Below are 56,046 nucleotides of genomic sequence, written 5' to 3'. Positions count from 1 at the left end.
GAGGAAGCAATACGGGCCGGATTCGATGCGCATCTCGGCAAGCCCGTGTCGTTGCACGCGTTACTCGGTGCGATCGGGTGCGCCCGCCTGGCGAAACCCTGATCATGGGACGCGTGCGCAAGCATGGAAATCGCCTGCCGCCGACATCAGTCGTCGCGCCAAAGTGCCCGACTTGTGAAAGGCGAGATGAGCCATGTTCGAACCGGTGATGGTGGATCGGACGTCGCCGTACACCGATCCTCTGTGCGGAACGGCCGCGTTCCCCGGTGGCTGTCCCAAGTCGGAGCGGGAATCCTCCTCGCAATAGAATCCTGCTCGCACGCGCCGGCCTCCGCAGCTGGAACCTGGTTGTAGCGCCTAAAGGTTTTGACCGCTGGATAGAAACGCCATTGTGTCGCCATCTCGCGCAAGGCCGTCGCGACTCGGCAGCCGCATCTCATAAATCGAATGATCCTGAACGTAAATCATCCGCAAATTCGCTGATCCAGGACGTTCCGAGACCAGCTTTATAACTGCCAGTCGTTTCATTTGCAAGACGCGTGACGGTGACTTGCCTGCCGACCGGGCCAACATTCCTGTCAGCCGGATAGACGTCCCCGTCGGCGATCCGGAATTCAGCGACTTCGAAGCCGAAATCAGCCAGCAACGCGATCACATCCGCTTGTTCGTCTTCCGGAAATTCGATGAACAGATGTGAGGTCATGGCAGTCCCCTGACAGACTAGAGCCGGGCGGCAAGCGCTGATCGTCGATACCCGCCCCCGGGAATTCGGTGAACTCGTCGTCGGCGTCGCCGCCGTCGGCAAGCCGACATACTAACGCCAAGGCGCGATTCCGGAAGACACCGCTCATCGATGTACGTTATCTGCGGAATCGGCTTGCGTGCCGGTTTTCCGGTACTACACTTGATACCCCAGTTGATCGCACGCACACCCATGCGGACAGTGCGCTGTTCGCAGGCGGAGTATCAGGGCGCGCGTCGTCCCCGATGGCCGCGCTGACCGGTGCGGGGGCAACTTGCGCGTTGCCCGGCGGAGTATGGCGCCGTGGTTTGGCGAGCTTGTCACCGGGAACGGCGAGCTTTCTCCTCCTTCGTCGTCATTGCAAACGAACCGCGGACGGCGGGTAGCGTCCGCCGCGATAGCCGCGCAGAATCTGCGGAACTGGCACGCCGCCGGCTTTGGGACCCGACTCCCAAAGGGAATCGGCCTGCACCGGGCGCCCACACGCCTTGCGGGGAGGGTAATCGTCCTCATGTATGTCCGCAGCAAACGCCGTTCCTTGCACGAGCGGGGATACGTGACATGCGACGACGGGAACACCGCATGCCGCACTGATGCGTGTTCCAATCTCGAAGAGGACAACACCATGAAACGACAACCGATGAGCACACAAAAGGCAGCGCAAAATCATCCGGCGAATCCACATCAGCCGACTCGTGATGGCGGACAGCAGCCGCAGAACCAGAAACCGCCGCAGCATCAGGGTGGTCAGCGCCAACCTTGATCCGACATAGATCTTCCAGCGCGCGATCCCGGAACTCATCCGATGGCGACGGAAACGGCGAAGACCACCGATCCGCCGCGCTCGAATCCGCATCCGGGAAGTGGAGATCGTCCGGAGCCGCCGGGCACCGGCGGCATCCTTGTGGACTCGAAGCGCGCGACGTTACCCCTGTGACGCCTCGCGCCGTGCATCGTGGACCGCCTGCGACGCACGGCGCGATTCATCTCGATCGACGGACTCCGGCGGCCTCGTCGACGCCATTGACCAGCCAGCCGTTCACGCTGTCCTGCACGATTTCGGGCAAGGCGCCGCGCCGAAAGGCAATGCTGGGCGTTTTGCCCATCGAATGGGAAGCGCCGTTCGGCCTCGTCGCGATCGAAGCGATGGCGTACGGCACACCCGAGCACGCGCCTCTGCGAGAAGCCGCGTGCGCCAAGCAGGGCCTGCTTCGCCAGATAGTCACGCATTGCGGATTCGCTCGGACAAGTCGCGGAAATAGTCGCGTTCACCCGGATGGACGACGCCGGCCATCTTGCGTGGGATCCCGGCACGTCGCGCAATCTCGATGGCGAGATCAGGGCGTTCGCCCGGCATGAACCGGCCCGGGAAAAGAAGATAGTCACGGGATCTTCGAAAGGCAGCGGTCGATGGGCAGCCGTGATGAATCGATAAGGATATGAACGCGGCTTTCCCGGCGGTCGGATGGAAGCTGGCGCGGCGCTTGCTGCGTATTCCTGTCGCATCCTGACCTCAGCTCACTTCCAACGCGCTGCATCAATACGCCATGCCAGATAACGCAAGGACCATCGCGGAGGTATCCGGAGAACCGTCTTTCCAGCGACTGGTAGCAGGCGTGACGGACTATGCGATCTTCATGCTCGATTCGGAAGGTTTCATCAAGACCTGGAACGCCGGCGCGCAGCGCTGCAAGGGCTATGCTGCCAGCGAAATTCTCGGCCAGCACTTTTCCGTTTTTTACACGGAACACGACCGTCTTGCCGGTCGACCCGCTTTCGCGCTGCAAACCGCTCTCGACGAAGGAAGATTCGAGGACGAAGGCTGGCGCGTGCGCAAGGATTGCAGCCAATTCTGGGCAGATGTGGTCATCGATCCGATCCGCGACGATACCGGCAACCTCGTTGGCTTTGCCAAGATCACGCGCGACATTACGGATCGCAAGGCCGCCCGGGAAGCATTGCGTCGAAGCGAGGAGCAGTTTCGCCTGCTGGTCCAAGGGGTCACCGACTACGCCATCTTCATGCTTTCACCGACCGGCGAGGTCACGAGCTGGAACGTTGGCGGGGAGCGGATCAAGGGTTACACCCGCGAGGAAATACTGGGCCGGCATTTTTCCTGTTTCTATACCGATGAGGATCGCGCCAATGGGGCGCCTGCCCAGACGCTGTCGATCGCGGCAACCGTTGGCCGGTTTGAACGGGAAGGCTGGCGGGTGCGCAAGGACGGCTCGCGCTTCTGGGCTCACGTAGTCGTTGATGCGATCCGCGATGATGCTGGCGAGCTCGTGGGTTTCGCGAAAGTGATACGCGACATGACCGAATGCAAACAGGCTGCGGGGGCACTCGAGCGCGCCAGCGCTGCCCTGATCCAGTCAGAGAAGATGGAATCGCTGGGCCAGCTGACCGGTGGGATCGCTCATGATTTCAACAACCTTCTCGCGGTGATGTCGAATGGGCTGGATGTGCTTTCTCTGCAGGACCACCCCGATCTGAAAATGCTGGAAACGATGCAGCGCGCGGTCGCGCGCGGCGCAACCTTGGCGCAGCAGCTACTTTCATTCGCGCGGCAGCAGCCTCTCGAGGCCGAAAAATGTAACCTCAATGCGGTGATTCGTGGCTTCGAGGCGGTTCTTCGCCGGGCCCTAGACGGCACAATCGGGCTTGAAGTAAGACAGGAGTCCCACCCCCGGCCAGTCATGCTGGACGCCGCCCGGTTCGAGTCAGCGCTGTTTAACCTGGTCGTCAATGCGCGCGACGCAATGCCCGGCGGCGGGAAAATCGCCATCACAGTGGAGAACGTCGAACTTGACGACGGGGTAGTGGGCCCGCTGTCCGCGGGCCCGTACGTCAGGGTGTCCGTCGCCGACACCGGCTCGGGGATGTCGCGGGAAGTTGCAGCGCGTGCATTTGAACCGTTTTTCACCACCAAGGACGTCGGCAAGGGCACTGGCCTCGGCCTGAGCCAGGTGTACGGCTTTATTGCGCAGTCCGGCGGCGACGTACTTATCCACAGCGAGCCAGGCGCGGGCACTGTCGTCAGCATGTATCTGCCGGTCGTGAAAGACGCATCGGGCGATATGGACGGTGCGACGGGTCCGTCACTGGGTACGGTGCTCGTTGTGGAGGACGAACCCGATCTGCTTGACGCGACGGCAGCGCTGTTGGGCAGTCTCGGATATGAGGTGCTCACAGCCACCAACGCAACCGAGGCCATGGATGCGCTAAGTCGCCGCCATGATATCCGCGTGCTGTTCACTGACGTTGTGATGCCCAATGGAGTCGACGGCATCCAGCTCGCGCGTTCGGCACGCGAACTGCGTCCGGATGTCAGGATCGTGCTTGCATCGGGATATGCTCTTCCCGCACTGAAGGCACAGCATGGTGCTCTGGACGAGTTTCCATTCATCCACAAGCCGTACCGGCTCGCGGAACTGGTCCGTACGCTGACCCGGGCGACTTAGGTTGTCTGCGTAGGCCGGCTCTTCGTGACTGTTTCCTGCCCCGGCTATTGCCGATCCATGCTTACGTCGGGTCGAGACGATCGATCCGCAGCAACGGTTGTGCCGCAAGCACCTGGAGGCCTGACACATAGGACGAGGCAGGAGAAGAACATCGCGCAGCCGAGCGGTTGACAAATCGGGCTCAATCCGTGCTTACACAGGTCGTGGGGAGTCGCGACAGCGGCGTCCGCATGTTGCCGTTCTTGTATCGGAGACAATGATGGCAATGACAAGCGCGAGGGGTTTGAGGCAAAGATTGGTGCGGTACTTCGAGATCATGGTGTAGGAACGACAGCAGACCTCTGCGACGAACTGGTTGCGTATTGGACGGGTCGGCGCGTCGCCTATGTCCTGATTAATGCCTCTCCTTCTGGATCAAGCTACGAAGAGTTCGTCATGGACGACGAGCAGTGGAAAATCTGGCGATCCTGGCTGGAAGCATGGATTCTCCGACGTTCAGCGTCCGGCCAGAAGTGCACGACTGGCTAGCGGAGGAACCTCCTGCGGACGCAGGTGAATGAAATGGCCTGCGAGGGAATGGGCGGGCCGACGCGCCACTGACTGCAAATGATTGACTGACAGCATCGCTCGAGTTGGGCATCACATGATAGTCAGCCGACCCAGGAAGGACGAGAAAACCGGTGACCCGCCGGTGGCTCATTCGTGGGCGGCAGATCTGGGACCAGGGCTGGCGTCGACGGGAAACGACAACGATCCGAGCGGCATTGCGACCTATTCGCTCGCTGGTGCGCAGTTCGGGCTGGATATGGCCTGGTTGTGCGTGCTGTCCTATCCGTCAATGGTCGCGTTTCAGCTGGTCGCATCTCGCATTGCCGTGCTAACGGGCCAAGGTCTGACCAGCAACATGCGTGAGCACTACCCGCGTGCGTTCTTTTATCTTGCGGTTGCGCGGTTTTTGATTGCCAACGTGCTCAATGTTGCCGCAGACACGGTTGCGATGGGCGTGGCAGCACATTTCCTGTGGCATGGTTCCGTAGCCGTGTTCGCGGGCGTGGCGGCGTTGTTGTCGGTCGCGCTTCAGTTTACTTTGCCCTATCCTCGATATGCCAATGCGTTGAAATGGCTGACGTTGTCGCTCTTTGCATACGCCGGCGTCGTGATCGTGATGCGCATCCCCTGGCCTGTGTTGTTATCGGCAGCGCTTGTGCCGCATCTACACTGGCAAGAACATCACTTCTCAATGCTACTGGCGGTGCTGGGCACGACGATCAGCCCATACCTGCTTTTCTCGCAGGCGACGCAGCAACTGGAAGAGTTGCGGCTCGACCCCAAACACAAACCGTCTGCGAAACATAACCGCCTGCTCGAGCAGCAATTTCGCAAGACGCGAAAGGACACGCTGATTCGAACCGCACTATCCAACGCTGTTGGGTTCTTCATCATGGCCGGGGCGGCAGCAACACTCTATGCTTACGGCCGGGGTCTGACGCATATAGACGGCGCAGCAAAGGTACTGGAACCTGTCGCGTATCGATACGCTCCGCAGATGCTGGCGGCCGCATTCATCGGAACGGCGTTGCTCGCTTTACCACCTCTGGCAGGTTCGGCGGCACACGCAGTCGCAGGTATCGTCGTGAGCAAGGACAAGGCGCTCACGGACCGGCGAATTTCGCTCTCATTGCTCATCGTGATGCTGTTCGGCGGCGCCCTCGGCATAGTCCTAACTTATGCGCATGTGGAACCGCTGCGGCTGATGTACTGGAGCGCGGTGTTGAATGGCTCGACAGCAACCCCCGTCATGTTCATGCTGGTGCTATTGAGCACGAAGCATTCGGCCGTGGGCGATCTGAGTGCTCACTGGGTGCTGCGAGGCCTGTGCTGGCTTGCCACCGTGTGTGCGGCAGCCGCACTCGTGTCGCTGTTCGTGCTCGAGTGGTCCGAGTGGAAAAGCGGTGCCGCGTGATGCCTCTCTGTCTCTAACGACAGATGCACCGTCATGGCTTTTCGAGAACCCGGGCAGCATTGATCAGCGCAACGTGCGACAGCGTCTGAGAAAAGTTTCCGCAGAGGCGTTGCAGCTGCGTGTCATATTCCTCCCTCGAAGGCCGACGTCCTTTCGCAACGCCAGAACGCGCTCGAAAAGTTCGTGCGCTTCGTCGCGGCGTCCCTGAAGGTGACGCACCTGCGCGAGCCACAGGCTCATGCTAGAAACGCGCCTTCCTGCGGCTGGTGGTCACGTTCGCGTAAATTGCGGCGCGCACATCGCCGCGATAGCGCAGCACGAGGCCGTCCGGCATCAGCTTGCGTTCGATCGCATCGACGGTGGCCACGATGCGCGGGTCGTCCGCTGTCAGAAAGTCGAACAGGGGCAATAGCAACAGGCTCGCGTCCAGTTCGTCGCTTGTATACGTCTGGGTAAATGCGTTGACACGCGAATTGAAGCCCTTCGCGAGCACGTCGTGCCGTATTTCCTCTGCAAGCTGCTTCCATTTTTCGGCAGGCGCATGATGAACAAACTCTTCAGCGCTGCGGATCGCACGATCGACGGCGACCCACGCCATGACCTTCGAAAGGGTGAAATGCCTCCGTCTGTAATTCACACAGGCCATTATCCGGTTCACGCCATGTCGCCGCGACGTGATCGATGAGTCCGCGTTCAAGCACCCAGGCATCGGCGTCGGATGGCATGCCGTGACGCCGCGCGACGTAGAGCGCATTCATGACCTCACCATGGATGTCGTGCTGCGATTGCAGTACAGCAGCGTTACCAAACCGTACCGGGCGCGAGGCCTCATACCCGCTCAACGTCGGGCATTCCCATTCGAGAATCTGGCGCGCGCCGTCGCTGGTGTACATGATCTGCGTCTGCGCCGTATGGCCGGCGATCGCGCGCACCAGCCAGTCGCGCCACGCTGCCGCTTCTCCCTCGAAACCGGTGCCCGCGAGTGCGAGCATTGTGAAGCTGGCGTCGCGTAACCAGCAATAGCGGTAGTCCCAGTTGCGGGTTCCGCCGATATATTCCGGCAGCGAAGTGGTCGGCGCCGCAACGATGCCGCCCGTCAGACGATTCGACAGCCCCTTGAGCACAACGAGCGAAGCGCGAATCGCATCGGCATAGCGGCCTTGCGTAGGAAAGTGCGCAGACCAGCGTTGCCAGAATGTGAGCGTCTCATGCAGCGAGTGCGCGGCGTCGATCTGTGAGGGCGGTGGCTCGTGCGACCAGCAGCACGTCAGAACGAATGTATATTCGTCACCGGCACTCAACTCGACTGTATTTCGCACGCACGCGTCGTCTACAGTTGGCGTGTTGCGCGTCGAGCCAGAGCGCCCACGGGCCGCCGATGGCGGCAAGCTGCTCGCCCAGACGCCGGTGCCGTGGAAGCGCGCGTCCGTAGTTGAATCGCGCGGCCATTTCGCTCACGATGCCCAAGCGGCCCGAAACACAGCGCACCTGCCGGATGAGCCGCGCTGGCGTTGCCGCCCATTCCATCCAGTTGATGAGTTCGAGAGTGCCATGCGCGGTCTGCATCGTCGTCTCGAGTACGAGAGACGCTCCCAGATAACGTCGGCGTGTCGCAATGACGGGCTCATCCGGCGCGATCCGCCAGTAGCCATTCTCCGGGCCACCGATGAGCGCAGCGAAGCAGGAACTCGAATCGAACATCGGCCAGCACAGCCGGTCAATCGAACCGTCTTTGCCGACAAGGGCTGCGCTTTGCCCGTCCGCGAGCATCGCATAGTCCTCGATACGCAGGGACATGATCAGGTCCGCCGCCGGATGACACCGACGAAAAGCGTCGTGAGTGCAGCGACGCCGAGCGCCGCGAGGCCGCGATGGGTGTCGAGCCAGAACGCTGGATTCGACGACGAGGCTTGCGCGTCGAAGCGCCCATGCACGCGATGCAGTTCGCTCACAGGTTTCCACAAGTTCGAGGGCTGCGTGGCGCTGGCCATCTGCGCGTCCTGCTGCGCGTCGACACCCTTGCGGCCAAGGTAGCGATCGAGCAAGCCCGGCACCCACTGGTTCGCCACGATCGCCTTGATCGACGATACGCCGACCCATACTTCGCGGCGTCGGTGCGTGGCCGCCCAGAATATTGCGCGCGCAGCGACTTCGGGCTGAAAGATCGGCGCGACGGGACGTGCGGCGTGTTGCATGCGGTTTTCGGCCCAATCGAATTGGGGCGTGTTGAGCGCGGGCATCTGCACCATCGTCACATGCACGTGGCTTTTGCGATGATGGAGCTCGCACCGCAACGCATCGGTGAAGCCCCGGATCGCGTGCTTCGCGCCGCAATAGGCCGCTTGTAGCGGGATCGAACGGTACGCGAGCGCAGAGCCAACCTGGACGATCACGCCATGATCGCGCCGCGTCATTCGTTTCAATGCGGCCATCGTTCCCCACACGAAGCCGTGATAGGTCACATCGGTGATGCGCGCGAAATCCTCGTGCGGCAATTTACCGATGGGCGCGAAGGCGGTCACCATTGCGTTGTTGACCCAAACGTCGATGGGGCCGAGCCGCGATTCGATCGAGCCGGCCGCTGCTTCCACCGCGTCCGCGTCGCTCACATCCACCGGGATGGAGAGCACGCGCACGCCCGCTGCGCGGACTTCCTGAGCGGTGTCTTGAAGCGCGTCCGCATCGCGTGCGAGCAGCGCGACGTCGGCGCCGTGGCGCGCGAACTCCAGCGCGGCGGCGCGGCCCACGCCGGCTGTTGCGCCCGTGATAACGACCGTCTTCGGCTTACGGATACTGGTCACGATGCACACCTCCCTGATCTCTGACGTGGCGTGCGTCCGTTTATAGTTCACCGCGCGACGCAAGCGTTTCGATACGGTCCGCCGTGCGGCACGCGATGGCCTGGATCGTCAGCGACGGATTCACACCGCCCACGGTTGGAAAGACCGAGCCGTCGCAGATCCAGAGATTCGGAATATCCCAGCTACGGCAATCGGCGTTGACGACACTCGTAACCGGGTCATCGCCCATACGCGCGGTGCCGTTCAGGTGGCACGTGTCGTCGTGCTGTGCCCAGATCCGCCGCCCGCCGGCGGCTTCGAGCGCCTGGGTCATGAAGCCGAGCGCATGCGAGATCAGTTTCCGGTCGTTATCGCAATAGCTCCATGTGACACGCGCAATGGGCAGACCGTATTGATCTTTCTCATCGGCGAGCGTCACGCGGTTGCGCTCCTGCGGCAGGGTCTCGCCGACGATCTTCAGTCCTGCCTGATGGTTGTACCACTGCATTTCGTCGAGCAGCGGTTGTCCCCACAGACCGCGGCCGATCTGCGTCTGCGCCCACATGACGGGAAGTGGTCCCTGGCTCATGTACGCGTAGCCGCCAAAGAAGTCCTTACCCGTGTCGGTGTAGTTCCAGTGTTCGCTGATCGCGAGCGACGGTGGCCCCTTGTACCAGCGTATCTCGTCGTCGAGCACACCCCAGACGGCCTGGTTCGACTGAACCATCAGATTTTTGCCGACCAGCCCCGAGGTGTTCGCGAGGCCTTCGGGGAAACGGCTGTTCGCCGACATCAGCAGCAGGCGCGGCGTTTCGATTGCATATCCGGCCACTACGACATGGCGCGCACGCTGAAAATGCCATTGGCCTTCGCGCAGATATTCGACGCCCGTTGCACGCCCCTCCGGATTGACGTCGATGCGTCCGACCATTGCCAGATCGCGAATCTCGGCGCCGGCGTGGACGGCGCGCGGAATCCACGTGACCAGCGCACTCTGTTTCGCGTTGGTCGCGCAGCCGGACACGCAGAACCCGCGATAGACGCAAGGATGCGCTTTGCCGCGTGGCGCGGAGACAGTCGCAAGCGGCGTCGGGCTCCAGCCGATACCGAGCGCTTCCGCACCGCGTGCGAGCACCAATGCGGCGGCGTTCATCTCATGCGCGCGATACGGATAGCGGGGCCGCTTCGGACCCCACGGATAGCGCACGGGGCCGGAGATCTTGAGCGCATCTTCGACGTAGGTGTAATAGCGCCACATCTCGCGCCAGTCGAGCGGCCAGTCTGCGCCGTAGCCGAGCAGCGAGCGCGCTTTGAACCATTCAGGCCTGAACCGCAGCGAGACCATCGCGAAGTGCACGGTACTGCCGCCGACCGCCTTGCCGCTATTGTTCGCGCCGAGCACGAGCGGATTCTCGCCGTCGACGATGCGTTCGTCAGTCCAGTACAGCTTGGACTGATGGGTTTCGTCGGAGGCGAACTCTTCGAGTGGCCGCCACCACGCGCCCGCGTCCAGCGCGACGACCCTGAAGCCTTTTTCCGCGAGACGACACGCGAGCGTTCCGCCGCCCGCGCCCGTGCCGACGATCACGAAATCGACCTCGTCGTGCAGCGATATTCGCGCATGGGCAGCCATCCGCCGCGCGTGAACACGTCGGGCGCGCGTCCGTCCTTGCCACGGGGATGATGAAGGGCATCATCGAGCACGCTGCTTGTCCTCCGTTGTCTTATCGCGCGATACGTCGACGGCTTCCCACGGATCGCGTCTGTTGAACACCATGCGCACATAGCCACGCGGATTGGCCGGCCCCCCAAAGCCGATCTCGCTCCATGCGCACGGATGCGAATACAGGGTGGTGCAGATGTCGTGGAGCACGCGTTGGGTGAAGAACAGCTTCGACGGCATGTGCTGCCAAGCATCGCGCATCAGCGTTCCATGCTCAAGCGCCTGAATGAGGCCAGCACGCGCATGCTCATCAAGATCGGCAAAGATCGTGTGATATCGGTGCTAGCTTTCGTCATCGAGTGCGGCGAGGCCGATCCGCCATGCCTCCTGCAAGCGCGGCAGTTGAGCATGGCGATAGCCGTCGCTCTTGCCCGCTGCAATCTTGCGATCGACAAGCGCTGCGAGCGGCACGACTGGCCGATGCACCGGCTGCGGGACGATGACTTCGCATAGCGCGCGCAACGCGCGCCACTGCGCGGGATTACACCACGCCGGCTCGTCGGCGGTTGCGATGCGCGTGTCGATGACAGCGCGCGTGGCATCGTCCCATGACGGCGTATCGCGCTTGTCCAGCACATCATAGCCCGGGTACTTTGGAAGTGAGCGTGCGTCACTCATGCTCTGTCTCCCTCATCCGCAACGCGGCGAGCCCTGCCAGCGCAAGTGCGGTGAAACCCGGCGGCGCGGGCAACGGCGGGCCGCCCAGAATGTTCTGGGACCAGTTGCGCCAGCCGCCCTGGCTGCGCGCAATGCCTCGCGCATGAAGCAGCATGCCGAGCATGCCTAGCGCGGCCGTTGCACGCAGCCATGCTCGGGTAATCCAGCGCTTGCGCGGCGCGCAGAGCGCGGCCTGCATGAGCAGCACGGCGGCAAGCGGTGGCACCGTGACAGGCGCGTACATGGCGCGATGCTGGAAGGCGCCGCGAAAATGCAGCAGGCCGACTTCTGCGACCGTACCGGCGAGGCCGACGCTGGCGGCGAGCGCGAGCGCCTTGCCGGCAGGCATGCCGAATAACCGTGGATCCACAGCCGGTTCATTACGCAGCTGCTCACCGACCGCACCGAGCGCCCCGGAGAGCAGCAACGACATTGGTGCGCCGAGCGGCGCCCCATAGAACAGGTTATGCCAGCTCCAGCCGCCCGGCCGTTTCGTCACGTTGTAGAGGTGGAAGGCCGTGCCCGCGATACCCGCCGCGGCTGCTGCGACATAGACTGCATGCCGCGCGGAATGCGACGCCGCCGTCCGGTCGCGGCCGCCATGCAGACCGGCAAGCAACGAACATGTCGCAGATAGAAGCGGTGCATACATCGCGCGGTTCTCGACGGAGCCGCGATAGTGCTCGACGGCGCTGTCCGCCAGCGCGGAGAAGGCAAGCACGGCAGAACCATGGTTGAAGCCGCGCGCGGCTTCGATGTGCGCCTGCTCAGGCTGATGGGTCGATGGGGTACGCGCTAGCTGCTGTGGGGCGCGCGGGCGTGGTGCGCCGCCTCTTTTCGCCGCCAAAGCGGCGGTACCTGAAGCTGCGCATAGTGCGCCGAGCATGTAGAAGATCGTTCTTGTCATCGTGAAGAAGGCATCGTTATGGCTTTTATCGGACGTCGACCGCGAAGCGGCTTGCATCCGCGCGTTTGAATTCGAGACCGCAGCCAGCGCGCGACAGATCCGGAGCAATGGTCCCTTGCGTCACGCGCGGCGCGCCGTCGATGAGCGGAGAGCGGGATATGTAAGGCAGATGCAAGATGCGCTGCCTCGACGAACCCTGTCACGCCGCCGCAACGGCTGGCATCCGCCTGCAACACGTCTACCGCGCCGGCTTCGAGCATCCGCACGAAATAGTCGATCGTGTAGCCGTATTCGCCAGCGGCGATGTCCATCTGTATGGGCGCCTCCGCGCGCATTCGTCTGAGGCCGGCCAGGTCGTCGGATGTGACCGGTTCTTCGAACCATTGCACGTCTTCATCCGCAACGCGATGAGCTAAACGCAATGCAGAGATGACATCGAACGCGCCGTTGGCATCAATGAACAAACCGGTGTCCGGTCCGATCGCCTCGCGGGCACAGAGAAGCCGCGAAGGATCCCGTTCAGGGTGGGTGCCTATCTTGATCTTGACCCAGCGGCAGCCATCGTCGTGAACCCATGCTTGCAGCTGGTCACGCATCTGCGTGTCGGTATAGGTGGTGAAGCCGCCGCTGCCGTACACGGGCACGCTGTCGCGCGCCTGGCCTAGCACGGTGACGAGAGGCACAGCAAGGCGCTTCGCATGCAGGTCCCAGAGTGCACAGTCCAGCGCCGATATCGCCGTAGCGGCCACGCCGTCGCGCCCAAGATTGCGTGCGCGCCGTTGCATTCTCAACCAGAGGCTTCGAATATGCGAAGCCTCTTCACCGACCAGCACATCGGCGAACGTCCGCCGGACGAGCTTCGCCACGCACGCGTCGCTGTACGTGTAGCCCAGGCCCGTTACACCGCCTGCTTCGATTTCCACGACGACGAGTGTGGTCGAGTTCCATTCAAAGGTGCCATCCGCTTCGGGCGCATCGGTTGGAATCGTATAGGCGTTCGCTTTGACTTTTGTGATGTGGGCCGCGCTGAAGCGGTCGGGAGTGCGAAGCGCTGTGGCGTGACTGGACATGACGATGGTCGACCCGGAAGAAGCAGTTGATTGCCTGCGCGAGAAGAGCGAGCAAAGGATGTGCCTTACAGCAAGATTTCGTCAGCGAGGGGGCGCGCTGATTGCTGATGAATGACATGGCAATCCACTTCTTTTACGGGAGACTTTCATGTCAACCACAGTCGGTGACTTCATTGTCGAGAGGCTGCATCACTGGGGCGTCAGGCGTATGTACGGCTATCCGGGCGACGGCATCAATGGCGTGTTCGGAGCGTTGAATCGTGCGGATGGGAAGATCGACTTCGTGCAGGCACGGCACGAAGAAATGGCGGCGTTCATGGCGAGCGCCCACGCAAAGTTTACGGGCGAACTCGGTGTCTGCATCGCGACTTCGGGGCCGGGTGCTTCGCACCTGATTACCGGTCTCTACGATGCGCGCATGGATCATATGCCCGTGCTCGCTATCGTCGGTCAGCAGGCGCGCGCAGCACTTGGATCACACTATCAGCAGGAACTCGATCTTGCGGCGATGTTCAAGGACGTGGCGGGCGCCTATGTGCAACAGGCGAGCGTGCCCGCACAGGTGCGTCACCTCGTCGATCGCGCGATCCGCATCGCGCTGTCGGAACGGCGTGTGACGGCGCTGATTCTGCCCAATGATTTGCAGGACCTCGAATACGAACCGCCCGCGCGCAAGCACGGCACGGCGCATTCCGGTGTCGGCTATTCGCAGCCGACCGTGATTCCCACACAAGACGATCTGCAGCGCGCAGCCGACGTGCTCAACGCCGGGCATAAAGTTGCAATCCTCGTTGGCGCCGGAGCTTTGAACGCCACCGACGAAGTCATCGCGGTCGCAAACCGGCTCGGCGCGGGCGTGGCGAAAGCGCTGCTCGGCAAGGCCGTGCTGCCCGACGATCTGCCGTGGGTGACAGGATCGATCGGTCTGCTCGGCACGAAGCCGAGCTACGAAATGATGAATGCGTGCGACACGCTGCTGATGATCGGCTCGGGCTTCCCCTATTCGGAATTCCTGCCGAAGGAGGGCGACGCACGCGGCGTGCAGATCGACATCAAGGCCGGCATGCTGAGCCTGCGCTACCCGATGGAAGTGAACCTCGTCGGCGACAGCGCGGCGACGTTACGCGCGCTGCTGCCCTTGCTGACTGAAAAGGACAGCCACACATGGCGCTCGCGAATCGAACGCTGGACTTCGCGCTGGTGGGAGACGCTCGACGAACGCGCCCATCAGCCCGCCAGCAACGGCGTGAACCCGCAGCGCGCTTTCACTGAACTGTCGCCGCGCCTGCCCGATAACGTCATCCTCACGAGCGACTCGGGCTCGTGCGCGAACTGGTATGCGCGCGATCTGAAGATCCGGCGCGGCATGATGGCGTCGTTGTCAGGCGGGCTGGCGTCGATGGGCGCGGCCGTGCCGTATGCGATTGCCGCGAAGTTCGCGTATCCGGGACGGCCCGTGATCGCGATGGTCGGTGACGGCGCGATGCAGATGAACAACATGGCGGAACTCATCACCGTTGCAAAGTACTGGAAACAATGGGCCGATCCGCGCTGGATCTGCATGGTGCTGAATAACGAAGACCTGAATCAGGTCACGTGGGAGCAGCGGGTGATGGAAGGTGATCCGAAGTTCGACGCGTCGCAGAAGGTGCCCAATGTGCCGTATCACCGGTTCGCGGAAATGCTCGGCTTGACAGGCATCTATGTCGACGAGGCCGAGCAACTGGCCGATGCATGGGAAACGGCGCTGGCCGCGAAACGGCCCGTCGTACTCGAGGTGAAGTCGGACCCTGAAGTGCCGCCGCTGCCGCCGCACGTGACGCTCGCGCAGGCACGCGCGTTTGCGCGGACCTTGATGGAAGGCGACCCGAAAGAAGGCAGCGTGATCGCCAATACGGCGCGTCAGGTACTGGGCGCGGTGATTCCAGGTGGCAAGGATTAGCAGCTTTGGCCATCACGCGGTCGAAAGATTGATATGCACTTTGCGCACTCGCCCTCGACACGGACTTTATTCAAAGCAAGAGTCTGGACCCACTGCAGCCAAGCGGTGGCCAGCCGCAGGAGAAGGCGGAGCAATTCGGTGCTGAAGTCGCGATGAAGCCGTCTGGGGGGCAGCGTGCCGAGCCTGCACGCTCTACGTAGTGCTAGCCCCGCTGGAGTCCAGCTTTGTCACAGACTAGGAAGTCTCGGACAAACCGCCAATACTTGCGGCGGGTGCTCTCTGCGAGGCCCTCCCCGGTGTGCACATACGCTCAGACTCGCTTAGGAATTCGGCCGCGTAATTGACCGCGTAGGCGTCGCGGAGCTCTCTTTGCCGCGCGCCAGTTGTCGGCCACCATGGTCGGTAGGGACGTTCAGGAAATTATGCGAACCATTGCCAGCCACACGGCTGTACGATGCAGCCTGAACACGACCGTGTCGCCGTCGTCTACATGGCGCTTCGCCTGATCTGCGGGCGTGGGAATCGTGACTAGCGGAAGCTTCAGATAGTTTCGATCAAGAGGTAAGGGAAGGGCCACCTTAGCGTGATGCGAAAGAATAACGCGCTATGATGCATAGACCCTAAGCTGCGCCCGCGGCGATCGCCGCGTTCGGTCGTCGGACGGTACGCGCGGCCATGAACCGGTCATTCGGTTCATTCGCTCACGACGTAGCACGGCGGTTCGAATGTCGGCTCCGCACCCAGGCAACGGCCATTCGCGCTCCGACAAGGTATGGTGAGTCGTCCTGCTATCTGATCGCGTTTTTGGACGGGACGTAAGCCGCGCATGATCTAGGGCTACGCTGATCAAGCCACGAAACTGGAGCTCGACCAGTACTTCAATGGTGTTTCGTCGTGAAGTCGAACCTCATTCTCACCTTGGAGCCTTTGCCGGCTCCAAAAGCGGGCGATTTACCCGCTTTTCGCCCATTACGGGCACACCTGTGCCATCAGTCGCCTGCGCGACAGGTAAACGTTGGCCAGTGCCAGCGCGACGAATGCACGGTTGGCGTTCTTCGCCAGCCCGCGATAGCGTACCTTCGTGAAGCCCCACAACCGCTTTACAACGGCAAACACGTGCTCAACACGCGCGCGGATCTTCGACTTATTGCGGTTCTTGCTGCGCGCGACCTCGTCGACCTGGCCAGCCCGCCGGGTACGCTGGTTGGTGAAGTCGCGTGCCCTGGGTGCCTTGCTGCGGATCAGATCCTTCTGGCTCGCGTAGGCGCTGTCGCCATAGACGCGCTCCTCCTGGCCGTGCAGCAATTGCGGCAGCGGGTGCTTGTCGTGCACATTGGCCGGTGTGACCACTGCGCTATGGGCCAGACCGCTTTGGCTATCAACCCCGATGTGCAGCTTCGCGCCGAAATACCACTGCTGGCCTTTGCGCGTCTGATGCATTTCAGGATCACGCGCTTTCTGTTCATTCTTCGTCGAGCTTGGCGCCGAGATCAGCGTTGCATCCACGATGGTGCCGCTGCTGAGTTTCATCCCGCTGGCTTGCAGCACGCGCCCCACCTCGGCAAAGAGTCGTTCACCCAGTTTGTTCGTCTCGAGCAGGCGCCGGAATTTGAGCAGTGTCGTCGCGTCCGGCACGGCTTCGCAACCAAGATCGATTCCCACAAAGCGACGCAAGCTCGTGCTGTCGTACAGTGCCTCCTCGCAAGCAAAGTCGGCCAGGTTGAACCAGTGCTGGATGAAGTGAATCCGCAGCATGCGTTCGAGACCAATGGGCGGGCGACCGTTGCCGCGTTTCGGGTAAAACGGCTCAACTACCGCGCACAGTTCGGCCCACGGCACGATTGTGTCCATCGTGTCGAGAAACTCGTCGCGCCGCGTGCGTTTGCGTCGTGTCTCGAATCCCGCGCCTTGATCTGCTGCCATCGCGAGCGTCTGCTGCTTCATCGTCTTTCGCCTTTCTCGTTGCGTGTGCGCTCTATAACGCTTGAGGCACATGAACGGTGGACTTAATCAGCGTTGCCCTAGCCAGTACACCGATCACGTTCGTCGGGTTTCGGCTCGGTTTGAGACTGTCGCCAGCGATGCGATTACATCCAGGCGTGAAGCAACGCCTCTAAACCGCGGGACTTCCAAGTACTTTGCTCAGTTCTTCCAGGGTGTAGGGTTTGCGCAACGCCTTCCAGCGGAACGGGAGCCCTGGAGCAGCAGGCATCTTGTCGCCCGAGGCAAATACAATGCACAGCGCGGTGCTCCGCTATGTGAAACCCAAGACCGACCCGCACAGCATCTGGCTACAGCAGCTCATCGCGCGACGCGGATATAACTGCGCCGCCGTCGTGCTGGCCAACAAGCACGCCCGAATCGTACAGGCGCTGCTCAGTACCGACGAACACTTCGTTCCTAAAGCGTAGCCCGGGCCTGACATAAGGGGGCAACGTGAACAGCAAGATCAAACAACCAGTTTTGCATGGCTGTGAGCCCGCCCGTGCCGTGCTCACAGCCACGCCATAGCATGACAAACCGACGACACGCCTTTGTCTGGGTAAAACAGCTGCCCGTCCTCCAGTACACCCGCTTTCAGCCACTTATCGATCAGTCGTCTCACGACGCCGTCCGTGACTCTGTTAGCCAGAAATTCCCGCAGTCCGGTTCGATCAATGCTATCGAAGTACTTCCGAACATCAACGTCTAATACCCGTTTACCGCGCCGCTCCATTACCCCGGCACGCACAGCCTGCAATGCCTGAAGGGCACTTCGTCGCGGCCGGAAGCCATACGAACTATCAAAGAAATCCTGCTCGTAGATTGGCTCCAGCAGCATCGCAACGCTGCGCTACCTTGTCCTCAAACGAGGGAATGCCGAGGCCACGCTGCCCGCCATCGGCTTTGGCGATGTAGTGCCGACGGACCGGTGGCGCCTGATAGCGTCCTGACTTGAGCCGATCAATCAAGCTGCGAAGATTCTGCTCAAGGTTTGACGCATAGTCCTGCGCGGTCTGGCCATCGACACCCACGGCATCATCTTGCGGGTGCATTCGTAGGCATACTGCATCCACTCGTAATCGATGTAATGGTTCAATGAGGTAAATGCCATTCCTCGGTTACTTCTTGCCAACTCGGCTATTCGCTTCTGTTTCGTTGACATGCTATCCGGTTTCAAAGCACCCTCCGTGTTTCTCAAAAGCGATTCTGTACCAACGGTGCCCCGCTTCCCTCGACTGGGTCCGCCTGAGCAGCGTTCCCCAAGGTCAGCGGTACTATCAGGGCACTAAGACTTCCTGTGCTGAATACGAGGTCACTTATGGATTCGCTTCCCCCGCTCCAGTTCCCGCCACCTCGTTTGCTCCCTCGGCGGTGGTGACCTCCGCCTCGGCCTGGCCCTGTTTGTCTAGCCCGTGCCTTGGGCTTTCTGAACTGGTCACACACAGGTTCTCCCAGGTTTCTGGGTAATCCATCCCATACCTTTGCCCCGCTCTCAGATCCCGGCCGGCCCGCCTTTGCCTCACCCTACCGGCTCGGCGGTGCTGTCCCCAGGCCATTTGAAACTGAAGACGCCAGCATTGGCGATTTCGGAACTCAATCACGCGGCTTTGGTATCTGACTACGCTTCAAGTAGTGCGTTACCGCACTCGCATGCAAGACTCGCTTCCGGCTAGTGGTTAGCCTTTGCCGGCCGGGAGTCGAACCCGCTGGACTACTACGAATGGTTTCTGTTCTCACTTCCTCCATTCCCAGGCTTCGCCTGGCGCTTCAAGCGTTCGCCTTGCTGGGCCCGCGCCCGCGCCCGCGCTTGACGCGTCACACCTTCATGGAGAATCACACCCGCACAGGTTTTGCGAAGCTTCTCAAAGCGATGACGAAATACGTTGAACCAGCACTCTGAAGCCTGTTTTTCGTGCCGGCTGCCGTTTGTGGCCAGCCGCCTGGACGTTTTGAGCAACTTGCGTGATGTAGCGTAGGGGTCTCCCTGAGGCATCTTACACAAACGTCGATGCCAGTCGCGATCCGACGGACGCGGACAAGCCTGCCTGGGCGCATCGCTGCAAACGATGCCTGCCGAACCACCGCGGAGCCTGCTGCTCTGGCTCTGGTCGCTCACCGGCTGCAGGGACATGGGCAGCATGGACGCTAGCCCACCCGCACAACCTGTCGCTCGCCAACCCCGGGATGCGCCGGTAGTCTTGTCTCCGTGCTGGTATGCCACCCGCGCTCCCGAACAGAGGACGATGCAAGTTCAATATCGGCCAGCCAGATGTCGGCATCGATATGCACGCGATTGAAGCGGTGAATGCGAGCTTCCCGTTGCTGATGCATTACATATCGCCTATGTTTATAGCGCTGGCGAATGCGGTGCCCCAACTCATGGCGTGACGAGGAATGCGTCGACCCTCCGCGCTCCACTACTGACAATCGCGTAGGGAGACATCATGTCTTCGGTAATCATCGATGTGAGTGCATCGATTATCTATAACGATTCGACAAAGGCCGCCGCGAATGCGACCGTAATTCAGAACGCACTGAATAATGTCAGTACGCTCACCTACGTGCAGGTTCAGGTGAATACTCCCGGTGTTTACTACTGCAATCAGGTCGTGATGCCGACCAACACGTCGTTCCTGCTGGGCTACGGCGTCACGCACCGCAAGCCCGCGAACTACAACCTGTGCATGTTCATCAACAAGGGTGCGCTTCAGAGTACACCGGTTGGTGACAGCAATATTGCGTTCTTCGGTCAAGGCACGATTGACGGTAACGCCGCGAGCCAGACGAGCCTCACGCAGGCAGTCGGCGTGATTACGCCCAATACCTTCCTCTATGGTATTCAGGGCGAGATATCGATGATCAACGTGAAGAACTTCGAGTGCGCGGTGGCAAACCCATACAACACGAATGGCTTCTTCTGCCAGTACATTGGTACTGACGCGTATTTCCACGACATGAATCCGAATGTGGAACGTGACTTCATACATATCAACGGCCCGTCGAAGCACATTGTTGTGGATCGTTGCAGTGGATTTTCGAATGACGCGTTTATCGCGCTAAACGCGTGGGATTGGCACCGCAGTAGTCCCACGGTCGGCGACATTGTGGACGTACGGATCAACGACTGTGCATATTACGGTTGTACCGGCCTCGCTGGCCAGACCCGGACTTCCAGTCTTGTCGTGTTCCTGCCGGGCACCCGGACAACGGGTAACGGAACGGGCACTGGTAACGTCAGGAACGTGTCGGTGGACGGCTGGGAGGTCAATATGAGCACCGCGCCGGGAACACCTGCGTCGCCGGGGTTCGCGATCACGGGTGACTTCGATCAGGTGAACGGCTCCGAGTATTCCGGAGTCGGTCTGGTCGAAAACGTCAGGATTACACGTGGGTATTACGCGATGACAAACGCGAACTGCAGGATGATGGTCGTGCAGAAGACCCCGAGCGGATCTCCCGCCGATGGCCAGAACACGCTCACAGTGCGCAACGTTGTTGTCGAGCAGGTGCACTGCGATGCGTCGGTCGGTACGAATGGCAATATCGCCGTGTCAATACAGGTGCCGTACAACACGTTCAACCTGGATGGCGTGAAGTTCAAGGATTGTGAATGGACCCCGTCGAACCTGTCGTCGAACCAGGCATTTGTCCAGTTCGGTAATAAGACGGTTGCCCGTCAGGTGATCATCGATGGGCTCACAATCAATTCGAACGGCGCGACCGCCCCTACGGCGGCGTGCTTTATCAACCAGTACAGCGCTGGAAATGCGGCGGTGATCGATGACCTGACGCTGGACCGAATTATGACCGCACAGGGATATCAGATACCGCAAGCATGGTTTCTGCTGTCGGGCGGCGTGAACGACTTCCGGTCGCGCGGTAACAACATCGTCGGCCCGAATGGAGGCGCCGATGGTCAAGGGATATATCTGGTCGCGAATACTGCGTACATCGGTTACGGCGTGGTCTCCGATGGCTACTTCAACGGCGTCAAGGCTGGTGTGCAGATCAACAACGCATCGGCTGCCGGCGTGACGCTGGAATGGCGTGACTGCAAGATCCTGAATCAAACGCACCCGATTTTTATGAATGGCGCGTTCACCGCGAACATCTCGTATGTTGGCGGCATGTTGAGCACAGGCGCGAATCTGGTCCGTAACGTGTCGGGGGCGACGACCTTGTCGCTGTTTGGCACGACGGTCAGCGGTACGGGTGCACAAGCGGTCACCGTCGTATCAGGTACGGTGCGCATCACGAAGTCGGACCTTGCGCCGATCACAGCAAGCGGTGCGGTGCTGACCCCGCAGAACAACGATGTGGTCAATTTTGCGGGTACGCCTTCTTATACGGGTGCCGTGGTCCAGGGTGGCGGCACGGGGGCGGGCATGTATATCTATCGCGGTACGGGCGCGACGGGTTGGGTGAAAGTGAATTGAGCCTTGGCGATGAATTGCAGTTCGCGACTGTATTCGACCGTCACTCGCCCGGTGCAGATTCCTCTTTCAGTACCCTCGCCTACAGATCCAAACTCGTTGAGTCAACACTTGAACGGTTCTCGAAGCTGGCTCGACTATAAGATGACCGCGTGAGATCGATCCAGACACCGGTTGGATGGGATGACGAATCGTGAACGCCTCCCATACTGTTTCCGCTGCCTCGTACTCAACGATGTCGACGTGTCTGCTCCACGCTGAAGGGCGAATGGCTCGACCCAACGGTCGACTATTTCAGGTCACACTTGCTTGAATCGGCGCCGTGTCTGTCTTGCGCAATGCTGCCTACTTCGCTCCCGCTCTTTGGACGATAAATCGTTGTCGAGGATTGCGTCCAGCGCCATCCCCGCAAGGCACGCTAGCACAATTAACGGTGGTTAGCGTTTCTGTGAACACGGCTAGCGGAATTAACGAACTTCAGCATCGTCATCGACGAAGTCCCGCGGGTTGCCAGTGCCCGTGAGCACGAGCCCCCCAGGGCGATTGGAAAGGATCAGGCATTACACCAGCATGCGTCGCGCGTTGCGCTGCAGCGCAAGCGCTTCATTACGCACGGGTACGTCAAGTGCTGACGATGGCTGACCAGGCCACATGATCAATCGATCAATCAAGCGACGGCGACCCGATCGGTCTTTACAGCAAGGGAGGTAACGCCATGAGCGATCATCAGTCTTCGAATGCACCCGATCCCACGCGCCGCAAGATCTTGGCGGCGCTCGCGGGCAGTGTCGCGTTGTCGGCGTGTGGCGGGGGAGGTGGCGGCGGATCGTCGGGAAGCACGGGTTCGACGAGCGGCATTCCGCCCGATCGCGCGAACCTTCCGCGTCCTGGTCTGCCGAACCCGGCCACTTCGGGCGTCGATCACATCGTTCTCGTCACGATGGAGAACCGCTCGTTCGATCACATGTTCGGCTGGGTGCCGAACGCGGAACACCAGCAGAGCCGCCAGTTCACCGACGCGTTCGGTCAGACGCAATCGTCGTTCGCGCTGACGTCGAACGCAGCCTACGGATTCCAAGCGTGCTCGTTCTCCGACCCGAACCATATGTACGAAGCCGGGCGCGTTCAACTGGCCAACGGTGCGATGAATGGCTTTCTACTGACGCCCGGCACGAGTCTCATGCGCGGCGACCTGCTGCCGATCGGCTATTTCGGCCAGGCCGATCTCGACTTCTATCGCGGAGCGGTCACGCAATACACGGTTTGCGACTACTACATGAGCGGCATCTTGTCGGCCACGTTTCCGAACCGTCTCTATCTGCATAGTGGCGAGACCGACCGTCTCGACGACAGCACCGGTACGTCGTCGCTGCCAACCATCTGGGACCGGCTCGACGCAAAGAACGTCTCATCGACGTATTACTACGACGACGTCCCGTTCACTGCGCTGTACGGCTCGCGCTATGTCGGCCGCTCGAAGCTGTTCGCGGAATTTCTTGCGGATGCGGCCTCCGGCAATCTGCCGTCGTTCTGCATGGTCGATCCGAGTTTCGCGGGCGAGGTGCAAGGCACGTCGAACGACGATCACCCGCATGCCGACGTGCGCAACGGCCAGGTGCTGCTCGGCCAGATATACGACGCGCTGCGCACCGGTCCGAACTGGAGCACGACGCTGATGATTCTCGTGTATGACGAATGGGGCGGTTTCATGGAGCATGCGGTGCCTCCCATCAAGCCTGTATCGACGGCGGAGCAGGGTGTCGGCAACGATGGCCGGCTCGGATTCCGCGTGCCGTGCATGCTGTTCGGGCCGCGCGTGCGCGCGAACATGGTGTCACGCTATCCGTTCGATCCCAGCTCGATTCATCAACTGATTGCGTGGCGCTTCGGCCTCGATCCGCTGGGCGTGCGTGCGAGCGACGCGAGCACCTTCAACGTGGCGTACGCCCTCGACTTCACCGACGCCCCGCGAACCGACGCACCCGCGATTGCGGTGACGCAAGGTACGTTCGGCGTCGCGTGCTCGACAGCGGGGATCATTCCGGGGCTTGGCGGAGTCGATCACAGCCAGCAGGTCCCGTCTACCTCGGCCGCTCAGCCAGCCGTAACCAACGCGCCGGGCGGACGCTTCGCTGACTTGCGCGCGAAAGCGACCGCGCTAGGGTTCCCCGGCGGCATGTAAATTCTGCACGGCGCTCGTATGGTACGGCTTGATGACAACTGCGGCTATGCGACCTGGGTTGAAGAGCCGCAATCCATCTGCGATGGTTGCTTGAGGAAGTGCTCAAGCGGCTTCCTCTTGTCGCACGCCTGCGAAACCCCAGATGGTTCGGCGGCGAAGCGTTCTTGGCAACCGCGGGATTTATCAGCGAACTGGTACCTCGCGCGCACGCGTGCTTTGATCGGTACAGGCAGGCGATGGGCGAACTGAATCACCACGGTGATGAAGTGTTTATTTCCGCGGCGCTCAATCTGCTTGCCGATGACGGATATCAGATCATCGATCTCGGTGCGCATCGACTTGTCGGACGTCACTGGTCCGGCAACACGCATCGCGATCTGCGCTGGTTCAAAGGTTGTTCGCTGCTACATCTGCCCGGATGCAAGCGGCTGCTCGAACGTCAGGCCCGCCGTCGGACGTTCAGCGCGGCGCACATCTGGCGAAGACTGGTCCTGTTGCACGAGCTGAATCGGCCCATCTGGCCGCTCAGACGCTGGCTCCGCTCCAGCGAGCGACCGTGTCACCAGATACTCTGGCCGTGAGACAACGGACGCCGCGCCAACCGTCGACGCCCTCGCTTTCGAACCGGGTATGAAACAGCGCCACGCAGTAAGCGCTTCCGTGACGCCGTGAGAGCAGTTCGCGCACCCGCGTAGGGAGTGATTACCTGCCCATCAGTCCGGCGATTTCTTGTAGTGGAATGGCGCTCAGATAATATAATCGCCTTACTGAATTAACCGGGCAGTCCCAAGAGCTTGCGGAACCGCTTACGATCATCGTGGCCGCTTCCGTAATTTCTTGATAGCTAAAGGTCTTCACGGGGTGCTTCACGGGCACGGACGACACGAGTCGCCAGCACCAATCTTGAGCGCGGTTCTCCGCCGTACGACGCTGCGCGCCAGACGTTTTTTCGCCGGTCACACTGATCCGGCCAGATCCGCAAACTGACATGAGTCGGCGACGACGCGACGGACGGCATCCTGCGCGAGGCGGACCAGGGACAAACCGCGCAAGATCAGCCGGCCGGACAGCGCATCACGCCACCGGCGGCCGGCTTCGCAGTGCGGACTCAGCCTTGCTGCGCAAAGATTTTTCCAGGTTTTTTCTGCGTTGCAGTGTCGGCCGGTTCATGCACCAGGAAGTCCAGCCGCAAGTCCGCGTCCGCCATCGAAAGGTCGAGCAGCTCGCAATAGTGCGGCGTCTTCTTCGGATTCAACGAACACAAGGGACCGGTCACGAATGAGCAGAAACTGATGGATGCGGTCACGGCTGCGACGGGCGGGGGCAAGGCGGCAACCAGCGAGGCAGTCGACGCGTTCATCGCTTCGGTCACTGACGGTCACGACCGGCAAGACCGATCCAGCTGATCGGCTTCGGTTTGTTTTCCACCGGTACGCTTAACGCGCGTAACGAGATGGCTGACGTACGTACCCGTGACGTACTGCCGTGCAAAGAAAGCTTCGCAATCCGGTACGCCAGTCACACGGAAACGGATGAGTGCGCGTCGAGCGCAGGCGTTGCCGCGCGCCTTGGTGGCGCTGAGGCGTAAATGGTCCCGGCGAGTTGAACCGGGGGTGTCAGTCAGGTCAGTGGAGTTGTCGCTTCAGGTCAGAAAGTTCCGAATGCATCGAACTGACTGCATCCTTGATGCTCGCGTCGAGACTCCCGGCCTGTTGGCAAGCGCGCTCTGCACGATCACCAATCCGTTCGAGATCGTCGACGCATTGCCGGATTTGATCCTCCTCCGTTGACGACATGACCTGCTTCGTCGATTTGCGTTCCTTATCGAACTCATCCACGCAGTTCATCAAGCCCTTTGGAATCGACGTGCCGGCGTGGCAGTCCGTGATGCCTCGCTGACCGTTTGCTCCGAATGAGTAAAGCGGTTTTGGATTTCACTGGCCTGCAGCATGGGTGAGAGCGAGCTTGTAGCACGACTAACGTTGATCGCCAGCCTTCATAGCGACTCCACCATCGTAGGCTGCTTTTCGGAACTGCGGCGGATTCGCCTCAAAGTCAACGGGACGTTAGCCTAACGTCAGCGAGTCACATCACATGCTGATTTGACCAGATTCGGCACAATGCGGTACGCGTCCAGTCGCTTCAAATACCTTCAATGCAATTGGATTTCAATTCGGCGCGGCGCCTTTACAGATGATTGACAGACGCTGAGTCGCATCGTCCTATACCTGACATTACCGATCGCCCGGCTTGGCCGCAGTCATCCGGCATCCGGCAGCACGAAATATTCGTCTGCATGGTTGCCGGAACGGGCTCTTCACGATTCGAAGTGCGATCGAGAACGGATCGCATTCCGTGGCCCGCTATGCCCGCGACCCTTCTGAGCCACCAGTCCATTTCCGCGTCGATGCAATGGCAAAGTGCATGTTCGTGAAGCGACATGCCTTATATAGCGGCGCTCGCGAAGGTGTGCGATAGGATCAACTGTTAAATGTACCGGTACCCATTGTAAGAATGACAGCGGCACTACTATCAATAAAGGTGTAACGCGAAGACGTCACAATGCGCGCTGTCGCAAGGCAGCTAGCGAAAGCAGCAAGACAGCATCTGAGCACTGCACACTTGCGACCGCTCTGATACTCCCGTGCTTAAACTCTTGTCACGGCAAGCGCTGGCATCGCGTTTGCACCGCTTTCCCGGCAAAGAAGTCAGACCTCAGGATGGCGTGTGCTTTCATGGCGCAAGCGTTCAGTCAGTCAACGGTTCTTGCCATCAAACTGTTTTCGATGGCGGCGTTTCTGCTTGTGTTTGCCGCCATCACTGCTGCGCGCTGGTACGCTGAGCCCGACGACAAGACGGGAGAGCCCGTCGAGCAGCCGATCCCTTTCAGCCATAAGCATCACGTCGGCGATGATGGTGTCGACTGCCGTTATTGCCATACATCGGTCGAAAAGTCCGCGTTCGCTGGGATGCCATCCACCCAGATCTGCCTGACTTGCCATTCGCAGTTGTTCACCGATTCGCCGGTACTCACGCCGCTGCACGCCAGTATGGACAGCAATACCCAGATTCGCTGGAACCGTGTGCACGACCTGCCGGACTTCGTGTATTTCGATCACAGCATCCATGTCAACAAGGGCGTCGCCTGTATCGAGTGTCACGGCCGGATCGATGAAATGCCGCTGACTGCGCGCGTGGCCTCGCTCGACATGCAGTGGTGCCTGCAGTGTCATCGGAGCGCGCCTCGGCATGTCCGGCCGCTCGCAGATGTGTTCGCGATCAGTGACACGCGGCCGCTGTCCCAGCAGGAGATTGGGCAGTTGAATCGGCTCTTTCATCTGCAGGACACGCGGCGCCTGACCGATTGCTCGACCTGCCATCGTTGAGACCATGCGCCATCGCCCCTTCATTCCGATCGTACCGGCCAGCGAAGAGGCGATGAGTCCCGAGCGCCGCGCCTTCCTCAAGGTCATGGCTGCATCGCTTGCGATGGCGGGCGCGAGTTGCAGCGGACCGCCACAGGAGGTCATCGTCCCGTATGTGCGGATGCCGGAAATGATGGTACCCGGCAAGCCGCTGTATTACGCGACCAGCTTCATCCACAGCGGTTATGCGCTAGGGGTGCTGGTCGAAAGCGAAATGGGACGGCCCACGAAAGTGGAGGGTAACCCCGACCATCCTGCAAGCCTCGGCGCAACGGGCGTATTCGCGCAGGCCTCGGTGCTGCAACTTTGGGACCCCGATCGTTCGCAGACGGTGCAACACGGCGATATGCTATCGACATGGGAGGCCTTCAAGGCGGCCCTGCTGGCGCAGCGCGCGCAATGGGATGCGAGCGGTGGCGCCGGTCTGCGCATCTTGACAGGGACGACGACGTCGCCGACCTTGGCCGACCAGATCGCCCGCTTGCTGGCTCGCTACCCGCAAGCGCGCTGGCATTGTCATGATCCGCTGCACGACGACGCTGGCTTCGAAGCGGCGCGGCTCGCGTTCGGCGCGCCTGCCGACATGGTGTACCGCTTCGATCGCGCTGCGATCATCGTGAGCGTCGACGCGGACCCGTTCGTGGACTGTCCCGGAGGCATACGTTACGCGCGCGGGTTCTTGCACAACCGCCGAAATGATTCACCGCAATTCGACAAGCGCCTCTATGCGCTCGAAGCGAGCCCGCAATTGCTTGGCGCATTGGCTGACAATCGCCTTGCGCTGCCGCCGCACGAGATCGAAAGAACAATATGGCGCATCGCTTCCCGGCTGGGTATGGCGAGCGGCGACCTTCGCGCGATTGCACCTGCGTCTGACACGCGGGCCGCCAAATGGGAAGAAGTGCTGGCAAAGCGGCTAGCCGCACATCGCGGACAGTCGCTCATCGTGGCCGGTGGCAGCGTCTCGCCACGCACGCGCGCGCTCGTGCATCGCATGAACGAGCACCTCGGCAACCTCGGCCAAACGATTGAGCCGATCGCACCAGTCGAAGCGCAGCCTCAGAACCACGCGGAGTCGATTGCGGCACTTGTCAATGACATTCACTCAGGCGCGGTGAGCTCGCTGGTGATGCTGGACGTCAATCCCGTCTACGATGCTCCGCGGGATATCGATTTCGGGCGCGCTTTGAGCAAACTGCCGTTCTCCGCGCACCTCGGCCTTTACCGCGATGAAACAGCGCGCGCCACCAGGTGGCACCTGCCCGGCACGCATGGGTTCGAGCAATGGAGCGATGGCCGCGCATTCGACGGCACGGCTTCGATCGTGCAACCCATCATTGCGCCGCTTTACCACGGCCACTCGGCGCATGAATTGTTGGCCGTTCTGACCGACGGCGAGCAGCAAGCCGGGTACATGCTGGTACGGCGCTACTGGCAGAGCAAGGAACAAGGAGAGGATTTCGAACGCTTTTGGCAGCAGGCACTTCGACAAGGCCTGATTGCCGGCAGCGCCAGCCCGGCCCTTGCGCTGAGCGGCCTCCCCGAGCTGCCGCCACAGCCGGATTTCAACGGCCCCGCGCTGCGCGCGTTGTTTGTCGCCGATCCGTCGGTTCATGGCGGCGAATTCGCCAACAACAGCTGGCTACAGGAACTGCCGCGTCCATTCAGCACGATGACATGGGAAAACGCCGCCTTGCTCGGCCAACACACCGCGCAGGCCTTGGGCGTGCGTAGCGGCGACGTGCTGCGCCTGTCGCTCGAACATGCGCCGGAACGTGTGGTCGAAGCGCCGGCATGGGTGTGGCCCTCGCACGCGGAAGGCGCGATCACGCTGCCGCTCGGATACGGTAGATGGGCTGCCGGTCAGGTCGGCGATGGCGTGGGCTTCGATGCATACCGCCTCAGGGTCTTGCGAGGCCCACACGCGTTGAAGGCAGAAAAGACCGGACGCCAGATTGCTTTTGCTACCACGCAGAATCATCAGCAGATGGAAGGGCGCGAGATCGTCCGCCTGGCGACGCTCGACGAATTTCGCCGTAACCCGCATTTCGCCAATGATGAACCGCGCAAGCGCACGCCTGAGATGTCGCTCTATCCCGAATGGCAATACAAGGACTACAAGTGGGGTATGGCGATCGACCTCAATGCCTGTATCGGCTGTCGCGCCTGCGCTATTGCCTGTCAGGCCGAGAACAACATTCCCGTGGTCGGCAAGGAAGAAGTCGCGCGCGGGCGCGAGATGCACTGGATTCGCGTTGACCGTTATGACGTCGGACCGTCTTCCCGTCCGCACAGCGCCTTCCAGCCTGTACCTTGCATGCATTGCGAAACGGCGCCTTGCGAGGAAGTGTGCCCGGTCGGTGCCACGGTGCATGACAGCGAAGGCCTTAATGTGCAGGTCTACAACCGCTGTGTGGGTACGCGTTTCTGTTCGAACAACTGTCCTTACAAAGTGCGACGCTTCAACTTCCTGCAGTACGCGAACACGGCAATCGACCGCCCGAGGCCGGCCTTCAACCCTGAAGTGACCGTGCGGCGCAGGGGCGTCATGGAGAAATGCACCTACTGCCTGCAGCGCATCACTCGCGGGCGCATCGAGGCCGAAAAACTCGGACGGCGGCTGCACGACGGCGAGGTGATGACCGCGTGCCAGGCGGTATGCCCGACCGAAGCCATCGCCTTTGGCGACCTGAACGATCCGGCGAGCAAAGTCAATCTGGCCAAAGCGTCGCCACTGGACTACGCGTTGCTGGCCGAACTGAACACGCGCCCACGCACCACGTATGCGGCGCTCATCTTGAATCCCGATGACGAATTGGAGCAGGCATGAACCCGGCCGCGGAGCAGCCGCCCGTGTCGAAGGATAGCGAGGTCCTGCGCGCAGGGTGGGGCTACGCGAGCGTCAGCGACAAGATCGCCAACCTTGTGCTCAAGCGCCGCGTTCACTGGGGGTGGCTAAGCGCGTTTATTGTGACATTCGTCGGTACGCTGATGTTCTTTGGGGCCATCACATGGCTCTTCACCATCGGCGTCGGCATCTGGGGGGTCAACATTCCCGTCGCGTGGGGATTTGCCATCGGCAACTTCGTCTGGTGGATCGGGATAGGTCACGCCGGCACCTTCATCTCCGCTTTCCTGCTGCTGTTGCGTCAAAAGTGGCGCACTTCGATCAACCGTTTCGCTGAGGCGATGACGCTGTTCGCGGCCAGTATCGCGGGCCTCTTTCCCATCTTGCATCTGGGACGGCCGTGGTTCTTTTACTGGCTGATTCCCTATCCCAGCGTCATGAACGTATGGCCGCAATGGCGCAGTCCCCTGGTGTGGGACATCTTTGCGATCAGCACTTATCTGATCGTGTCGCTGCTCTTCTGGTATGTCGGTCTGATACCCGACCTGGGCACGCTGCGTGATCGATCGTGCGCTGCCGGCAGGCGTTTCGCGACGTTTGCCTATGGACTGCTCGCACTCGGCTGGCGCGGTGAGGCGCGGCATTGGGCACGCTACGAGAGTGCGTACCTGTTGCTGGCGGGGCTCGCTACGCCGCTCGTGATTTCGGTGCATTCGGTGGTCTCGCTGGACTTCGCGATAGGCAATACGCCCGGCTACCACTCCACAATTTTCCCCCCTTGCTTCGTGGCCGGCGCGTTGTTCTCCGGCTTTGCGATGGTGCTCACGCTCGCGATTCCGCTACGCTACTTTTTCGGCCTGGAGGATTTCATCACGCAACGCCATCTGGCGAACGCGGCGAAAATCATGCTGGCGACCAGTTTGATCGTCGTCTACGGCTACGGGACGGAGATTTTCACTGCTTTTTACAGCGGGGATCCCTTCGAGCAATACATGACGGTCAACCGCTGGCTAGGTCCCTATGCACCGGTTTACTGGTCGATGATGTTCTGCAATGTCGCCGTGCCGCAGCTTCTGTGGTTTCGTCGTGTGCGCCATAGCGTGCCGACGTTATTTGCGATCAGCCTCGTGGTCAACGTCGGTATGTGGATGGAAAGATTTCTGATCGTAGTCTCCAGTCTGCACCGCGACTTCCTGCCTTCCGCCTGGGGACTCTTTATGCCCACGGTCTGGGACTGGCTGACCCTGTTCGGATCCATTGCCTTTTTTGCCTGGCTGTTCCTGCTGTTCATTCGCTTTCTACCGGTCATTTCGATCGCCGAGATGCGCGAACTCGTCCACGAAAGCGCGGAGGGCAAAGCATGAGCAACGGCGTCTACGGCCTGCTCGCGGAATTCCGCACCAGTGAAGCTTTGCTGGAAGCGGCCAGGCGCGCGCGGGAAGACGGCTTTCGCAATGTCGAGGCCTATTCACCGTACGCGGTCGAAGGCATCGCCGAAGCAGTCGGCTTCACACACGGCAGGGTGCCGTTCGTCACGCTTATCGGGGGTATCGTGGGCGCGCTGGGCGGCTATTTCCTGCAATGGTATTCGGCCGTCATCGACTATCCGATCAATGTCGGCGGTAGACCTTTGCACAGCTGGCCCTCGTTCATCGCGCCGACCTTCGAGTTGACCATCCTGGGCGCCGCGCTCGCGGCGGTGTTCGGCATGCTGGTGGCGAATGGCTTGCCGCGTCTCACTCATCCGATTTTCAATGCGCCTCATTTCGAACAGGCCACCCGCAACCGATTCTTCCTCTGCCTGACGGCGCGCGATCCGCGTTTCGATATCGACCGCAGCAGGCGCTTCCTGGAAGGCTTGCAACCGATGTCGGTAGCCGAGGTGCCGCGATGAAACCGCTGGCGGCGGTCTTGTTGTCTTGCTGCGTGGCCGCGACGCTGAGCGGATGCGAGAAGGCGAAGCAGGATATGTACGACCAGCCAAAATACAAGCCGCTTTCGCGCAGCGAGTTGTTCCCTGACGGCGATTCATCGCGCCCGCTGCCGCAAGGCAGCGTGCCATATTCGAATGGACCGTTCGCCGGCACCTCCAGTGGGCGCAAGGGCGCCGATGAAGTGAGCAAAGACATCGCGGCCAAGACTGCGCAAACCAATCCATACCCGGTGACAATGCAGCTTTTATTGCGCGGCAGACAACGCTACGAGATCTATTGCATGCCTTGCCACAGCGCGGTCGGCGACGGCGACGGCTTGATCTCTCGACGGGGCTTTCCCCATCCGCCGTCATATCACGACGAGCGCCTGCGTCAGGCACCCGACCGGCACTTTTTCGACGTGGTCACCAACGGCTATGGCGTCATGTATTCATACGCTGACCGGGTCGATCCGCCGGACCGCTGGGCCATCGTCGCGTACATCCGTGCGTTGCAGTTGAGCCAGCATGCCGACGTCTCCAAGCTACCCCCTGAGGTGCTCGAGCGCCTGGAGGCGACGAAGAAGGGAAAGACCCAATGAACCGGTATCTCCCGCTGCTTGCCCTTGCCGTGGTGGTCCCCGCCTGCATCGCGGCCTGGTCGTTCGCCCCCACGGCGTTGCTGGGCGCGTATCTCGCGACCTGGTGGTTCTGCTGCGGGCTTGTGATGGGCGGCGTTGCGAACGTCTGGGTCCATAACCTGACCGGCGGACGTTGGGGCGAGGTGATTCGCGAGCCCTTGATAGAACTGTCGCGCATCATGTGGATTCTGGCCTTGCTTTTCTTGCCGGTGCTGATCGGTATGCACGATCTGTATTCCTGGGCGCCGGGAGCATCCGTCGGCGCACAGCGTTGGGCGGAGGAATTGCCGGCGGAGAACGCCTTGTTCAAGAATATCTGGCTGACACCATGGTTTTTTGTCGTGCGCAGCGTCTTTTATCTGTTTGTCTGGGCGTTGCTCGCATCGCTTTCACGACAACCGGGGTTGCGGCGCTCCGCGCGCTTCTCGGCTGTTGCCTTGATCGTCTACGGCTTAACGGTAAGTCTGGCGGCGGTGGACTGGGTGATGTCGCTGATGCCCATCTGGTACTCCAGCGTGTTCGGCATGCTGGCAGGTCTGAGCCAGGCGCTTGCCGGCATGGCGCTCGCAGCGGTGCTGGCGACGCGCATGCGTCCTTTGCCGCCGCGCCTCGTCTTTCGGGACCTGGGCAACTTGCTGCTGATGTACGTCATGACGTGGGCTTATCTCGCGTTTACCCAGTTCCTCATCATCTGGTCGGAGAATTTCCCGCATGAAATCGCGTGGTACATTCCGCGCATGGAGCATGGCTGGCTCTACGTCGCCTGGCTGCTGGCGCTGTTTCATTTCTTCGCGCCGTTCCTGATCCTGCTGTTTCGCAACGCCAAGGAAGCGCCCGCGCTGCTTGGATCGCTGGGCGCCGAGTTGCTGGCTGCTCATCAGCTCGACGTTTGGTGGACGATCTTTCCGTCGCTGCCGGTTGGCTGGTTGCAGTGGCTATGGATCGTGCCGCTCATGCTTGTCGCTTTCTTCGTCGCGGGCTATGTGGTGATAAAAACGGGCGCTGGCATCACAACGTCCACCGCCGCAGGGGCGGGCCATGTCTGAACGTCAGCCGCAAGCATCGCACGCTCCCAACGAGGTGAGCGTCCGCGGCATCGTATGGGGCGGTGTTGCGATCGCGGTCGGCATCATGCTTGTGGCGGTGGCGGCATGGTTGCTCTGGCATTGGTGGGGAGCGCCGTCCGGCGCGCGGCCGTACGGCGGGCCCAATACCCGAAACGTGCCGAAAGCGACGCCGCCCGGATTGCAAAGCGCGCCGCTTCAGGAGCGCGCGCAGTATCAGGCCGAAAAGCGCAAATTGCTGGAATCGTGGCAATGGCTCGACCAGCAACACGGCATCGCGCGTATTCCAATTGAAGAAGCGATGCGCATCATGGCAAACCAGGGCCAGGGCCAGGGCCAGGGCCAGGGCCAGGGCCAAAGCCAAAGCCAAAGCCAAAGCCAAAGCGGCAAACCGGCCGATGCGCGCAAGGAGTCCCCATAATGCGTCTGCACGGATCGCGGTGTAGCGCGGGTGAATCCGGCACGAGGTGCCGCATTGCATGCGGCATCCGTCGAATGAGGCAATGTCGCTGGACAATGCTCCTCGCTTTTGCATGCGTGATCGGCTTGATGCAGGAACAGGTGGTGTGTGCGCAGGCGCTTGCGGTCCGTCCGCCGGAACAGACGCAATACGTGAAACGGCTGAACACGACACTGCCTTTGTCCAGCACATTTATTGACGACAACGGACACCCCATGCGCCTTGGCGCGTATTTCGGCGGCGGGCCGGTCGTGTTGGTACTGGGCTATTTCCATTGCCCCAATTTGTGCAGCACGCTGATGGATGGCGTGCTCGAGAGTCTGGCCGCGGCAGACCTGCCGTCGCACGACTACCGGGTGTTAGGCGTCAGCATCGATCCATCCGAGACGCCGGAGCTGGCCGCCCGCAAAAAAAATTCTTATGCGCCCTTGCTTGCGAACACCGGGGTGCAACTCACGTTGCTGACGGGAGCGAGGCGGCAAGTCGAAACGCTGGCGAGCAGCATCGGGTTCGAATATGTCTATGACCCGCAATCGCAACAGTATGTGCATCCCGCAGGCTTCATCGTCGCCACGCATGATGGACGCATCTCGCACTACTTCATGGGAGTGCGCTTCGACCCGCGCGATGTGCGGCTAGCGCTAATCGATGCCTCATCGGGAAGCATCGGCTCGCCGGTTGATCAACTGGTGTTGCTGTGCTCGCATTACGACCCGGTGACAGGCCGGTACAGCGCGCAAGTCATGGCAGGCGTCCGGGCGGGGTCTCTAACGGTGCTGGCGGCGCTGCTGATCTGGCTGTGGCGCGCGTCGAGAAGGGGCGCAACATGAATCCTTCCTTCCACCTCTTTCCACACAGCGCGACAACGGCGAGCGGTCGCTACGATGCGCTCTTCATCACCCAGACAGTCGTCTTGCTCATCGTCGCTCTTGGCGTGGCGATTCTGATCGTTGTTTTTTCGATTCGCTATCGCGCGGGGTCGACAGCCGATCGCACCAATGCACCGACGGCCGCCCGTGGGGTCGAAATCGCTTGGACTGTAACGCCGCTGGTACTTTTTATCGCTACGTTCGTTTGGGCCGCCTATGACTTTACACAACTCTATCGCGTGCCACCGGATGCGATGCCGGTGTTCGTGGTCGCCAAGCAGTGGATGTGGAAGCTGGAGCATGCGAACGGCAAGCGAGAGATCGACGAATTGCATGTGCCGGTGAATAGACCGGTGCGCGTCGTGATGACTTCACTGGACGTGATTCACAGCTTTTACGTGCCCGCTTTCCGGATCAAGCAGGACGTGGTGCCGGGACGATACACGACGATCTGGTTCACCGCGACTGAAACGGGCGAATTCCATCTTCATTGCGCCGAGTATTGCGGCACCGATCACGCCGCAATGGGCGGGCGCATCGTCGTGATGCAGCCGAGCGAGTTCGCCGCGTGGCTGGCGAGCGGCAATATCCAGCCGGGCATTGCCGCTCGCGGCTTCGAGCTTTACCGGCGCTACGGCTGCAGCGGATGCCATGAGGCGCAATCGTCAGTTCACGCGCCCGACCTGCATGGCTTGCTGGGACGTGATGTGCATCTATCGGATGGCCGGTCGCTGATTGCCGACGAAGCGTACATTCGCGATTCCATTCTGCTGCCGCGCAAGGATGTCGTGGCCGGCTACGAGCCGATCATGCCGTCGTTCGCTGGACAGATCAGCGAGGAAGACATCCTGGCGATCATCGGATACATCCGTTCCACTGGAGGCGACTATGCACGCGCGAGTCAGTGAAGCCGACGCGTCGGATTATCTGGACGAGTGGACGCTGAAGTCGTGGCTCACCACCCATGATCACAAGCGCATCGGCTGGCTTTACATGGTGTCGATCACGGCGTTTTTTTTCGTGGGCGGCGCGGCTGCGGCCCTTATCCGGCTGGAGCTGGTCACGCCGCAAGGCGACCTGGTTTCGGCCGAGGTGCGCGCGACCTTGCCTTTCCGCGCCTGAACCTGCTCAGTTGGTACATATTCGTGATCGGCGGAGTGTTCACGCTCGGCGCGCTTTACGCGGGCGGCGTGGATACAGGGTGGACCTTCTACACGCCGTTTTCGACGATGTTCTCGCATAGCAACGTGATCATCGCGGTGGCGGGCGTCTTCATTGTCGGGTTTTCTTCGATCCTCACCGGCTTGAATTTCATTGTCACCGTGCACACGATGCGCGCCCCTGGTATGACGTGGTTTCGCTTGCCGCTTTTCGTATGGGCGAACTACGCCACCTCGATCATCCTCGTGCTGGCGACGCCGGTGCTCGCGATGACGCTCGCGTTGCTGGTGGCCGAACGCGTGCTGCACGTTGGCATCTTCGATCCCGCGCTGGGAGGCGATCCGCTGCTTTTCCAGCATCTTTTCTGGTTTTATTCACACCCAGCCGTCTACATCATGGTGCTGCCGGCGATGGGCGTGGCCAGCGAGATCATTCCGTGCTTTGCGCGCAAACGCATTTTCGGCTATCGCTTCATGGCTTATGCAATCCTTGGTATTGCATCGATCGGCTTTCTGGTGTGGGGGCACCACATGTTCGTGTCGGGTCAGTCGATGTACGCGAGCATGGTGTTCTCGCTGCTATCGTTTCTGGTCGCGATTCCGTCGGCCATCAAGGTATTCAACTGGACGGCGACCCTGTACAAGGGCCGCATTACGTTTTCCGCGCCCATGCTGTATGCGCTCGGCTTTGTCGGCCTTTTCACCATCGGCGGGCTGGCGGGGTTGACACTGGCTTCGCTCGCATTGGATGTGCACCTGACCGATACCTATTATGTCATCGCGCACTTTCACTACATCATGGTCGGCGGCACCGTAATGGCATACCTGGGCGGCGTCCACTTCTGGTGGCCGAAGATGACGGGACGCACGTATCCGGAAATGTTGGGCCGCGTGGCCGCACTGATTATTTTTTTTGGCTTCAATCTGACCTTCTTCCCACAGTACCTGCTCGGCCTGGAAGGCATGCCGCGCCGCTATCACACGTATCCGCCGGAGTTTCAGGTGCTGAACGTCCTGTCGTCGGCCGGGGCGTCGATTCTCGCGGTCGGCTACCTGTTGCCCTTCTGCTATTTGATCTGGTCGCTGTTCTACGGCAAGCGCGCGGGCCCCAACCCGTGGCGCGCCACCGGCCTCGAATGGCAAACGTCTTCACCTCCGCCGAAGCACAACTTTGAGCACATGCCCGTCGTGCGGCGAGATGCGTACCAGTACGATCCAGAGACTGGAGACGAGGCGCCACAATGACAGATCACGCTGAACAGTTTGATACCGCCGCGCAACAGGAAGAGGCGTCGACGCTGGGCATGTGGATTTTCCTTGCGACAGAAGTGATGTTCTTCGGCCCGCTGTTTTTTGGTTACCTCTATGGACGCACGCATTTTCCCGAAGGCTTTGCTGCTGCGAGCCGTCACACCGATGCCATGCTCGGTACCATCAACACGGCCGTACTGTTGACGAGCAGCATGCTGATGGCGATCGCCGTGCAAGCACGGAAAATCGACGCGCTGCGGCTCGCCGCACGCATGCTATTTTTTACGGCGGCGCTTGGCATTGTCTTCCTGATGATCAAGGGCACCGAGTATTGGACAGAATGGCATGATCGCCTCGTGCCCGCGGCGGGGTTCGCCTTTCCCGAGCCACGCCATGCCGACGCTGCGCAATTGTTCTATTTCCTCTACTTCGGCATGACGGGGCTTCATGCACTGCATCTGGTCATTGGCATTGTCATGGTCGTCGTGTTTGCGCTTGGCCTCTCGCGCGCTGAACGACGTTTTGCTAAACCTGAACGCATCGAAATAGTCGGACTTTACTGGCATTTCGTCGACATTGTGTGGCTTTTCCTTTATCCCTTGCTATATCTCGTCGGAAGGAGTGGCGGATGAGTTCGAAGGAATGGCATCGGTACGCGGACCATCTCAAGGTATGGGCCGCACTTGTGGCGTTGCTGCTGCTGACGTTCACCAGTTCGTACCTGATTCTGGGCGCGTGGAACAGCGCAATCAATTTTTTAATCGCAGTGGCAAAAGCGCTGCTTGTGGCAAGCCACTTCATGAATTTGCGTCGAGTTTCCCCGATGCTGCGCATTGCCTCGGTCACCGCATTGCTGGCACTGGGCCTGCTGTTCGCCCTGAGTGGTACCGACTATTCGACGCGAACTATCCACGCCACGCCGTGGCAGGCACCGGCGGGACCGCAAGACGCGGGGGCGGCTGGATCATAGGACTGTCGTCCGTCGGCCGACTCCTTCGGGCAGCTCTGCGAATTCAAAGTCGCTTTTTGGTCGCGTGTTTGGAAATGAGAAGCCAGCTACCGGGTCTTGGCCGACCTGTGCGCGAGAATCGATTCGGGCCTTCCGCAAACGTCCATGAAAGCGCAGGAGAATGCGGCGAACTTGCTAAACGGGATCTGCACGCGAGTACAGGCGAATGTCCCAAGACAATCAGTGCCTTCCCGCGCTCATCGACAGGATGGTCGCCACCGCTACGTCAAAATCTCCCGCTCTCAGTTATCAAAGATGAAGGCCGACATTAGGTCCGCATTTTCCTTGGAATAGGCCGCGTAATCTTCGCTGTTGTGCGCCAGAGCAACAAGGACTTGCGATGGTTGCGACGAGGGTTTGTTCGCGGAGTGACCGTTCGATCAATAATCACGTGTCCAGCCGATCGCTACACCAGCGTCCGTATCGAGTTACTGATACTTCTCGCGCAATTGATAACGGCAGGGGGCGAGCTTCTGACGCGCGTCTTCGAAGATTCATCTGCTTGTGGGCGCAACCACATACACGACAGCGACCGGAAGCCCCTGGCTACTGACCGCGGGGCGCCGCGATCGACATATCGCCGATGAACAGTTCCTCGCGGTTCGTCGCATAGGCATGCTGGCGCGCCTCGGTGAGCCGCTCGCCGTTCGCAGCGAGGTCCGTCGCCCGTGTTCGGCGTAAATGCGACCCGGCTCATCTGTGCGGACGACGTCATACAGCGCCTGATCTCATTTCCGAATGTCGTCGTTACCGGCCACCAGGCGTTTCTGACGCGCGAGGCCATGACGACGATTTTGCGAAAGGACGCCGGAGCGGTTGTCCCGCTTTCGAAGCGGGCGAGCCGTTGAACGACGAAATTTGCGTCGAATGACGCATCCGCCAGCCCCTTGGGCAATAAGGTAAGGCGCCCACGGCTTAATCGGGTCGTCGGGACTCGGAATGCGCAGCGACGACTTGCTTGTCGGTTGTGCCTGCTGACGCGATCGCGGCGGACATTGGCGCTTGCAATGATGACTCTAACCTTGCCCTCAACCAGTCGAGTACACGACTGTTGTATGTGTCTGTTGCTGACTGTCGCGCCGGCAACTCCAACATCACCTGATCACCGGGACCATGGATCGACCAGATGTTGGGAGGTGACCCTTGAGGCGTGTTTTGATGCAGCCAGCTCCCACAGACAACACATCTGTATTGAACGTAGCGCGTTATCGGCTGATGGGGCGTTCCAAAAACACCCGTGCCTTTCACTCGTAGGTTTTCATGTGGGCGTACGTCAGAAGTCACACCGGTCAACGCCTCGCAGGCACAGCACAGATTCATCGTCGCCTCCATCAAACGATGATGACAAAAAAGAGGCAGCAATTGACATGCCGACTTCATAAGACCATTCGACATGCGTCACACAGGCGTTTGGGGACGGGCGACGGTGATACATGCGTGAACGGAACATGCCTTGGGCTTCGCGGCACTGCCTGACCGGTAAGACCACTTGACTAGGAACCTCGAAGTGCGGGTAACGTGTACAGGTGGTTAGTTATGCGTCGCACTGATCAGATCCGGCGCGACATGGACACGCTTCAGGCTGCGCGCGACACAGGCAAGTTAGCCAGCAACGACGACAATGTCGGCAGCGTGGCGCGGGCGCGCGAGGCCGCGCGCGTAGAGTCACGCTTGCGGTTTAATGTTCTGGTTGACCCGGAACAGGTTGTTCGGATCCTACTTCGCCTTGATCGAGGCAAGGCTTGTAGATCTCGCCGTAGCTTAGTTCGACGCGGTTCCCGGCCTCGTCGGCGTCCATGAAGCTCACGTAGGCGCCTTCCAGATTGAGTGGATGGCCTCCCAATAGGCACGGCCCCCAGGTCTTAAGCGCCTCGGCGTCCTTGGGATCGGGGCTGATCGCAGCAATGACCATCGAAAAAGACGCGTCCCGCGCGCTCCACGGCGTGACATCCCTCGCGACCCGCTGAACGGCGCCGTCTATGGGATAAAGGTGCATCAGGCAGAAGGAGGACGGTGCTTCGAGCGCGTTGGCGATGTGCACGTCGATCGCCTCGTCGGGCAGCGCCTTGACAAAGTCGCCCTTCCAGTACCACTGCAAGCCTTTAGGGAAGAACGGGTCGAACAGACTGTTGATGGCAGTCCACGGCATCTCGCCCATCCAGTTGAACAGCGGGGCGGGGAGTTTCTCGAGCAGCGAGGCGATGAGCTTCTGACCCTCTGCGATCGGCCCGTTGAAAGCACAGATCGGAGCACAGGCGCGTTTGCAAACCTGAACACGTCCTCGACGCTCGTCGTTCAGTGTTTTCCGGTGACGGCCCGAAGGACTGAATCGCCATCGCAGGTAAGGCGAGGACGCCGGGCGCCAGACGCGAGCTGTTCCAGCGCGATGAGTTGGCGTTCCACCAGGGTATCAAGTTCTTCCCGGTTCAGGTCAATCTGCTCGGGCGCGGACTTAACGAGCATGAGTGTGGCGAATTCGTGAGGGCTCAGCATGTATTCGTCTCCGACCTTAACGTTGCCAGGCGCATTTTGCCGCTGACGCCGCCCGACTGTTTGGTATTCGATAGTCGTTTTCAAGTCTTCTTGTGTCCGGCCCTGCGAATTCGGCAGCCTCCAAAGCCGGACCCAAATGTTAAATCCAAAATGGGGCGGGTACCGGATGAAAATAACACATGAGAAATACATGATTGATAGTGCACTATTTATCAGATGATATTGGACGCGACGGGTTGCAGCGATCATCGGTGACGGCTCGACGTCACCTCGCGAGTTGGCTTTTTGCTACGGCGCCGAAAGACGGCGTGCGTGAGCTCGCCGCCCCGGTTCAATCGAGAAACGCGGCCTCGACGCGCTTGACGAGGGAGTGTCCCACGACGAACTGGACGCCATGTGCGTTGACACTGCCACGCAATTGGGCATCGTGAAACCTGACCAGTGAAGCAGCTATCACTGCCCGGCGAGGCCGGTCAGGTACCGGATGAACGCGACCGACGCTGCCAGAACATTCCATCAAGGTGGCCCACACAGGGACCTTGAGCGCGCTGCCGCCCGAGGAAATCGGAGCACTACACTGCCTGGCGCGACTCGGTGACAGGCGCGACGTCGTGCGACACGCCACGCACGCGACTGAGCTTGTCGAGCGCTATCGTACGTTCGGCGACCGCCTATGTCGGGTGGCGAAGAATTCCCGTGTCTACCGGATCTTCCGTATGCCGGCGCAACGAACGTAGGGAGAGTGACATGTCAGTTTTCAACTGCATACTTCTGTGTTACGACGGATCCCGCGAAGAATGCGACCGGGCACTTCGCAGTCGGTGATCCGCTGGACAGAATTCCATTTTTCGCCAAAGACCTGAAGGTTGATCTCGTCGTGGTTGGACATCGTCGAACGAGCCGGCTCGCGCGGGCGGCAAGGCGGACGACTGCTCCTCGACAGGGTCAGTTGCAGCGTACTCGTGACTATGGGACCGGAGGCGGGTTCAGACACAGCAGGGGCACCTTCCCACCAGTGAAGCAGGCCGACGGGATCCAATGTGCCACTAGAACAGTTGCAAGCAGGACAGATGTTGGCGCCCGATCACCGATCGGTAAGCGGATCCGAGCCTTCCGCGTGCTCATTCGATCATGTGCCTCCACCGGTCGACGGTACACACTTCAGCACAAGCGAACTTCCATCGTCAGGTCCGTACCGCCACAAATAGCTGCACGCAGTGTCCGGAAAACGCGCGAACTGCGCAAGCAAATGTAAGAGCGGGCAGGCGGGCGCGTGATCAGATGCGGAGGGATTCAGGAGATCGAGTTCAACGATAGGATCCAGCGTTGATCGAGATGCGGCTGTAGGAATTGCGCAAGCGTCAATCGCCAATCGTCAATCGCCAATCGCCAATCGCCAATCGCCAATCGCCAATCGCCAATCGCCAATCGCCAATCTCCAGCATCCGTTTCGGAGTCCGAGTATTGCCGCGCGTCGCGACAGCTTCAGCACGCGGAGCACGAGATACGTCATAGGGAACTAAACGAATGGCGCGCGCCTCGTGCATGAGCGCAGCATCCATCTGATGCTTGCACGAAACGGTGAGCACGCCTTCTATAGCAGCGGCATGAGCCTCGGAGAGGTCTTCAACGCGGCCAACCTGTCTGGTACCGCGGAAGTTGGCCATCCGGGTCGTTGACCTCAATCGAATTGCCATCGCCGAGGCGATCGGTAAACACCACGACGTTTTTACCGCTCTCGGGTTTCACGTCCAATGCCCAACGGATGCTGTTCATCCGGCTTCGCGCGCGCTGCCCGATAGCCGATGCAAAGGCCGGGTTGATTCAAGCAGTCAGCGCCGAATGAATTGCTTCAGCAAAGGCGGACCGGCATTGTCGAGCCGATCGCCGTCGCGCGAAAGCAGTGCGATGTCATATCCGTGGCGCGCGAATTCATCCGCCGCAGCGCGGCCCACGCCAGCGGCTACTTCCGACCTGCTTTCACCTCTCTGAAGCGCTGGCTCGGACGTAGCAGTTCCACGGTTGAATCTGTCGAAGCACTCGACATGCCGGCAAGCGTTTTGGATTCGGGAAGGCGGGGCAAGCAGCGATGTATATCGCGGCGCTAATGGTCAGCCGCGCCTAACCCGTTTTCCACTTCGTGCAGGAACCGAAGGACATGGACATCGCCACCGGTTGTCCAGATGTCAATGTGATCCGCACCCTGGATGAGCGCAAGTTGGTTCGGTTGCCGCGCGGCGTCATGCAGCCGCGAAAAATGCCGCGGCGGCACGATGCCGTCGTTCGCGCCGCCGTAGATCAGGAGCGGCAGACTGACTGCTGCGATCTTCGACAGGTTGTCGTAACGGTCGCGCGCCAGGGGGCGAACCGGAAAGAGCGGAAAGCGCTGCGCGGCTACGTCGACGATGCTCGTGAAAGGCGACTCAAGTACGAGCGCATCGACGCGCGTTTCGAGCGCGAGCTGCGTAGCGACACCCGACCCGAGCGAATAGTCATGCAGCACGATCGAGCGGGCTCGCCCGGCGACGAATGCATAGGCAGCGCGCGCGTCGAGATAGAGCCCCGCTTCATGCGGCGTGCCGGGATTTCCGCCATAGCCCCGGTATTCCGCCTGAAAGACGCCGTAGCCCGCAGCCACGAGAGCGTGCGCGATGCGCGCCCGCATGCCGATGTCGTCGCCGTTGCCATGAAAGAGGATCACGGTGGGCGCGGCTTCACGCGAGGGCGCGCGATAGCGGCTGCTCAGTGTGAGGCCGTCGTCGGTGTGGATGGTGACGTCGTCCAGAAGGTCGTCCGCCACGTCGAACGGCCGTCGCCGCAGGCGTTCGAGCGGGTAGACGAGGCGGCCTTGCAGCCAGAAGAGCGCGGCCAGCACGCCCGCATACGATATGCCGATGCCGAGCGTGACCAGTAGCAAGAATGCGTGCATGACGAACCTATCCGTGCGGGTGGATCGTCATGCTCACGCGGTGCTTAATCCCGTGTTCGCGCAAAGCGGATTCGAACTGCGCGAACGTCATCGGCGGGGGCGTGTTCTGCAGCGGGCCGAGTTCCCGGAGCGCCTGATCGAAGCGCAGGAAGATTGCGAAGTCGCTCGGATAACGTCTGGTATCGACGCCCAGAAAGCGTCCCTTGCACGACGCACGGCCGAGCAACTCTTTCCATTCATCGATGCGCGTCACGCCGATCCCTTCAGTGCCGTGCGAGAACAGCCTCAGGTCGATTTCATCGAAGGAGGGCTGCGAATCGAGGAAGCGGCGCAACGTATCGGCGGAAGGCTGGGTGCAAAAAACGAGCCAGAAGGGCAGCGCGTGAAGACGCAGTGTCGCGTAGGGGTCCATCAGCAGGAACGAATCGACGACGAGCCGTCGCGCTTCGATGCCATGCTGCGCATACCACTCGCGATAGGTTGCCGCACATACGAAGCTGAACGACTCGGGCTCGCAAAAGACCAGTTCGACGACCCGCAGTTCATTTCGCGGGCTAGCGCGCGAATGTCGGCGGTGAGCGCATCGTCATAGCCCCATTCCGCTTCGGGCGCGAGTTCGGTGGGCGCGGGCGGCTCCCAGCGCGAGCGGTCGATGCCGTATCGAGCAAGATATTCCACAACGCGAGGGCCGCCTTTCAGGTATTCGTCCTCGGTTGCGCCGCCTGTCGCGCCGAACTGATAGAACGATCGCGCGCTTGTGCGCGTGACGGGCCATGCACGCGTGCAATGACTCACATAGAGCGTCGCGCCCGGCGCGAGATTGCGCAGCAGGAACTCGCGGTAGGCAAGCGGCAAGGCGCGATGCTTGAGCCGGAAGTAGCTCATGGCGCCGAGCATGAGGCGGTCCTGGTTAGGGTCCTGCATGTGATGCACGGCGATGCGCGGGTCCGCTTCGAGTAGCGCTGCTGTTGTCACATATCCTTCTTCGAAGCCGCGCATCGCATCGTCGGGATCGCTGAAGGGTGCTCGCACGGGACACAGGAACGTCTGCGGCAGCCAGGGTACGCCGAGCGCAGCGGCCATGTGCATCAGCGCACCGTTCGACGAACCGACGAACGCTGCGCCATAGCGACGATCCGGGTAGAGACCGGCGAGCCATTCCGCGATGCCTTCGACATCGAGCCGCCGCGCCTGCCGCGTCGTGATGCCTTCGGTCATACCGCCGATCGAATAGGCCCATTCCCGGGGCCGCCTGGGCAGCAGGTTGATCGCGGGCATCGCGGCGTCGAGAAGCGGCGACTGGCTCGGGCTGTCGAACGGCTGGCCGCGCAGGGAGAACGCAAGCGCCTGCGCCATGCCAGCGGCCGAATCGAAGCGGGCGATGCCGCGTGGCGGCTTGTTCATGATCGGCGAGCTTCGTCGATGGACTGCCTGCCGCGCAGAAACGGCCGGATCGCGAGCGCGAAGCTGTGCGGGTACACATAGTTGAGCGTGTGTGCCGCCGTCGATGGCAAGCAAAGCGCCGCGCGGCAGGCGCTCCACCACTTCGCGCGCCCAGTCGAGCGGCGCCACTGGGTCGCGCGTGCCGGCAACCACGAGCGTCGGCGCTTCGACGTCCAGAAGCCGGTCCTCGATGCGGTCATCGATCAGCTCGCGCATCGTCGCAAAAGCGCGCACGGGCCCCGCCTTCGCATAATCGATACGGCCGATCGGCGCCGATGAGCGCGCCTGCTCCAGCCTGCCATTGCGACGATCGCGCAGGACCTGTGTGAGGAGGTGACGCGCGCGACGGTCGACGGTCGGCCCTTGCAGTACGAGTCGATCGACCGCGTGCGGATAGCGCATCGCGAAGTCTGTGAGGATCTGACAGCCAAATGAATTCCCCACGAACGATGCGCGCTCGATACCGCTTGCCTTGAGCCAGAGATGCAGTGCATCGGCAAGTTCACGGATCGAGAGCGCCGTGCGGCGTGTGCGGCTTTCGCCGAAACCCGGCAAGTCCGGCGCGTGGACACTGAAATCGCGCGAGAGGGCAAGCGCCAGCGGTTCCATGTAGCGGCTGGAAATCACGAGGCCGTGAACCAGTACGACATGGGGCCCCGCATCGCCGGGCCGGCGTCCAGATACTCACCACGAATGCCGTTGCGCTTGCTCTCGTGGCTGAGGGCGGGCGTGTGTCGCAGGCGCGCCCATTCAGTCGCGAACCAGGCCATGCCAACGCCTGCGGCGATACCCGCGTTCAGTGCAAGGATGTTCAATCTTGCGCGTTTCATGCGTCCCGATGCGAGTCCGAGCGGAATTGTCGAAGCAATAGCATGCGGCATGCCTGGCTGACGGGTCGGCGCATCTCTGGTAGCCGACGTGGTCGGGGGGACGCGCCAGGCAGGTCGGCGCTTGCTAAAAATCGCAGTAACCGCTCGATTTGCTGGACGACCACAACAGACAGGAAACCCACATGAGCCAATACCTCGACTGTATGGCCGCGCTCGATCGCTGCGCAGCCGCATGCCATCACTGCGCGTCCTCGTGTATCGCGGAGGGGAACCTCCCCGACATGGAAAAGTGCATACGGCTCGATCTTGACTGCGCCGCGTTGTGCCGTTTCACGTCAGAAGCGCTCGCGCGAGATTCACAGTTCATGCGTGACTTCTGCGACCTGTGCGCGCGCATCCGCCTGCGCGGACGAATGCGGCCGGCATCCGGCCGATCACTGTCAGGCATGCAGTGATGCATGCCGCGGGTGCGGCGAAGCGTGTCGGGCACTTTGAACAGACGCTCGCCAAACGACATCGGATGCGGCATTCGCATTGCTGCTTGCCGATCACCTCATCAATCCCTGAGGGAAATCCAATGAAAACGAAAGTGCTTTCTCTGCCGATGACGCTCGCCCTGGTCGCGTTGCCTGCCTTCGCGCAGACACAGGCGGCGAGCACGACTATGGCAAACGACCTGCCACCTCAAGACAAGGAATTCGTGCAGGCAGCGTCGATGTCCGGTTCGACCGAAATCGATGCCGCGAAGCTTGCCAGTAAGCAATCGGAGGACAAGGATGTGAAGAACTTCGCGCATCACATGATGGTCGATCACACGAAGCTCACGATGCAACTGAAGATGGCCGCGCCGCACGGCGTAGCAGTTCCCAGGGACAACTCGGACACGACTGTTCTCGATTCGCTCAAAGGCCTGCAAGGCAAGGATTTTGACAATGCATATATCAAAAGTCTCGGAGTGGAAGGCCATCAGAAGGCCGTCGAAGCATTCCGGAAGGAAGCTGAAAACGGCCAGAACGCTGACCTGAAGAAGGCCGCAGAAAGGGCCTTGCCGACGATACAGGAGCATCTGAAGATGGCACAGGCATTAGCTGCAAAGAAGGGCGTTCAGTGAATTGGACACCTGGACGGCAGCGGTCCCGGCCTGCGCGGCGTCACCTAATGCGCCGCATCAAGCCTTCAACCGCTCCAGCGTCGATACCGGTTTGGCCGGATCGACGTGCACTTCGAGCAACGCGGTACGGGTCGAAGTCAGCATCGATGCGAACGCAGTACGAAGCAAGCCAGACTCCGCGCAACGCGAGCCTTCTGCGCCGCATGCCAGTGCGACCTATGCGAAATCGATGCCGCCCAATTCGCAACCGTAAGGGGACAGCGAGTAGGGCCATCATATTTTCTCTTCGTGAAACCCCGTCTGCGCAGCTCAGCGGAGCCACACCTGAGCGCCCAGCATTGTGCGGATGTTTCCACAAGACACATCGATTACGTGATCAAGGTGCGATCCAGCTATGGTGCCAGATGCCGCCCTGACAAACAAAATGTGCGCGCTGCTGACGATCCACTATCCAGTGGTCTAATTTTATTCGGGCATAGATCTGTTCGAGGTCTCTCGGGCTCATTCGTGGCAAGCGGGCTTTGATTGATGCAGGCCGGGAGTCAGAACTAGTAAGCACGCTCGATGCCCGGGTCGAGCCATCAGCAGGACGCAATGCGGGGTAACGCGTGACGGCGCGGTTCTCCGCTACGCATTAGCGGCAGGCCGGCCCGCCCGGAGCGCCTGGTACGGAAGTGATGCATCATGCTACGCGGCCAGACGCTCGAGGTTCATCTCCGGCAACTTCGGAGCCGGAGGAAACACCCTCCAGCAGCCGTCGTCGTGCCGAAAGAAGAACAGTGCGAACCTCTCTCCCTCGTGCATTATCTCGACGCAGACATATCGCCGTCCGCCCGAGAGCGTGCGGCCAGGCATGGTGATCCTGGCGGCGTTCAGAGAGTTGAACTCAAGCCATTTTTCCACTACGAAACGTAACGATTGCCTGTCGGTATTGGTCATCTCATCCTCCTCGGTCCAGTGGGAAGGCGAAGCCGGATGCGCGGCGGCCGGTTACCTGTAATCGCGCAACGTGCATGCCAATGCTTCTCAAGAGAGCGTTCTTGGGATGCGGGCCCCGAACTCGCCTGCTCGCGGTTAACGCTTGCAGGGAGGCTGAGAAATGGGGCGTCATCAGTTACGGAGGGTGTGAGAAAACGTAACGCTGGTTGTGCCGGGAAGGCGATTTGCTGAAGTGATCTATTGGCGTTCCCCGTCGGCGTTGCCCGTGTCCCTGGGGTCGTCATCAACCAGCCCGCGTGCAGGAATTACCGCGGATTCCTGTTTGAGGGTGCCGCGCGGGCCCCGGCTGAGTTCCCGATTTCTGTTTCAGGAGAGAGTCATGCATGCCCTGGCGGTTGATGTCCGGTTTGACAGCGTGTTCCTGTTCCTGGACCTGGCGGATGGCCGGGCCGTCGAATTGCCACTTGACTGGTTCCCGCTGCTACAGGCGGCCACCGGCGTGGGGCGGACGTATTTCGCCATCTCGCTGGATGGCGACCAGGTATTCTGGCCCGAACTGGATGAAGACATGAACGTGACGGCGCTCCTCGCGTCGTTTCCCGACAGGCTGGGTCAGTAGCCGTCCCCTCGGCCTTCGCGGCCCGATGAACGGCGCAGCACGTCCGCCAGGTCCTCGAGGGATGGCGGCTTGACCAGGTAGCAGTCGAATCCGTCTGCAACCGGTTCGGGTCCGGACATCGTGCCGCCGTCTCCGCTGAGCGCCACCAGTTTCGTTAGCGCGCATTGTGCGCGCTGCCGGAGCAGACGGACCAGTTCGTGACCATCCATGCCCGGCATGTGGATGTCAATCAGGGCGAAGTCCGGCGTGAACGTCTCGACCATCAGGAGCGCTTCCAGTCCGCTCTGGGCGCGTTTCACTTCATGACCGTCCAGCGCCAGCAGCATGGCAAGCGCCTCGGTCGCGTCGTCACTGTCGTCGACCAGCAGGATGCGGGCCGGCGCCATGCCATGTGTCGTGGGCGCAGCGTGCTCAACCGTGCTCCTGCAGACGATGGGCAGGCGCAATGTAACTTCGGTACCCTTGCCATCGCCCTCACTGGAAATGGCAACCTGGCCCTGGTGCGCCTTCACCAGATAACTGACCACCGACAGGCCCACGCCCAGGCCACCTTCGGCTCGCGTCCTGGCAACCGGCGACTGCATGAACAGGTCGAAGACGCGGGGCAGCAGCGAGGGTTCAATGCCATCGCCATTGTCGCGTACCGTGACGACTGCTTCCCGTGGCGTTGAATCGCCTTCAGGTATCGTGCCGGGGTCCGGCGCGTCGATCAGCAAGGCGATGTCCCCGCCCGGCGGCGTGTACTTGACGGCGTTCCACAACAGGTTTGAGACCACCTGGGTCAGCCGGGGCGCATCCGCAAAGACCGTCACCGGATACGGCGGCAAAGTCACATCAAGATGATGCTGCCGCTGCTCGACGCCCTCCGCGACGGCGGCCACTGCGTCCTTCACGATGTCGCCGAGCAACCCATGCGCGGGACGGACGGACAGCTTGCCGTGCCGTACGCGCGACGCGTCAAGCAGGTCACTCACGATGCGTTTGAGCTGGTGCAGCTGGCGGTTGGCGACCGCCAGCGCCGAAAGCACCGCCGGGCTACCGGCCGCCAGCTTTTGCGCGGCAGCCAGCGCGCTGTCAATCGGGCCAAGCGGGTTGCGCAGTTCGTGGCCCAGCGTGGTGATGAAGTCGTCCTTGCGGGCTTCGGCTGTCGCCAGTGCGTGTCTCGCCGCTTCTGCCTCCTCGGCGCGCGCCTCCGCGTCAGCTCTTGCCCGCGTGATGCTCAACGCGGCACAGGTGAAATCCGCGAGGCTCGCCAGGATACGTCGGTGTTCACCGTCGAAATGATGGTTTGCGTCATGCGACATGACCCACAGTGCACCGAAGGGCGCGGGCGTACCGGGCACCGGCACGACGAGTTCTTCCGTGACCTCGGCACCGACAAAGAACAGGCAGTCGAACTGACGTTTGGGAAACGCGAATAACTGGGGTGAGCCGAGTTCAAGCGCGACGCCGGCCGGACTGTCGTCGCCTGGAATCAGATGGCCCTGCAACTGCGCGCAGCGACCCGACACTGCAACCCAGCGAAACGCACCGGACCGGTCGTCGTCGTGCTCCCGCAGGCTGATGCCGGCACTGCCGGCATCGCATAGCGTCAGGGCTGTGTCGACCAGCGTCTGAAGCATTGCAGTGCCGGGTTCGTTCAGTGTCCGGGCCAGCGCATGCAGCGCTTCATTTTCGGCGGCATAGGCAGGCGAACGACGCGAGCGGGCGTCAAGTTCCGCGGTGACAAGCGTGCCCGTACGCTGGACGCGATTTACCGCGGATGACACGGACGGCCCAGGCATGAGTGCGCTCTCCGGGAAAGTAATTCACCTGCCGTAATGAGTGGGGAACCGCTTTCAATTGTAGTCACTGCATTTTGAGATGCCGCCCGTCCGGGGCAGCAAGCCACATCGACCCGGCAGTTGCGGCAATGTCTCAACTTGAACGGCAGGCATGTCGGCATCTATGAACCCGTGCAATCCCGGGCTGCGAGCGCCTTTGCGCGGAAAATCAGACGGACTGGCTTTGAAGCGGGCGGCTCCCCATTGCATCCCGAAAAGCCGGACGCGCCGCAAGGTTCCTATGCCAATCGACCACGAACGGTAGCGAAGGAGCCGAATCCAACACGTCCGCGAAATCGCGTGAGAGGGCAAGCCATCGGTGCGCCGACAGGCAAATTCCGATGTCCGCGACCGTGAACGTCCTGCCGGCTATGTATGCCTGCGAACTCAGAACCTCGTCGACGATTGCGAGCATGCGCCCCGCGTCAGCGTGCGACTGCCGTATTGCCTCGTAGTCGCGCGCCGGCTCTGGCGTCCGTGTCAGGCCGAGAAAGGCGACGCGCAGCGTTGCCCACAGGGTTGCAAGCTGCCAGTCCATCCAACGCTCGACGTTTGCCCGTTGTTTATACCTGACTGGAAGCAGCGCTTCATTGCCGGCTGCGCGGGCAAGGTACCGGACGATGGTATTTGACTCCCAAAGCACCAGGTCGCCGTCGACCAGCGTTGGCACCAGGCCGTTCGGATTGAGCACAAGGTATGCGGCTGTATTGACAACCCCGAAGTCGAGGCCCGCATCAATACGTTCGTAGTCGCGTCCCTCGACGGCGCCAACCTCGCCAAGACACCAAAGAACCTTCTGTACGTTTATTGAACTACGTCTGCCGTAAAGCTTCATTGATGTTCCTGATGTTCGTTCCAGGGCACCGCCGGCCAATGTCTGTCACCCGCGCGTCGCCGTCCGATGCGGCGGCGCGACATAGCGGTGAGCTCCAGTGTTGCATTCGCCACCGAGCGAGCCGTATGCGCAGCTGCGCCCGGGGTAATTCGCCGGCTTCGCCATGGGCGTTTGGCGAATCAGGCACCTGTCCGTTGCGTTTGGGCCGACCATCGCTACTTTTACTGACTGGCTCCCGAGGGCGTGACCGTGGTGCTCGATGAAGGGGTGCCCGCGACGGGTGCTTCGCTCGATGCCGATGGGGCGCTCGCCGCCGCGCTTTCGCTGGTGCTGTTCGCCGCTGAGCTTTGCCCCGGCGTGCCATTCTCGCCTGCGGTGTTATTACTCATCACGCCGCTGCTGCCCGAGTCCATGCTATTGCTGCTCTTGTCGTCTACTTTTTTGCAGGCGGCCGTGCCAATCGCACATGTGACGGCGAGGAACGCTATTGATAGATAACCCAGATTCCGTTTCATGTTCGATGCTCCGTCCGAGCCTTGTGTCATGGCGATCTGATCATCCCGCCCATACCGAACAGACGAACATGAAGGAGGCGACGCCGCCAAAACCAGGGCCGCCCCTCTACAGTATGGCGGCGAGCGGCACGTTCTCACCGAGCAGGTCAGCGAGGCACAGACGATCACGAAAAGATGCCCGATCTGATAGACGGAGTAGCGGGCGGGCAGGTGAATATGACATCGCTTGCGATCGGCGCGGGCGCGCTATTGCTGATCTTCGTCTTCAACCGGTTTTCGCCGAAAGTGCCCAGCGTATTGCTGGCTGTCGCCACGGCGACGCTCGCCGTCGTGCTGCTGACTCCATCGTCGCGCGCGGGCGTCGCGACCGCGGGCGCGATCGTGCAAGGCTTGCCGGCGCCGCGCATAACCGGTCCTTCCCGTTGCCGAATGGTGGCAACTCGCCGGCAGCTCGGCCGCGATTGCGCTCGTCTCGCTCACCGATGTCAGCATTCTTTCGCGCACCTACGAACGGCGCAATGGCATCAGCGTGAACCGCAATCGGGAGTGCATCGCGCTTGGACTGTCGAACATGGCAGCCGGGGTGTTGCAGGGATTCGCCGTCAGCGCGAGCGGTTCGCGTACGCCCGTCGCCGAGTCTGCGGGTGCGAAAACGCAGGTGACAGGCGTTATCGCGGCCGCCGTGGTTGCGCTGCTTCTCGTATTCGCGCCGCGCTCGCTCGCGCACGCGCCGCAATCGGCGCTGGCGGCCGTTGTGATTGCTGCATGCGTGGCGGTGATCGAAGTACGTGGCGTCATCCGTCTATACCGTTTGTGGCCGAGCGAATTTGCGCAGTGCATGGTGTGCTTCGCCGGCGTGGCGTGCCTGGGGCGTAGTGAATGGCATTGCGCTCGCGCTGCTGCTAACCGTGCTGTTGTTCCTGTGGCGCGCCTGGCGTATCGCGTCATCCCGAAGCGCGGTGTAGATTGTCAATTACGATGGCCGCCCGGGCGACAACTATCTTGGCCGGTCGACGGGGTTAGTTGTCGCTGCTCAGCTCGGCATAGTTGTCGCTCCTTCCGATTCGGGGTGGGGTAATTGACGCCGCCGCGCGCGCTTGTTGTCGTCGGCACTGCGACGCCGGTAGCTTTCCACGTTCAGTTCGAAGATCGTCGAGTGATGGACCAGTCGGTCGATGGCGGCGACCGTCATTGAGGGATCGGGGAAGACATCATTCCAGCCGGAGAACGCGGCGTTGGCCGTGATGAGAAGGCTTCGACGCTCGTATCTTTCCGCGATCAATTCGAACAGCACACTCGTTTCGGCCTGGTCCTTTCTGACGTACGACAGGTCGTCCAGGATGATCAGATCGAAGTGATCGAGCTTGGCGAGCATTGATGGCAACTGCAGGCTTTGGCGTGCCGCCTGCAGCTTCTGCACGATTTCGCCGGTGCGTGTGAACAGCACCCGGTACCCGGCGTCGATCAGCGCATGACCAATGCCGGAGCCTAAATGGCTCTTCCCGGCACCCGGTGGCCCAAACAGCAGGATCGTGGCGCCTTTCTCGAGCCACGAGTCGCCGCTCGCAAGCGCCATTACATGTGCCTTGGACACCATCGGTACCAAGCCGAAGTCGAAGGCCTCGAGCGTCTTGCTCGGGTCCAGATGCGATTCGACGCGATGCCGCTCGATGCGCCGTTTCGCGCGCTCGGCCAGTTCGTGCTCGAGCAGCGCGCCGAGCAGGCGCGTCGATGGCCAGCCTTCCTTGTCGGAGCGCTGAGTGAATTCAGCCCATAGCCGCGCGATCGTCGGCAAGCGCAGCTCGGTGAGCATCAGCCCCATACGGGCGGTATCGTAGATTGCGGGCGCGTTCATACCGATACCTCCTCGCCAAGCAGCATGTCGTAGAGAGCTGCCGTCGGCATGTCGACAGCCACGTCTGGGCATTGCGCCTGCCGCGGCGCAAATTCATTCTGTAGTTGCTCGAGATCGGGCAGCTCACCGGCGGCGAGCAACGCCTCGAGCCGCTCAGCAAGAACGGCCTCGACTCCGTGATTCGCGGCCAGTTCCAGTAAGCCGACCATAGTCTTGCAGGCTTCGCGCTGCGTGAGCCGAGCCTCAAGCCGCTCCCACGTCCGGCGGTACGCCTCGCGCGGAAACAAGTCGTCGCGAAACGCCACCCCTTGAACGCCTGGGGCTTGCGCTTGAGCGCCTCGATGAAGTGCCGGTAGTCGAGCTTGCGACGGCGGCTATTGGCCGCATGCGAGCCCCGTGCTGTGTTGTGCACGAGCGCGCCGGACAGATAGCAGTCGAGGTGATCGGCATAGACGCGCACCTTCAGACGGTGGCCAATCAGGCGCGACGGCGCGCTGTAGAGAATGCCCCGCACGGTGAAGGTGCCACAGCGTGTCACGCGTGCTTCCTCTTCGAGGAAGTCGGTCGTGCGATGTGCGGGCAGATCCTGCAAATGTTCGCGCTCAGCGTTAAACGCCGCTGCGTTGCGACGGTTACGGCGCATGACGACGTCGCGAACAAACGCCTCATAGGCAGCACGATCGTCGAAGTCGCGATGGCCACGCAGCATCAGCGCCTGGTCGATCGCCTCCTTCAGATGGCGGTGCGAGGATTCCACACTACCGTTCTCATGGGCCACGCCGACGTTATTGCGCGTGCCGGCCATGCCGTAATGCACCAGCAGTGCGTCATAGCGAGCGGTGAAGTCCTCTTCAGGCTGCAAATTCTTGAACGCTGCCGATAGGCTGTCGGTGCGATGCTCATGCGGGCAGCCGCCGGCCTGCCACAGCGCGTTCTGTAATCCGGTGGAGAGGGCCTCGAAGCTCTCGCCACCTTCGACGACATAGGCGTATTCCCAGTGCGAGAACGCGAGCACGAAGTGATAGAGCCGGTGATCGAGGGGCGCGTCGGCGACCGTCACGCGCAGATCCCGCATGTCGGTAAAGTCCGAGAGCCCCTGCACGCCGGGCAAGTGCTGCTGCGGGAAGAAGATCTCCTTGCCAGGGCCCTCGAGTGCGCGCCATTGGCTGACGCGCCGCTCGAGCGTCCGCCGCATGCTGTCAGGGAAGAGGCCGGGATGCGCCTCCTGTAGCTTGCACAGCAACGTGATGGCCTTGACCCGGGGCGCGTGGCGCAGCAATGGCACGACCTCGCTCTCCCAGACTTCCGCGAACGGATCGTGACGTGTACGCCACGCGCGCGATGGCTTCTGCGACGGCAGACGGCCGTCATGCTCGATGCGCCGGGCCGTGCGAACGCTCATGCCCGCCATCGCCGCGGCGACTTCCTGAGTGTGATGTTTGCGCTTGCTCATATAGAGTCGGACCTGCTGGTCCGTCACGTAGGTTCCAGGCATGACTGTTCGCTTCTTGTTCGACGCGATCAGCCATCGTAAAACCCCGCTACTCCGGCGCCGCCGGTAGTTCGTCGTCTCCGGCGGCTACGCCGCCTTCGACTCCTCACCACCGGCCAAGGTAACTGTCAAAGGACCGGCCAAGATAATTGTCGCTCTCTAGCGCGGCGCATTCCCGGTCTCGTGCTGCTACGCTGGGATGCGCCGTTGTTCTTTGCAAAGTGAGGTTTTCCGCGAACGCGTCTTGCGCGCGATCGGGGATTCGCCCTCGCCGGCAAGGTGGATCGTCATCGCAGCCGAGCCCGTTACCGATATCGATCTCACCGCGGCGATGTACTGCAACGGCTGCATGGCGAACTCGCGGCACGGCAGGTCAAGCTGTGCTTTGCCGAATTGAAAGGCCCCGTAAAGGACAGCCTCAAGCGTTGATGAGATCGACGTGGACCAAACCTATGTCGAGCACTTCCTGGCGAAGACGCTGATCGGCAAATTCAATTCGCTCAGGCCGGGCGACCATGGTTTCGACGCAACATTCAAAGTGTTGTCGGAGATGGGCGTTGTTGCATAAATCGGTGTACCGCGCGCCGATCTGACGTTTACGCACAACGGTAGTGACGGCACCCCTGTTAACTTCGGGGTGAACTGCGTACATTCTCGATTTTTGCCCGGGAAGATGCGCA

Annotated in this window: 45 protein-coding genes and 11 pseudogenes; 26 read left to right on the top strand and 30 right to left on the bottom strand. The window is 61.1% G+C overall.

Annotated elements, in window-relative coordinates; all coding sequences use genetic code 11:
* Positions 1 to 436: 436 nt before the first annotated feature.
* The 4 genes from SB822_RS45740 to SB822_RS45725 form a co-directional block, all read right to left on the bottom strand.
* Positions 437 to 703: a hypothetical protein gene (locus SB822_RS45740; RefSeq protein WP_410857807.1), complete on the bottom strand. Its 267-nt coding sequence runs from the start codon at positions 701 to 703 to the stop codon at positions 437 to 439.
* Between the two features lie 394 nt (positions 704 to 1,097).
* Positions 1,098 to 1,544, bottom strand: coding sequence for a hypothetical protein (locus tag SB822_RS45735; RefSeq protein ID WP_410857806.1), 447 nt, complete (start codon positions 1,542 to 1,544; stop codon positions 1,098 to 1,100).
* A 181-nt stretch (positions 1,545 to 1,725) separates the two neighbouring features.
* Complete coding sequence (locus tag SB822_RS45730) at positions 1,726 to 1,902, bottom strand: hypothetical protein (RefSeq protein ID WP_410857805.1); 177 nt, start codon at positions 1,900 to 1,902, stop codon at positions 1,726 to 1,728.
* A gap of 62 nt (positions 1,903 to 1,964) precedes the next feature.
* Entirely contained in the window at positions 1,965 to 2,099 is a 135-nt protein-coding gene (locus SB822_RS45725) for a hypothetical protein (protein WP_410857804.1), read from the bottom strand.
* Positions 2,100 to 2,289: 190 nt separating this feature from the next.
* Between SB822_RS45725 and SB822_RS45720 the strand changes: the two genes are divergently transcribed.
* Both SB822_RS45720 and SB822_RS45715 read left to right on the top strand, forming a co-directional pair.
* On the top strand, positions 2,290 to 4,203 hold the full coding sequence (locus tag SB822_RS45720; RefSeq protein ID WP_410857803.1) for a PAS domain S-box protein: 1,914 nt from the start codon (positions 2,290 to 2,292) through the stop codon (positions 4,201 to 4,203).
* 691 nt (positions 4,204 to 4,894) lie between these two features.
* On the top strand, positions 4,895 to 6,166 hold the full coding sequence (locus tag SB822_RS45715) for an NRAMP family divalent metal transporter (RefSeq protein WP_410857802.1): 1,272 nt from the start codon (positions 4,895 to 4,897) through the stop codon (positions 6,164 to 6,166).
* Positions 6,167 to 6,407: 241 nt separating this feature from the next.
* On the opposite strand, the pseudogene SB822_RS45710 reads toward SB822_RS45715, so the two are convergent.
* The 7 genes and pseudogenes from SB822_RS45710 to SB822_RS45680 all read right to left on the bottom strand — a co-directional run bounded on the left by SB822_RS45710 (position 6,408) and on the right by SB822_RS45680 (position 13,303).
* Positions 6,408 to 7,290, bottom strand: a pseudogene (locus SB822_RS45710) (glycoside hydrolase family 15 protein).
* A 163-nt stretch (positions 7,291 to 7,453) separates the two neighbouring features.
* Positions 7,454 to 7,963 (bottom strand): trehalase-like domain-containing protein, encoded by a 510-nt coding sequence (locus tag SB822_RS45705; protein WP_410857801.1) that lies wholly within the window; start codon positions 7,961 to 7,963, stop codon positions 7,454 to 7,456.
* A gap of 2 nt (positions 7,964 to 7,965) precedes the next feature.
* Positions 7,966 to 8,967 carry an SDR family oxidoreductase gene (locus tag SB822_RS45700; protein WP_410857800.1) on the bottom strand — a complete coding sequence of 334 codons (1,002 nt, stop codon included), beginning with the start codon at positions 8,965 to 8,967 and terminating at the stop codon, positions 7,966 to 7,968.
* 40 nt (positions 8,968 to 9,007) lie between these two features.
* Positions 9,008 to 10,650, bottom strand: a pseudogene (locus tag SB822_RS45695) (GMC family oxidoreductase).
* Positions 10,640 to 11,287 (bottom strand): annotated as a pseudogene (locus tag SB822_RS45690) (gluconate 2-dehydrogenase subunit 3 family protein). The pseudogenes SB822_RS45695 and SB822_RS45690 overlap by 11 nt, the downstream one beginning before the upstream one ends.
* Positions 11,280 to 12,233: a hypothetical protein gene (locus SB822_RS45685; RefSeq protein ID WP_410857799.1), complete on the bottom strand. Its 954-nt coding sequence runs from the start codon at positions 12,231 to 12,233 to the stop codon at positions 11,280 to 11,282. Before SB822_RS45685 ends, SB822_RS45690 begins: the two are co-directional and overlap by 8 nt.
* Positions 12,234 to 12,258: 25 nt before the next feature.
* Positions 12,259 to 13,303: pseudogene (locus SB822_RS45680) on the bottom strand (enolase C-terminal domain-like protein).
* Positions 13,304 to 13,451: 148 nt separating this feature from the next.
* On the opposite strand from SB822_RS45680, the gene SB822_RS45675 reads away from it, so the two are divergent.
* A complete protein-coding gene (locus tag SB822_RS45675; RefSeq protein WP_410857798.1) occupies positions 13,452 to 15,245 on the top strand; it encodes a thiamine pyrophosphate-requiring protein in 1,794 nt (597 codons plus the stop codon).
* A gap of 969 nt (positions 15,246 to 16,214) precedes the next feature.
* Here SB822_RS45675 and SB822_RS45670 read toward each other — a convergent pair.
* Positions 16,215 to 17,189, bottom strand: a complete 975-nt coding sequence (locus SB822_RS45670) for an IS5 family transposase (RefSeq protein ID WP_410857797.1) — start codon at positions 17,187 to 17,189, stop codon at positions 16,215 to 16,217.
* A 302-nt stretch (positions 17,190 to 17,491) separates the two neighbouring features.
* Here SB822_RS45670 and SB822_RS45665 point away from each other — a divergent pair.
* Positions 17,492 to 17,656, top strand: a pseudogene (locus tag SB822_RS45665) (IS110 family transposase); the annotation flags it as partial.
* An 83-nt stretch (positions 17,657 to 17,739) separates the two neighbouring features.
* On the opposite strand, the gene SB822_RS45660 reads toward SB822_RS45665, so the two are convergent.
* Both SB822_RS45660 and SB822_RS45655 read right to left on the bottom strand, forming a co-directional pair.
* Positions 17,740 to 18,066, bottom strand: a complete 327-nt coding sequence (locus SB822_RS45660) for a reverse transcriptase domain-containing protein (protein WP_410857796.1) — start codon at positions 18,064 to 18,066, stop codon at positions 17,740 to 17,742.
* Positions 18,029 to 18,280: a hypothetical protein gene (locus tag SB822_RS45655; RefSeq protein WP_410857795.1), complete on the bottom strand. Its 252-nt coding sequence runs from the start codon at positions 18,278 to 18,280 to the stop codon at positions 18,029 to 18,031. Before SB822_RS45655 ends, SB822_RS45660 begins: the two co-directional genes overlap by 38 nt.
* Before the next feature lie 1,392 nt (positions 18,281 to 19,672).
* Between SB822_RS45655 and SB822_RS45650 the strand changes: the two genes are divergently transcribed.
* Together SB822_RS45650 and SB822_RS45645 are read left to right on the top strand one after the other, a co-directional pair.
* Entirely contained in the window at positions 19,673 to 21,664 is a 1,992-nt protein-coding gene (locus SB822_RS45650; RefSeq protein WP_410857794.1) for a hypothetical protein, read from the top strand.
* Between the two features lie 712 nt (positions 21,665 to 22,376).
* Positions 22,377 to 23,843 (top strand): alkaline phosphatase family protein, encoded by a 1,467-nt coding sequence (locus SB822_RS45645; RefSeq protein WP_410857793.1) that lies wholly within the window; start codon positions 22,377 to 22,379, stop codon positions 23,841 to 23,843.
* Positions 23,844 to 23,887: 44 nt separating this feature from the next.
* On the opposite strand, the gene SB822_RS45640 is transcribed toward SB822_RS45645, so the two are convergent.
* The 3 genes and pseudogenes from SB822_RS45640 to SB822_RS45630 all read right to left on the bottom strand — a co-directional run bounded on the left by SB822_RS45640 (position 23,888) and on the right by SB822_RS45630 (position 25,794).
* Complete coding sequence (locus tag SB822_RS45640) at positions 23,888 to 24,178, bottom strand: hypothetical protein (RefSeq protein WP_410857792.1); 291 nt, start codon at positions 24,176 to 24,178, stop codon at positions 23,888 to 23,890.
* A gap of 773 nt (positions 24,179 to 24,951) precedes the next feature.
* A pseudogene (locus SB822_RS45635) lies at positions 24,952 to 25,101 on the bottom strand (MarR family transcriptional regulator); the annotation flags it as partial.
* Between the two features lie 367 nt (positions 25,102 to 25,468).
* Positions 25,469 to 25,794: pseudogene (locus tag SB822_RS45630) on the bottom strand (hypothetical protein).
* A 769-nt stretch (positions 25,795 to 26,563) separates the two neighbouring features.
* Between SB822_RS45630 and SB822_RS45625 the strand changes: the two are divergent.
* The 13 genes from SB822_RS45625 (at position 26,564) to SB822_RS45565 (ending at position 38,443) form a co-directional block, all read left to right on the top strand.
* Positions 26,564 to 27,229, top strand: a complete 666-nt coding sequence (locus SB822_RS45625; protein ID WP_410857791.1) for a cytochrome c3 family protein — start codon at positions 26,564 to 26,566, stop codon at positions 27,227 to 27,229.
* A gap of 4 nt (positions 27,230 to 27,233) precedes the next feature.
* Complete coding sequence (locus tag SB822_RS45620; protein WP_410857790.1) at positions 27,234 to 30,098, top strand: 4Fe-4S dicluster domain-containing protein; 2,865 nt, start codon at positions 27,234 to 27,236, stop codon at positions 30,096 to 30,098.
* Complete coding sequence (nrfD, locus tag SB822_RS45615) at positions 30,095 to 31,480, top strand: NrfD/PsrC family molybdoenzyme membrane anchor subunit (protein WP_410857789.1); 1,386 nt, start codon at positions 30,095 to 30,097, stop codon at positions 31,478 to 31,480. Before SB822_RS45620 ends, nrfD begins: the two co-directional genes overlap by 4 nt.
* The gene (locus SB822_RS45610) at positions 31,477 to 32,010 is read left to right on the top strand and encodes a DUF3341 domain-containing protein (RefSeq protein ID WP_410857788.1); all 534 of its coding nucleotides are present in this window, start codon (positions 31,477 to 31,479) and stop codon (positions 32,008 to 32,010) included. The genes nrfD and SB822_RS45610 overlap by 4 nt, the downstream gene beginning before the upstream one ends.
* Positions 32,007 to 32,630, top strand: coding sequence for a c-type cytochrome (locus SB822_RS45605; protein ID WP_410857787.1), 624 nt, complete (start codon positions 32,007 to 32,009; stop codon positions 32,628 to 32,630). The genes SB822_RS45610 and SB822_RS45605 overlap by 4 nt, the downstream gene beginning before the upstream one ends.
* Before the next feature lie 125 nt (positions 32,631 to 32,755).
* Positions 32,756 to 33,715, top strand: coding sequence for a hypothetical protein (locus SB822_RS45600; protein WP_410857786.1), 960 nt, complete (start codon positions 32,756 to 32,758; stop codon positions 33,713 to 33,715).
* The gene (locus tag SB822_RS45595) at positions 33,708 to 34,154 is read left to right on the top strand and encodes a hypothetical protein (RefSeq protein WP_410857785.1); all 447 of its coding nucleotides are present in this window, start codon (positions 33,708 to 33,710) and stop codon (positions 34,152 to 34,154) included. Before SB822_RS45600 ends, SB822_RS45595 begins: the two co-directional genes overlap by 8 nt.
* Positions 34,155 to 34,282: 128 nt before the next feature.
* Entirely contained in the window at positions 34,283 to 35,023 is a 741-nt protein-coding gene (locus SB822_RS45590) for an SCO family protein (RefSeq protein ID WP_410857784.1), read from the top strand.
* Positions 35,020 to 35,970, top strand: a complete 951-nt coding sequence (gene coxB / locus SB822_RS45585) for a cytochrome c oxidase subunit II (protein ID WP_410857783.1) — start codon at positions 35,020 to 35,022, stop codon at positions 35,968 to 35,970. The genes SB822_RS45590 and coxB overlap by 4 nt, the downstream gene beginning before the upstream one ends.
* The gene (locus SB822_RS45580; protein ID WP_410857782.1) at positions 35,951 to 36,184 is read left to right on the top strand and encodes a hypothetical protein; all 234 of its coding nucleotides are present in this window, start codon (positions 35,951 to 35,953) and stop codon (positions 36,182 to 36,184) included. The genes coxB and SB822_RS45580 overlap by 20 nt, the downstream gene beginning before the upstream one ends.
* Before the next feature lie 23 nt (positions 36,185 to 36,207).
* Positions 36,208 to 37,467 carry a cbb3-type cytochrome c oxidase subunit I gene (locus SB822_RS45575; RefSeq protein WP_410857781.1) on the top strand — a complete coding sequence of 420 codons (1,260 nt, stop codon included), beginning with the start codon at positions 36,208 to 36,210 and terminating at the stop codon, positions 37,465 to 37,467.
* Positions 37,464 to 38,105: a cytochrome c oxidase subunit 3 gene (locus SB822_RS45570; protein ID WP_410857780.1), complete on the top strand. Its 642-nt coding sequence runs from the start codon at positions 37,464 to 37,466 to the stop codon at positions 38,103 to 38,105. The genes SB822_RS45575 and SB822_RS45570 overlap by 4 nt, the downstream gene beginning before the upstream one ends.
* The gene (locus SB822_RS45565) at positions 38,102 to 38,443 is read left to right on the top strand and encodes a cytochrome C oxidase subunit IV family protein (RefSeq protein WP_410857779.1); all 342 of its coding nucleotides are present in this window, start codon (positions 38,102 to 38,104) and stop codon (positions 38,441 to 38,443) included. Before SB822_RS45570 ends, SB822_RS45565 begins: the two co-directional genes overlap by 4 nt.
* 1,717 nt (positions 38,444 to 40,160) lie before the next feature.
* On the opposite strand, the gene SB822_RS45560 is transcribed toward SB822_RS45565, so the two are convergent.
* Positions 40,161 to 40,631, bottom strand: a complete 471-nt coding sequence (locus tag SB822_RS45560; RefSeq protein ID WP_410857778.1) for a hypothetical protein — start codon at positions 40,629 to 40,631, stop codon at positions 40,161 to 40,163.
* A 146-nt stretch (positions 40,632 to 40,777) separates the two neighbouring features.
* A complete protein-coding gene (locus SB822_RS45555; protein WP_410857809.1) occupies positions 40,778 to 40,975 on the bottom strand; it encodes a hypothetical protein in 198 nt (65 codons plus the stop codon).
* A gap of 799 nt (positions 40,976 to 41,774) precedes the next feature.
* Here SB822_RS45555 and SB822_RS45550 point away from each other — a divergent pair.
* A pseudogene (locus SB822_RS45550) lies at positions 41,775 to 41,994 on the top strand (universal stress protein); the annotation flags it as partial.
* Between the two features lie 342 nt (positions 41,995 to 42,336).
* On the opposite strand, the gene SB822_RS45545 reads toward SB822_RS45550, so the two are convergent.
* The 5 genes from SB822_RS45545 to SB822_RS45525 form a co-directional block, all read right to left on the bottom strand.
* Positions 42,337 to 42,642 (bottom strand): hypothetical protein, encoded by a 306-nt coding sequence (locus SB822_RS45545; RefSeq protein WP_410857777.1) that lies wholly within the window; start codon positions 42,640 to 42,642, stop codon positions 42,337 to 42,339.
* A gap of 437 nt (positions 42,643 to 43,079) precedes the next feature.
* A complete protein-coding gene (locus SB822_RS45540) occupies positions 43,080 to 43,904 on the bottom strand; it encodes an alpha/beta hydrolase (RefSeq protein WP_410857776.1) in 825 nt (274 codons plus the stop codon).
* Positions 43,905 to 43,911: 7 nt separating this feature from the next.
* Entirely contained in the window at positions 43,912 to 44,316 is a 405-nt protein-coding gene (locus SB822_RS45535) for a hypothetical protein (RefSeq protein WP_410857775.1), read from the bottom strand.
* Positions 44,316 to 45,956, bottom strand: a complete 1,641-nt coding sequence (locus SB822_RS45530; protein ID WP_410857774.1) for an alpha/beta fold hydrolase — start codon at positions 45,954 to 45,956, stop codon at positions 44,316 to 44,318. Before SB822_RS45530 ends, SB822_RS45535 begins: the two co-directional genes overlap by 1 nt.
* Positions 45,957 to 45,970: 14 nt before the next feature.
* Positions 45,971 to 46,162 carry a hypothetical protein gene (locus SB822_RS45525; protein ID WP_410857773.1) on the bottom strand — a complete coding sequence of 64 codons (192 nt, stop codon included), beginning with the start codon at positions 46,160 to 46,162 and terminating at the stop codon, positions 45,971 to 45,973.
* A gap of 592 nt (positions 46,163 to 46,754) precedes the next feature.
* Here SB822_RS45525 and SB822_RS45520 point away from each other — a divergent pair.
* Positions 46,755 to 47,288, top strand: a complete 534-nt coding sequence (locus SB822_RS45520; protein ID WP_410857772.1) for a DUF4142 domain-containing protein — start codon at positions 46,755 to 46,757, stop codon at positions 47,286 to 47,288.
* Positions 47,289 to 47,975: 687 nt separating this feature from the next.
* On the opposite strand, the gene SB822_RS45515 is transcribed toward SB822_RS45520, so the two are convergent.
* Positions 47,976 to 48,227, bottom strand: coding sequence for a hypothetical protein (locus tag SB822_RS45515; protein WP_410857771.1), 252 nt, complete (start codon positions 48,225 to 48,227; stop codon positions 47,976 to 47,978).
* A gap of 379 nt (positions 48,228 to 48,606) precedes the next feature.
* Here SB822_RS45515 and SB822_RS45510 point away from each other — a divergent pair, with 379 nt between their 5' ends.
* The gene (locus SB822_RS45510; RefSeq protein WP_410857770.1) at positions 48,607 to 48,846 is read left to right on the top strand and encodes a DUF2442 domain-containing protein; all 240 of its coding nucleotides are present in this window, start codon (positions 48,607 to 48,609) and stop codon (positions 48,844 to 48,846) included.
* Here the strand turns inward: SB822_RS45510 and SB822_RS45505 are convergent.
* Together SB822_RS45505 and SB822_RS45500 are read right to left on the bottom strand one after the other, a co-directional pair.
* Positions 48,840 to 50,630 (bottom strand): ATP-binding protein, encoded by a 1,791-nt coding sequence (locus SB822_RS45505; protein ID WP_410857769.1) that lies wholly within the window; start codon positions 50,628 to 50,630, stop codon positions 48,840 to 48,842. The genes SB822_RS45510 and SB822_RS45505 overlap by 7 nt on opposite strands.
* Before the next feature lie 208 nt (positions 50,631 to 50,838).
* Entirely contained in the window at positions 50,839 to 51,504 is a 666-nt protein-coding gene (locus tag SB822_RS45500) for a glutathione S-transferase family protein (RefSeq protein WP_410857768.1), read from the bottom strand.
* A gap of 249 nt (positions 51,505 to 51,753) precedes the next feature.
* Between SB822_RS45500 and SB822_RS45495 the strand changes: the two genes are divergently transcribed.
* Complete coding sequence (locus tag SB822_RS45495) at positions 51,754 to 52,002, top strand: hypothetical protein (protein WP_410857767.1); 249 nt, start codon at positions 51,754 to 51,756, stop codon at positions 52,000 to 52,002.
* A 181-nt stretch (positions 52,003 to 52,183) separates the two neighbouring features.
* Here SB822_RS45495 and SB822_RS45490 read toward each other — a convergent pair whose 3' ends face one another.
* Entirely contained in the window at positions 52,184 to 52,426 is a 243-nt protein-coding gene (locus SB822_RS45490) for a hypothetical protein (protein WP_410857766.1), read from the bottom strand.
* A gap of 53 nt (positions 52,427 to 52,479) precedes the next feature.
* Between SB822_RS45490 and SB822_RS45485 the strand changes: the two genes are divergently transcribed.
* Entirely contained in the window at positions 52,480 to 53,097 is a 618-nt protein-coding gene (locus tag SB822_RS45485; RefSeq protein WP_410857808.1) for a SulP family inorganic anion transporter, read from the top strand.
* Here the strand turns inward: SB822_RS45485 and istB are convergent.
* Together istB and istA are read right to left on the bottom strand one after the other, a co-directional pair.
* Positions 53,053 to 53,874 carry an IS21-like element helper ATPase IstB gene (gene istB, locus SB822_RS45480; protein WP_410857765.1) on the bottom strand — a complete coding sequence of 274 codons (822 nt, stop codon included), beginning with the start codon at positions 53,872 to 53,874 and terminating at the stop codon, positions 53,053 to 53,055. The two genes, SB822_RS45485 and istB, sit on opposite strands and share 45 nt — an antisense overlap.
* A pseudogene (gene istA / locus SB822_RS45475) lies at positions 53,871 to 55,369 on the bottom strand (IS21 family transposase). The gene istB and the pseudogene istA overlap by 4 nt, the downstream one beginning before the upstream one ends.
* A gap of 159 nt (positions 55,370 to 55,528) precedes the next feature.
* Here istA and SB822_RS45470 point away from each other — a divergent pair.
* Both SB822_RS45470 and SB822_RS45465 read left to right on the top strand, forming a co-directional pair.
* Positions 55,529 to 55,792: pseudogene (locus SB822_RS45470) on the top strand (sodium-independent anion transporter); the annotation flags it as partial.
* A 1-nt stretch (position 55,793) separates the two neighbouring features.
* Positions 55,794 to 55,919, top strand: a pseudogene (locus SB822_RS45465) (hemerythrin domain-containing protein); the annotation flags it as partial.
* Positions 55,920 to 56,046 lie beyond the last annotated feature (127 nt).

The sequence above is a fragment of the Paraburkholderia sp. SIMBA_054 genome (genome assembly GCF_046534875.1).
Lineage (GTDB): Bacteria > Pseudomonadota > Gammaproteobacteria > Burkholderiales > Burkholderiaceae > Paraburkholderia > Paraburkholderia hospita.
Note: the sequence above shows the minus strand (reverse complement) of the source record. Positions and strands in the feature narration are given on the sequence as shown.

Coding starts and splice junctions, on each gene's coding strand:
- SB822_RS45740 (WP_410857807.1), bottom strand. CDS start 703: ATGACCTCACATCTGTTCATCGAATTTCCGGAAGACGAACAAGCGGAT.
- SB822_RS45735 (WP_410857806.1), bottom strand. CDS start 1,544: ATGAGTTCCGGGATCGCGCGCTGGAAGATCTATGTCGGATCAAGGTTG.
- SB822_RS45725 (WP_410857804.1), bottom strand. CDS start 2,099: ATGCCGGGCGAACGCCCTGATCTCGCCATCGAGATTGCGCGACGTGCC.
- SB822_RS45720 (WP_410857803.1), top strand. CDS start 2,290: ATGCCAGATAACGCAAGGACCATCGCGGAGGTATCCGGAGAACCGTCT.
- SB822_RS45705 (WP_410857801.1), bottom strand. CDS start 7,963: ATGTCCCTGCGTATCGAGGACTATGCGATGCTCGCGGACGGGCAAAGC.
- SB822_RS45685 (WP_410857799.1), bottom strand. CDS start 12,233: ATGACAAGAACGATCTTCTACATGCTCGGCGCACTATGCGCAGCTTCA.
- SB822_RS45675 (WP_410857798.1), top strand. CDS start 13,452: ATGTCAACCACAGTCGGTGACTTCATTGTCGAGAGGCTGCATCACTGG.
- SB822_RS45670 (WP_410857797.1), bottom strand. CDS start 17,189: ATGAAGCAGCAGACGCTCGCGATGGCAGCAGATCAAGGCGCGGGATTC.
- SB822_RS45660 (WP_410857796.1), bottom strand. CDS start 18,066: ATGCTGCTGGAGCCAATCTACGAGCAGGATTTCTTTGATAGTTCGTAT.
- SB822_RS45655 (WP_410857795.1), bottom strand. CDS start 18,280: ATGCACCCGCAAGATGATGCCGTGGGTGTCGATGGCCAGACCGCGCAG.
- SB822_RS45650 (WP_410857794.1), top strand. CDS start 19,673: ATGTCTTCGGTAATCATCGATGTGAGTGCATCGATTATCTATAACGAT.
- SB822_RS45645 (WP_410857793.1), top strand. CDS start 22,377: ATGAGCGATCATCAGTCTTCGAATGCACCCGATCCCACGCGCCGCAAG.
- SB822_RS45640 (WP_410857792.1), bottom strand. CDS start 24,178: ATGCGCACCGAGATCGATGATCTGATATCCGTCATCGGCAAGCAGATT.
- SB822_RS45625 (WP_410857791.1), top strand. CDS start 26,564: ATGGCGTGTGCTTTCATGGCGCAAGCGTTCAGTCAGTCAACGGTTCTT.
- SB822_RS45620 (WP_410857790.1), top strand. CDS start 27,234: ATGCGCCATCGCCCCTTCATTCCGATCGTACCGGCCAGCGAAGAGGCG.
- nrfD (WP_410857789.1), top strand. CDS start 30,095: ATGAACCCGGCCGCGGAGCAGCCGCCCGTGTCGAAGGATAGCGAGGTC.
- SB822_RS45610 (WP_410857788.1), top strand. CDS start 31,477: ATGAGCAACGGCGTCTACGGCCTGCTCGCGGAATTCCGCACCAGTGAA.
- SB822_RS45605 (WP_410857787.1), top strand. CDS start 32,007: ATGAAACCGCTGGCGGCGGTCTTGTTGTCTTGCTGCGTGGCCGCGACG.
- SB822_RS45600 (WP_410857786.1), top strand. CDS start 32,756: ATGGGCGGCGTTGCGAACGTCTGGGTCCATAACCTGACCGGCGGACGT.
- SB822_RS45595 (WP_410857785.1), top strand. CDS start 33,708: ATGTCTGAACGTCAGCCGCAAGCATCGCACGCTCCCAACGAGGTGAGC.
- SB822_RS45590 (WP_410857784.1), top strand. CDS start 34,283: ATGCAGGAACAGGTGGTGTGTGCGCAGGCGCTTGCGGTCCGTCCGCCG.
- coxB (WP_410857783.1), top strand. CDS start 35,020: ATGAATCCTTCCTTCCACCTCTTTCCACACAGCGCGACAACGGCGAGC.
- SB822_RS45580 (WP_410857782.1), top strand. CDS start 35,951: ATGCACGCGCGAGTCAGTGAAGCCGACGCGTCGGATTATCTGGACGAG.
- SB822_RS45570 (WP_410857780.1), top strand. CDS start 37,464: ATGACAGATCACGCTGAACAGTTTGATACCGCCGCGCAACAGGAAGAG.
- SB822_RS45565 (WP_410857779.1), top strand. CDS start 38,102: ATGAGTTCGAAGGAATGGCATCGGTACGCGGACCATCTCAAGGTATGG.
- SB822_RS45560 (WP_410857778.1), bottom strand. CDS start 40,631: ATGCCGTGGACTGCCATCAACAGTCTGTTCGACCCGTTCTTCCCTAAA.
- SB822_RS45555 (WP_410857809.1), bottom strand. CDS start 40,975: ATGCTGAGCCCTCACGAATTCGCCACACTCATGCTCGTTAAGTCCGCG.
- SB822_RS45545 (WP_410857777.1), bottom strand. CDS start 42,642: ATGGCCAACTTCCGCGGTACCAGACAGGTTGGCCGCGTTGAAGACCTC.
- SB822_RS45540 (WP_410857776.1), bottom strand. CDS start 43,904: ATGCACGCATTCTTGCTACTGGTCACGCTCGGCATCGGCATATCGTAT.
- SB822_RS45535 (WP_410857775.1), bottom strand. CDS start 44,316: ATGGACCCCTACGCGACACTGCGTCTTCACGCGCTGCCCTTCTGGCTC.
- SB822_RS45530 (WP_410857774.1), bottom strand. CDS start 45,956: ATGGAACCGCTGGCGCTTGCCCTCTCGCGCGATTTCAGTGTCCACGCG.
- SB822_RS45520 (WP_410857772.1), top strand. CDS start 46,755: ATGAAAACGAAAGTGCTTTCTCTGCCGATGACGCTCGCCCTGGTCGCG.
- SB822_RS45515 (WP_410857771.1), bottom strand. CDS start 48,227: ATGACCAATACCGACAGGCAATCGTTACGTTTCGTAGTGGAAAAATGG.
- SB822_RS45510 (WP_410857770.1), top strand. CDS start 48,607: ATGCATGCCCTGGCGGTTGATGTCCGGTTTGACAGCGTGTTCCTGTTC.
- SB822_RS45505 (WP_410857769.1), bottom strand. CDS start 50,630: ATGCCTGGGCCGTCCGTGTCATCCGCGGTAAATCGCGTCCAGCGTACG.
- SB822_RS45500 (WP_410857768.1), bottom strand. CDS start 51,504: ATGAAGCTTTACGGCAGACGTAGTTCAATAAACGTACAGAAGGTTCTT.
- SB822_RS45490 (WP_410857766.1), bottom strand. CDS start 52,426: ATGCGCGGCGCCGGCAAGCCTTGCACGATCGCGCCCGCGGTCGCGACG.
- istB (WP_410857765.1), bottom strand. CDS start 53,874: ATGAACGCGCCCGCAATCTACGATACCGCCCGTATGGGGCTGATGCTC.